The sequence below is a fragment of the Acuticoccus kandeliae genome, from assembly GCF_003073115.1.
This window is the reverse complement of sequence record NZ_QBBV01000002.1, coordinates 785,927-841,098: the sequence shown is the minus strand read 5'-3', so window position 1 is coordinate 841,098 and position 55,172 is coordinate 785,927. Positions and strand designations below refer to the sequence as shown.

The 55,172-nt window shown below is 68.7% G+C and carries 57 protein-coding genes (2 of these 57 running past the window's edge); 30 read left to right on the top strand and 27 right to left on the bottom strand.

Annotated features, from left to right (window positions below):
* The 3 genes in view from DBV35_RS16570 to DBV35_RS16560 are tightly spaced (at most 51 nt apart) and all read left to right on the top strand, a layout consistent with a single transcriptional unit that may run on beyond the window.
* Positions 1-595 carry the 3' portion of a Gfo/Idh/MocA family protein gene (locus tag DBV35_RS16570; protein ID WP_108661414.1) on the top strand. Its footprint begins 467 nt before the window's first position, so only the last 595 of its 1,062 coding nucleotides appear in the window; its start codon lies beyond the left edge, outside the window; the stop codon is at positions 593-595.
* Positions 592-1,443, top strand: a complete 852-nt coding sequence (locus tag DBV35_RS16565) for an NAD-dependent epimerase/dehydratase family protein (RefSeq protein WP_108661413.1) — start codon at positions 592-594, stop codon at positions 1,441-1,443. The genes DBV35_RS16570 and DBV35_RS16565 overlap by 4 nt, the downstream gene beginning before the upstream one ends.
* A 51-nt stretch (positions 1,444-1,494) precedes the next feature.
* A complete protein-coding gene (locus DBV35_RS16560; RefSeq protein ID WP_108661412.1) occupies positions 1,495-2,313 on the top strand; it encodes a sugar phosphate isomerase/epimerase family protein in 819 nt (272 codons plus the stop codon).
* 21 nt (positions 2,314-2,334) lie between these two features.
* Here DBV35_RS16560 and DBV35_RS16555 read toward each other — a convergent pair whose 3' ends face one another.
* Together DBV35_RS16555 and DBV35_RS16550 are read right to left on the bottom strand one after the other, a co-directional pair.
* Positions 2,335-2,622, bottom strand: coding sequence for a putative quinol monooxygenase (locus DBV35_RS16555; RefSeq protein ID WP_108661411.1), 288 nt, complete (start codon positions 2,620-2,622; stop codon positions 2,335-2,337).
* 54 nt (positions 2,623-2,676) lie between these two features.
* Complete coding sequence (locus tag DBV35_RS16550; protein WP_157961802.1) at positions 2,677-3,624, bottom strand: NAD-dependent epimerase/dehydratase family protein; 948 nt, start codon at positions 3,622-3,624, stop codon at positions 2,677-2,679.
* Between the two features lie 344 nt (positions 3,625-3,968).
* Between DBV35_RS16550 and DBV35_RS16545 the strand changes: the two genes are divergently transcribed.
* Genes DBV35_RS16545 through DBV35_RS16530 form a run of 4 tightly spaced genes read left to right on the top strand, consistent with a single transcriptional unit; the run spans position 3,969 to position 8,633 of the window.
* On the top strand, positions 3,969-5,729 hold the full coding sequence (locus DBV35_RS16545) for an FAD-dependent oxidoreductase (RefSeq protein WP_205648709.1): 1,761 nt from the start codon (positions 3,969-3,971) through the stop codon (positions 5,727-5,729).
* The gene (locus tag DBV35_RS16540) at positions 5,720-7,507 is read left to right on the top strand and encodes a thiamine pyrophosphate-binding protein (protein WP_108661409.1); all 1,788 of its coding nucleotides are present in this window, start codon (positions 5,720-5,722) and stop codon (positions 7,505-7,507) included. Before DBV35_RS16545 ends, DBV35_RS16540 begins: the two co-directional genes overlap by 10 nt.
* A 21-nt stretch (positions 7,508-7,528) precedes the next feature.
* Entirely contained in the window at positions 7,529-7,897 is a 369-nt protein-coding gene (locus DBV35_RS16535) for a cupin domain-containing protein (protein ID WP_108661408.1), read from the top strand.
* A gap of 13 nt (positions 7,898-7,910) precedes the next feature.
* Positions 7,911-8,633, top strand: coding sequence for an SDR family oxidoreductase (locus DBV35_RS16530; protein ID WP_108661407.1), 723 nt, complete (start codon positions 7,911-7,913; stop codon positions 8,631-8,633).
* A 38-nt stretch (positions 8,634-8,671) separates the two neighbouring features.
* Here DBV35_RS16530 and DBV35_RS16525 read toward each other — a convergent pair whose 3' ends face one another.
* Positions 8,672-9,319, bottom strand: coding sequence for a LysE family translocator (locus DBV35_RS16525; RefSeq protein WP_108661406.1), 648 nt, complete (start codon positions 9,317-9,319; stop codon positions 8,672-8,674).
* Positions 9,320-9,356: 37 nt separating this feature from the next.
* Positions 9,357-9,980, bottom strand: a complete 624-nt coding sequence (locus DBV35_RS16520; RefSeq protein WP_108661405.1) for an FMN-binding negative transcriptional regulator — start codon at positions 9,978-9,980, stop codon at positions 9,357-9,359.
* 281 nt (positions 9,981-10,261) lie between these two features.
* Here DBV35_RS16520 and DBV35_RS16515 point away from each other — a divergent pair, with 281 nt between their 5' ends.
* A complete protein-coding gene (locus DBV35_RS16515; protein ID WP_108661404.1) occupies positions 10,262-10,942 on the top strand; it encodes a DUF2270 domain-containing protein in 681 nt (226 codons plus the stop codon).
* 56 nt (positions 10,943-10,998) lie between these two features.
* The gene (locus DBV35_RS16510) at positions 10,999-11,445 is read left to right on the top strand and encodes a MarR family winged helix-turn-helix transcriptional regulator (protein WP_108661403.1); all 447 of its coding nucleotides are present in this window, start codon (positions 10,999-11,001) and stop codon (positions 11,443-11,445) included.
* Between the two features lie 7 nt (positions 11,446-11,452).
* On the opposite strand, the gene DBV35_RS16505 is transcribed toward DBV35_RS16510, so the two are convergent.
* Both DBV35_RS16505 and DBV35_RS16500 read right to left on the bottom strand, forming a co-directional pair.
* Positions 11,453-13,339: a M23 family metallopeptidase gene (locus DBV35_RS16505; protein ID WP_157961801.1), complete on the bottom strand. Its 1,887-nt coding sequence runs from the start codon at positions 13,337-13,339 to the stop codon at positions 11,453-11,455.
* Positions 13,340-13,431: 92 nt separating this feature from the next.
* Positions 13,432-13,905, bottom strand: a complete 474-nt coding sequence (locus tag DBV35_RS16500; protein ID WP_108661401.1) for an Lrp/AsnC family transcriptional regulator — start codon at positions 13,903-13,905, stop codon at positions 13,432-13,434.
* 116 nt (positions 13,906-14,021) lie between these two features.
* Here DBV35_RS16500 and hppD point away from each other — a divergent pair, with 116 nt between their 5' ends.
* Together hppD and DBV35_RS16490 are read left to right on the top strand one after the other, a co-directional pair.
* On the top strand, positions 14,022-15,134 hold the full coding sequence (gene hppD, locus DBV35_RS16495) for a 4-hydroxyphenylpyruvate dioxygenase (protein ID WP_108661400.1): 1,113 nt from the start codon (positions 14,022-14,024) through the stop codon (positions 15,132-15,134).
* Between the two features lie 7 nt (positions 15,135-15,141).
* On the top strand, positions 15,142-15,504 hold the full coding sequence (locus DBV35_RS16490; RefSeq protein WP_108661399.1) for a Rieske (2Fe-2S) protein: 363 nt from the start codon (positions 15,142-15,144) through the stop codon (positions 15,502-15,504).
* 12 nt (positions 15,505-15,516) lie between these two features.
* Here the strand turns inward: DBV35_RS16490 and DBV35_RS16485 are convergent, their stop codons facing one another.
* The 7 genes from DBV35_RS16485 to DBV35_RS16455 all read right to left on the bottom strand — a co-directional run bounded on the left by DBV35_RS16485 (position 15,517) and on the right by DBV35_RS16455 (position 22,455).
* Entirely contained in the window at positions 15,517-16,275 is a 759-nt protein-coding gene (locus tag DBV35_RS16485) for a FadR/GntR family transcriptional regulator (protein WP_108661398.1), read from the bottom strand.
* Positions 16,276-16,290: 15 nt separating this feature from the next.
* Positions 16,291-17,973 carry a dihydroxyacetone kinase family protein gene (locus DBV35_RS16480; RefSeq protein ID WP_108661397.1) on the bottom strand — a complete coding sequence of 561 codons (1,683 nt, stop codon included), beginning with the start codon at positions 17,971-17,973 and terminating at the stop codon, positions 16,291-16,293.
* A gap of 28 nt (positions 17,974-18,001) precedes the next feature.
* Positions 18,002-19,264 carry a TRAP transporter large permease gene (locus DBV35_RS16475; RefSeq protein WP_205648708.1) on the bottom strand — a complete coding sequence of 421 codons (1,263 nt, stop codon included), beginning with the start codon at positions 19,262-19,264 and terminating at the stop codon, positions 18,002-18,004.
* Positions 19,258-19,758, bottom strand: coding sequence for a TRAP transporter small permease (locus DBV35_RS16470; protein ID WP_108661396.1), 501 nt, complete (start codon positions 19,756-19,758; stop codon positions 19,258-19,260). The genes DBV35_RS16475 and DBV35_RS16470 overlap by 7 nt, the downstream gene beginning before the upstream one ends.
* 62 nt (positions 19,759-19,820) lie before the next feature.
* Positions 19,821-20,792, bottom strand: coding sequence for a DctP family TRAP transporter solute-binding subunit (locus DBV35_RS16465; protein ID WP_108661395.1), 972 nt, complete (start codon positions 20,790-20,792; stop codon positions 19,821-19,823).
* A 29-nt stretch (positions 20,793-20,821) separates the two neighbouring features.
* A complete protein-coding gene (locus DBV35_RS16460; protein ID WP_108661394.1) occupies positions 20,822-21,613 on the bottom strand; it encodes an HpcH/HpaI aldolase family protein in 792 nt (263 codons plus the stop codon).
* A 53-nt stretch (positions 21,614-21,666) separates the two neighbouring features.
* Positions 21,667-22,455, bottom strand: a complete 789-nt coding sequence (locus DBV35_RS16455) for a glucose 1-dehydrogenase (RefSeq protein ID WP_108661393.1) — start codon at positions 22,453-22,455, stop codon at positions 21,667-21,669.
* A gap of 572 nt (positions 22,456-23,027) precedes the next feature.
* Between DBV35_RS16455 and DBV35_RS16450 the strand changes: the two genes are divergently transcribed.
* Positions 23,028-23,711, top strand: coding sequence for a glutathione S-transferase family protein (locus tag DBV35_RS16450; RefSeq protein WP_108661392.1), 684 nt, complete (start codon positions 23,028-23,030; stop codon positions 23,709-23,711).
* Positions 23,712-23,742: 31 nt separating this feature from the next.
* Positions 23,743-24,516, top strand: coding sequence for an SDR family NAD(P)-dependent oxidoreductase (locus DBV35_RS16445; RefSeq protein ID WP_157961800.1), 774 nt, complete (start codon positions 23,743-23,745; stop codon positions 24,514-24,516).
* A 24-nt stretch (positions 24,517-24,540) separates the two neighbouring features.
* Here the strand turns inward: DBV35_RS16445 and DBV35_RS16440 are convergent, their stop codons facing one another.
* From DBV35_RS16440 to dctP, 3 genes are read right to left on the bottom strand one after another with little or no spacing between them, the layout of a single operon-like run.
* A complete protein-coding gene (locus tag DBV35_RS16440) occupies positions 24,541-25,854 on the bottom strand; it encodes a TRAP transporter large permease (RefSeq protein ID WP_108661390.1) in 1,314 nt (437 codons plus the stop codon).
* Entirely contained in the window at positions 25,844-26,320 is a 477-nt protein-coding gene (locus DBV35_RS16435) for a TRAP transporter small permease subunit (RefSeq protein ID WP_157961799.1), read from the bottom strand. Before DBV35_RS16435 ends, DBV35_RS16440 begins: the two co-directional genes overlap by 11 nt.
* Before the next feature lie 52 nt (positions 26,321-26,372).
* Entirely contained in the window at positions 26,373-27,413 is a 1,041-nt protein-coding gene (dctP, locus tag DBV35_RS16430) for a TRAP transporter substrate-binding protein DctP (protein WP_108661388.1), read from the bottom strand.
* Between the two features lie 199 nt (positions 27,414-27,612).
* Between dctP and DBV35_RS16425 the strand changes: the two genes are divergently transcribed.
* Both DBV35_RS16425 and DBV35_RS16420 read left to right on the top strand, forming a co-directional pair.
* Positions 27,613-28,515, top strand: a complete 903-nt coding sequence (locus DBV35_RS16425) for a polysaccharide deacetylase family protein (RefSeq protein ID WP_211099992.1) — start codon at positions 27,613-27,615, stop codon at positions 28,513-28,515.
* The gene (locus tag DBV35_RS16420; protein WP_108661387.1) at positions 28,508-28,993 is read left to right on the top strand and encodes a nuclear transport factor 2 family protein; all 486 of its coding nucleotides are present in this window, start codon (positions 28,508-28,510) and stop codon (positions 28,991-28,993) included. The genes DBV35_RS16425 and DBV35_RS16420 overlap by 8 nt, the downstream gene beginning before the upstream one ends.
* A gap of 34 nt (positions 28,994-29,027) precedes the next feature.
* On the opposite strand, the gene DBV35_RS16415 is transcribed toward DBV35_RS16420, so the two are convergent.
* Entirely contained in the window at positions 29,028-30,185 is a 1,158-nt protein-coding gene (locus DBV35_RS16415; protein WP_108661386.1) for an acyl-CoA dehydrogenase family protein, read from the bottom strand.
* 108 nt (positions 30,186-30,293) lie between these two features.
* Here DBV35_RS16415 and DBV35_RS16410 point away from each other — a divergent pair, with 108 nt between their 5' ends.
* On the top strand, positions 30,294-31,256 hold the full coding sequence (locus DBV35_RS16410) for a LysR substrate-binding domain-containing protein (protein WP_108661385.1): 963 nt from the start codon (positions 30,294-30,296) through the stop codon (positions 31,254-31,256).
* Here the strand turns inward: DBV35_RS16410 and DBV35_RS16405 are convergent.
* Positions 31,241-32,260 carry a 1-aminocyclopropane-1-carboxylate deaminase gene (locus tag DBV35_RS16405; protein ID WP_108661384.1) on the bottom strand — a complete coding sequence of 340 codons (1,020 nt, stop codon included), beginning with the start codon at positions 32,258-32,260 and terminating at the stop codon, positions 31,241-31,243. The genes DBV35_RS16410 and DBV35_RS16405 overlap by 16 nt on opposite strands.
* 154 nt (positions 32,261-32,414) lie before the next feature.
* On the opposite strand from DBV35_RS16405, the gene DBV35_RS16400 reads away from it, so the two are divergent.
* Positions 32,415-32,876, top strand: coding sequence for an Lrp/AsnC ligand binding domain-containing protein (locus DBV35_RS16400; RefSeq protein WP_108661383.1), 462 nt, complete (start codon positions 32,415-32,417; stop codon positions 32,874-32,876).
* A 12-nt stretch (positions 32,877-32,888) separates the two neighbouring features.
* Here the strand turns inward: DBV35_RS16400 and DBV35_RS16395 are convergent, their stop codons facing one another.
* Positions 32,889-33,584 (bottom strand): nitroreductase, encoded by a 696-nt coding sequence (locus DBV35_RS16395; RefSeq protein WP_108661382.1) that lies wholly within the window; start codon positions 33,582-33,584, stop codon positions 32,889-32,891.
* 212 nt (positions 33,585-33,796) lie between these two features.
* On the opposite strand from DBV35_RS16395, the gene DBV35_RS16390 reads away from it, so the two are divergent.
* The 9 genes from DBV35_RS16390 to DBV35_RS16350 all read left to right on the top strand — a co-directional run bounded on the left by DBV35_RS16390 (position 33,797) and on the right by DBV35_RS16350 (position 43,563).
* Entirely contained in the window at positions 33,797-34,804 is a 1,008-nt protein-coding gene (locus DBV35_RS16390) for a TAXI family TRAP transporter solute-binding subunit (RefSeq protein WP_108661381.1), read from the top strand.
* A 27-nt stretch (positions 34,805-34,831) separates the two neighbouring features.
* Complete coding sequence (locus tag DBV35_RS16385; protein ID WP_157961797.1) at positions 34,832-36,751, top strand: TRAP transporter permease; 1,920 nt, start codon at positions 34,832-34,834, stop codon at positions 36,749-36,751.
* Positions 36,748-37,509 (top strand): IclR family transcriptional regulator, encoded by a 762-nt coding sequence (locus DBV35_RS16380; RefSeq protein WP_108661379.1) that lies wholly within the window; start codon positions 36,748-36,750, stop codon positions 37,507-37,509. Before DBV35_RS16385 ends, DBV35_RS16380 begins: the two co-directional genes overlap by 4 nt.
* Positions 37,506-38,708 (top strand): CaiB/BaiF CoA transferase family protein, encoded by a 1,203-nt coding sequence (locus DBV35_RS16375; protein WP_108661378.1) that lies wholly within the window; start codon positions 37,506-37,508, stop codon positions 38,706-38,708. Before DBV35_RS16380 ends, DBV35_RS16375 begins: the two co-directional genes overlap by 4 nt.
* On the top strand, positions 38,705-39,538 hold the full coding sequence (locus tag DBV35_RS16370; RefSeq protein WP_108661377.1) for a citryl-CoA lyase: 834 nt from the start codon (positions 38,705-38,707) through the stop codon (positions 39,536-39,538). The genes DBV35_RS16375 and DBV35_RS16370 overlap by 4 nt, the downstream gene beginning before the upstream one ends.
* Complete coding sequence (locus tag DBV35_RS16365; RefSeq protein WP_108661376.1) at positions 39,535-40,452, top strand: SMP-30/gluconolactonase/LRE family protein; 918 nt, start codon at positions 39,535-39,537, stop codon at positions 40,450-40,452. The genes DBV35_RS16370 and DBV35_RS16365 overlap by 4 nt, the downstream gene beginning before the upstream one ends.
* A 19-nt stretch (positions 40,453-40,471) precedes the next feature.
* Positions 40,472-41,380, top strand: coding sequence for an isocitrate lyase/PEP mutase family protein (locus DBV35_RS16360; protein WP_108661375.1), 909 nt, complete (start codon positions 40,472-40,474; stop codon positions 41,378-41,380).
* Entirely contained in the window at positions 41,377-42,303 is a 927-nt protein-coding gene (locus tag DBV35_RS16355) for an isocitrate lyase/PEP mutase family protein (protein ID WP_108661374.1), read from the top strand. Before DBV35_RS16360 ends, DBV35_RS16355 begins: the two co-directional genes overlap by 4 nt.
* A 111-nt stretch (positions 42,304-42,414) precedes the next feature.
* Positions 42,415-43,563, top strand: a complete 1,149-nt coding sequence (locus DBV35_RS16350) for an amidohydrolase/deacetylase family metallohydrolase (protein WP_108661373.1) — start codon at positions 42,415-42,417, stop codon at positions 43,561-43,563.
* 13 nt (positions 43,564-43,576) lie between these two features.
* On the opposite strand, the gene DBV35_RS16345 is transcribed toward DBV35_RS16350, so the two are convergent.
* The 8 genes from DBV35_RS16345 to DBV35_RS16310 form a co-directional block, all read right to left on the bottom strand.
* A complete protein-coding gene (locus DBV35_RS16345; RefSeq protein WP_108661979.1) occupies positions 43,577-44,587 on the bottom strand; it encodes an ABC transporter ATP-binding protein in 1,011 nt (336 codons plus the stop codon).
* Positions 44,580-45,548, bottom strand: a complete 969-nt coding sequence (locus DBV35_RS16340; RefSeq protein ID WP_108661372.1) for an ABC transporter ATP-binding protein — start codon at positions 45,546-45,548, stop codon at positions 44,580-44,582. Before DBV35_RS16340 ends, DBV35_RS16345 begins: the two co-directional genes overlap by 8 nt.
* Before the next feature lie 3 nt (positions 45,549-45,551).
* Positions 45,552-46,415: an ABC transporter permease gene (locus tag DBV35_RS16335; protein WP_108661371.1), complete on the bottom strand. Its 864-nt coding sequence runs from the start codon at positions 46,413-46,415 to the stop codon at positions 45,552-45,554.
* A complete protein-coding gene (locus DBV35_RS16330) occupies positions 46,412-47,359 on the bottom strand; it encodes an ABC transporter permease (RefSeq protein WP_108661370.1) in 948 nt (315 codons plus the stop codon). Before DBV35_RS16330 ends, DBV35_RS16335 begins: the two co-directional genes overlap by 4 nt.
* A 30-nt stretch (positions 47,360-47,389) precedes the next feature.
* On the bottom strand, positions 47,390-48,919 hold the full coding sequence (locus DBV35_RS16325; RefSeq protein ID WP_157961796.1) for an ABC transporter substrate-binding protein: 1,530 nt from the start codon (positions 48,917-48,919) through the stop codon (positions 47,390-47,392).
* A gap of 94 nt (positions 48,920-49,013) precedes the next feature.
* Positions 49,014-49,793 carry an SDR family NAD(P)-dependent oxidoreductase gene (locus tag DBV35_RS16320; protein ID WP_108661368.1) on the bottom strand — a complete coding sequence of 260 codons (780 nt, stop codon included), beginning with the start codon at positions 49,791-49,793 and terminating at the stop codon, positions 49,014-49,016.
* A 178-nt stretch (positions 49,794-49,971) separates the two neighbouring features.
* Positions 49,972-50,904 carry a DMT family transporter gene (locus DBV35_RS16315; protein ID WP_108661367.1) on the bottom strand — a complete coding sequence of 311 codons (933 nt, stop codon included), beginning with the start codon at positions 50,902-50,904 and terminating at the stop codon, positions 49,972-49,974.
* The gene (locus DBV35_RS16310) at positions 50,901-51,716 is read right to left on the bottom strand and encodes an alpha/beta fold hydrolase (protein ID WP_108661366.1); all 816 of its coding nucleotides are present in this window, start codon (positions 51,714-51,716) and stop codon (positions 50,901-50,903) included. The genes DBV35_RS16315 and DBV35_RS16310 overlap by 4 nt, the downstream gene beginning before the upstream one ends.
* Before the next feature lie 344 nt (positions 51,717-52,060).
* On the opposite strand from DBV35_RS16310, the gene DBV35_RS16305 reads away from it, so the two are divergent.
* The 4 genes from DBV35_RS16305 to DBV35_RS16290 form a co-directional block, all read left to right on the top strand.
* Entirely contained in the window at positions 52,061-53,158 is a 1,098-nt protein-coding gene (locus tag DBV35_RS16305) for a TRAP transporter substrate-binding protein (RefSeq protein ID WP_108661365.1), read from the top strand.
* Between the two features lie 19 nt (positions 53,159-53,177).
* Positions 53,178-53,684 (top strand): TRAP transporter small permease, encoded by a 507-nt coding sequence (locus tag DBV35_RS16300; protein WP_108661364.1) that lies wholly within the window; start codon positions 53,178-53,180, stop codon positions 53,682-53,684.
* A gap of 96 nt (positions 53,685-53,780) precedes the next feature.
* Positions 53,781-55,076, top strand: a complete 1,296-nt coding sequence (locus DBV35_RS16295; protein WP_108661363.1) for a TRAP transporter large permease — start codon at positions 53,781-53,783, stop codon at positions 55,074-55,076.
* Between the two features lie 31 nt (positions 55,077-55,107).
* Positions 55,108-55,172, top strand: partial view of an MBL fold metallo-hydrolase gene (locus DBV35_RS16290; RefSeq protein ID WP_108661362.1) — the start only. 622 nt of this gene lie beyond the right edge of the window; the window shows 65 of its 687 coding nt (coding positions 1-65); its start codon is at positions 55,108-55,110; its stop codon lies beyond the right edge, outside the window.

Below are 55,172 nucleotides of genomic sequence, written 5' to 3'. Positions count from 1 at the left end.
CGGCGACGGGCAGGGCCCGCGCGCCTATCTCGACCGCCAGCCCTACTTCCAGCAGATGCCGCGCTTTCTCATCCACGAGACCGGCGTCCACATGATCGACGTGTTCCGCTACCTGTTCGGCGAGATGAACGGCGTCATGGCGCGCCTGCGCCGTCTGAACCCCGTCATCGCGGGCGAGGATTCGGGGATCGTCGTCTTCTCATTCGCCTCGGGCGCCGCGGGCGTTCTCGACGGCAACCGCCTCGCCGATTTCGAGGCGGAGAACACGCGCCTCACGATGGGCGAGATGATCCTCGACGGGTCCGAAGGGTCGATCCGCCTCGACGGGGCCGGCAATCTCAGGCTGCGTGCGCGCGGCAAGCCGGAGCGTCTCCACGAATACACCTGGGAGAACCGGGGCTATGCGGGGGACTGCGTCTACGCGCTGCAGCGGCATGTCGTCGAGCACCTGCGCACCGGTTCGCCGGTGGAGAACACCGCGCGCGAGTACCTGCGCAACATCGAAATAGAAGAGGCGATCTACCGCTCCCATGACGAAGGGGCGTGGATCGAACTGCCGCCGGTGGCGGCCGCAAAGGGGAGGGGTGAGGCGTGAAGTTCAAGAAAGTGGTCGTGACCGGCGGCGGCGGCCGTCTGGGTCGCTTCGTCGTCGATCGGCTGAAGGACAAGTGCGAGGTCCGCGTGATCGACCGCCAGCCCGCCGGTCCTGACGTCCCCTATGTCGACGTCAGCGTCACCGACCTTGCCGCGATGACCGAGGCGCTGCGCGGCGCGGACGCCGTCGTCCACCTCGCCGCCGTGCCGAACCCGCGCACGTCGAGCCCGGAGGCCTGCTTCTACACCAACGTGCAGGGCACCTGGGTGACGCTGACGGCCGCCGAGGAGGCGGGCGTGAAGCGCGTGATCATCGCCGGCAGCGATTCGGCGACCGGGCTTCACTACAATCCGGTGAACTGGCCGCCCCAATATCTCCCCGTCGACGAGAAGCATCCGCTTCGCCCCACCGAGGTCTACTCACTCTCCAAGGAAGTGACCGAGGTGATCGCGAAGTCCTTCGCCGCGCGCGGCAAGATCGAGGTGCTGGTGATTCGCCCCGGCCACATCGTGTTCGAGCCGGAATATCCCGAGATCCGCACCCGCGGCGACGATGTGAACAACTATCATCTGTGGGGATACGTGGCGCCGCAGGACGTCGCGCAAGGCTTCGAGAAGGCGCTGGAGCTGGAGGACGGCAGCTATGACTGCTTCTTCATCGGCGCCGCGGACGGCATGAACGAGCGTCCGACGCTCGACGCCCTCAAAGAGCGTTTCGGCACGGTGCCGGAGGTGCGCAAGCCCGAAATCTACCAGGGTCTGCCGCAGGCCGGCGTCTTCGACATCTCCCACGCGCGCGAGAAGCTCGGCTACGAGCCGCAATTCACCTGGCGTGATTTCGGGCGCTGAGCCGCCCGATCCGCTCCGCCCCTGTCCCGAATTCCAGATCGTCGAGCACCGATGTCCGATCCCACAAAGATCTTCTCGATCAACCTTTACGCCTACACCTTCGACTATACCGTGTCGGAGGCGCTCCTCCACCTTGCCAAGCAAGGCTATCGCGAGTTCGAGCTGATGATGTTCCCCGGCCATCTGTGGCCGGCCGAGATGAGCGCCACCGACCGGCGCGAGCTGCGCAAGCTCATCGAGGACAACGGCCTTCGCGTCGTCTCGGTGAACATGCCGAATATCGACCTCAACATCGCCGGCGCGTCCAAGGAGATGCGCGAATATTCGCTGGGTCTCATCTCCTCCTTCACGACGCTCGCCGGCGAACTCGGCGCGTCGGGCGTCGTCATCGGCCCCGGCAAGTCGAACCCGCTCTTTCCGCTGCCGAAGGAGCGCCTCCAGGGCTACTTCTTCGAGGCGCTCGATCGGCTCTATCCGCTGGCGCGCGATGGCGGGACGAAGCTTCTCGTGGAGAACATGCCGTTCGGCTACCTCCCCGATGTGACCTCGATCCTTTCGACGCTGTCGGCCTACGGCAATGACGACATCTATCTCATCTACGACGTCGCCAACGGCCACTTCATCGGCAAGGACCCGCGCGACGAGCTGCGCGAGGGGCAGCACAAGATCCGCCTCGTCCACCTCTCCGACACGAACCAGAAGGTCTACAAGCACGACCCGGTCGGGCTCGGCGACGTGCCGTTCGCGAACGTGCCGCCGGTGCTGAAGGAGATCGGCTACAAGGAGCTGCCGATGCTCGAGATCGTCTCGCTCGATCCGGACACCGACCTCATGAAGAGCGTCAAGGCGCTGGCGCCGCTCGGCTACTGAGCCGGGTGGTCGGGACCCGCGTCAGTTCAGCGGGTCCCAGAACCACCATTCGCGCTTGACGACCCAGTCGGCGACATCGGCGCGGAAGGCGAGATAGTGCGGCGCTTCGCGATGGAGCGCGAGGGCGTCCTCGTCGGCGTAGTGCTCGATGAGGAGGAACCGGGTCGGCGAGTCGCGGTCCTGCCGGATCAGAAAGGCGAGGCAACCGGGTTCGGCTGCCTCGGTCGTGGCCGCGTGGCGCAGGAGCCGCGCGCGAAACTTCTCCAGAACATCCTCTCGGCACGTGAGGTAGGCGGTGTGGACGAGCATGTGCGATCCGGTCGTGGGTTCGGGACGGGGTGGAGGGCCTGTGCGCCGTCCGGCTCAGACCGGATTGGAGCGGCGCCACGCGACATAGGCGGCGAGGCCGCGGGCGATGTCGTAGCGCGGTGCGTAGCCGAGCGCGGCGCGGGCGCGGCCGATGTCGAGCGCGCCCTTGCGCGCGGCCGGCTGGCCGGGGGTGAAGGCGTAGTGTCCGGGTCCGACCGAGATGTCAGCCGCCGGCTCGATGTCCTTCAGGATCGCGACAATCTCGGCGAGCGAGGGGGCGACCCCCGTCGAGATATTGTAGACGTCGTGCGTCTGGCCGGGCGTCTTCAGGACGCGCAGGATGCCGTCGATGCAGTCGGCGATGTAGGTGTGGTCGACGCGGAACTCGGCCCCGTTCGCGAGGTGGCACGATCCGCCCGTCGCGACGGCGTCGACGAGATTCTTCGGCACGCGCGGGCGCGGCAGGCCCGGCCCGTAGACCCAGCAGGTGCGCACGTGGCGGATGTCGAGCCCGTGCGTGCGGACATAGTCCCGCGCGAGCTGCTCGACCGCGTACTTGGAAATCCCATAGGCCTTCAGCGGGCGGCAGGGGTGGGTCTCGTCGATGACGTCCGCCTCGAAGTCGCCGTAGGTCTCCTCCGACGAGATGTGGACCATCGCGGGAACGTCGAAGAGGCGCATCGCCTCCATGATGTTGAGCGAACCTTCGATGTTGACCCGCATCGTCGCCATCGGCGCGGAGACAGAGTTCACGATGCCGACGATCGCGGCGCAGTGGATGACGGCGTCCGGCCGCGCGGCCTTCATGAGGCGCGCCATCTGCGCCCATTCGGAGAGATCGCCCGGCTCGAAGCGGACCGAATCGGGGTGCGCGGCGAGGACGGCGGCAAGGCTCGGCGACAGGCCGATATCGGTGGCGAGGACCGTGTCGCCGTCGGCGGCGAGCGCCGCGGCGAGGGCCGAGCCGATAAATCCGGATGCGCCGGTCACGAACACCTTCACGTCTCTATTCTCCGCTCCCTGGGCCAGCCGGACCCCGTGGGCGCGGCCGTGCGTGTTTTGTTATGTGAAGTCATAGTTTGCAATGTTGGTGCGTTCAAGGCCGTTCGCACCGTCGGTGATCAGCGCACGGGACGCGGGCGAATGAAATTTCCGCGCTTTGTGCGTGGGTTACGCGGCGCGCCTCGCGCACACGGCTTTCCGTATCGCGGGAAAGCGTTTGACAATACAAAAACAATCCGGTCATGTGAGCGGCATGGATGGCGCGAAGCGCACCATCGCGTTGCCGGACCGGCCGCGATCGAACGAGATGGGTGGACACGAATTTCATGCCCACGAGCACCGACATGACAGGTGAGGCCACCGACGTGGTCGTGCTCGGCAGCGGCGTCGGCGGGCTGACGGCGGCACTGGTCGCCGCGCGCGCCGGCCTCTCCGTCATCGTTCTCGAACATCTCGACAAGATCGGCGGCACCAGCGCCCGCTCCTCCGGCACGGTCTGGATCCCGGCGAACCACTATCTCGCGGCCGCGGGGGTCGAGGGCGACGCCGAGGCCGCGCGCACCTATCTCAACGCGCTCGGCGGCGACCGCGTCGATCCCGCCATCACCGACGCCTTCATCAAGTCCGCCCCCGTCATGCTGAAAGAGCTGTGCGACGGGGAGGGGCTTTCCTTCCGCCCCTTCATGACCGCGCCGGACTACCGACAGGATCATCCGGGTGCGGCGCCGGGCGGCCGCGCGCTGGAGCCCGCCCCGTTCGACGGGCGCACGCTCGGCGCCGATTTCGCCCGCCTCGCCGAACCGCTGCCCGAGCTGATGGTCTTCGGCGGCATGATGGTGACGCGCAGCGAGGCGGCGCGTCTCCTCACCGCCGACCGTTCGGCGGGGGCCGCGGCGCTCGGCGCGCGCATGGTCGCCCGCTATGCGCGGGACCGCCTGCGCCACCATCGCGGCACGCGCCTCGTCCTCGGCAACGCGCTCGTCGCGCGCCTCTTGCGCGCTTGCCGCGATCGCGGCGTGGTCGTGCGCACGGGCGTCAGCGCCGAGCGCCTCCTCACCCGTGGCCGCGCCGTCACGGGCGTCGCGGGGACAGCCAACGGCGCACCGTTCGAGATCGCCACCTCGCGCGCGATCATCCTCGCCGGCGGCGGCTTCCCCGCCAATCCCGAATGGCGCGCGCGGGAGATGCCGCAGCCGACGCCGAAGGCGACGCCCGCCTCGCCGGGCGCCGACGGGTCGACGCTGGCGCTCGCCGAGGCCGCAGGCGCCGCGCTCGGCCCGGCGGGCAGCGACAACGCGATGTGGTTCCCGAGCTCGTTCGCGACGCGGCCCGACGGCTCGACCGCCGTCTGGCCCCACATCGTGCTCGACCGCTCGAAGCCCGGCCTCATCGCCGTCGACGGGACGGGCCGCCGCTTCACCAACGAGGCGGTCTCCTATCACGAGTTCGTCCGCGCGATGTACCGCGCGCACGAGGCGGGGCGGGCGGCGGTTCCGGCCTATCTCATCGCCGACCGCGCCTTCATCAAGCGCTACGGGCTCGGCCTCATCCGGCCGCGCACGCCGCGCCTCGCGCCCTATGTGGCGCGTGGCTACCTCATCGAGGCGGCGGACATCGCGGCCCTCGCGGGCAAGATCGACGTGCCGGCCGAAATCCTCGAGGCGACGGTCGCGCGCTACAACGCCTTCGCCGCGGACGGCGTCGATCGCGACTTCCACAAGGGCGAGACGATCTACGACCGCTCGAATGGCGATCAGGCCGTCGCGCCCAACCCCTGCGTCGGGCCCATCAAGACGGCACCCTTCTATGCGGTCGCCGTGTGGCCGACGCCGCTCGGCACGAGCCGCGGCCTAGCCGCCGACACCAACGCGCGCGTCCTCGACGCGGCGGGCGCGCCGATCCCCGGCCTCTATGCCTGCGGCGGCGACATGCAATCCGCCTTTGGCGGCGAATATCCCGGCGCCGGCGCGCAGCTCGGCCAGGCGATGACCTTCGCCTGGCTCGCGGCGCGCCATGCCGCTGGCACCAACCTTTCGGCCGACACACCGGCCGACCTCCCAAGAAACATGACAACAGACGCACGAGGCGGAGCGGAATGGCACTGAAGAAGGGCGGCGACCTGATTGCCGAATTCCTGGTAAAAGAGAAGATCCCCTACGTCTTCGGGATCTGCGGCCACGGCAATGTCGGGCTCCTCGACGCGCTCTATAAGGTGCGCGACGACGTCAAGCTCGTCTCCCCGCGGCACGAACAGACCGCGGCCCACATGGCCGACGGCTATTTCCGCGTGAGCCACCGTCCGGCCGCGACACTGACCTCGACGGGCCCGGGCTCGGCGAACCTCATCATGGCGCTCGCGGTGGCGCAGACCGATTCCTCCGCCGTCTTCTCGATCACCGCGAACGTGCCGACATCGCAGTTCAATCGCGGCCCGTTCCAGGAGCTGAACCGCCACCATCAGGCGGACTTTCCGAACGTCATGCGCCCGGTGGTGAAGCGCTCCTTCCAGCCGACCCGCGTCGAGATGCTGCCGCTCGCGATGCGCCAGGCGGCCATGACCATGACCAGCGGACGCCCCGGCCCCGTCCACCTCGACGTTCCCTACAACCTCTTCATGGAGGAGGCGGAGGTGAACGAGGAGCCGGCATGGGCGGGCTTCAACAAGCGCCGCAGCGGGGCGAGCGAGGAGGATGTCAGCCGCGCCGTCGACATGATGCTCGCGGCCGAGCGTCCGGCCCTCTTCATCGGCCACGGCGTCACCCTCTCGGAGGCCGGCGCCGAGCTCACCGCGCTCGCCCAGCGCCTCTCGATCCCGGTGATCTCCTCGCCGAACGGCATGGGCTGCCTCGACATGCGCGATCCGCTGTCGGTCGGCTTCATCGGCCGCAACGGCGCCTATCCCGCGAACCAGACCGGCCGTCACGCCGACCTCGTCATCGCGATCGGCGGCCGCTTCGACGACCGCTCCGCCTCGTCCTGGAAGCCGGGCTATTCCTGGAACTTCCCCTGGACGAAGCTCATCCAGGTCGACGTCGACCATGCCGAGCTCGGCCGCAACTATCCGCCCGATCTCGGCATCCTCGCCGACGCGAAGGCCTTCCTCATCCAGATTCTGGCCGAACTCGACCGGCGCGGCATCTCCGGCGGCGACCGCCTGCCGGCCTGGCGCGCCTCGATCGAGGGGTGGAAGGCGGAGTGGGCGGCCTTCGTGAAGCCGGGCTTCGAGGCGCACCAGTCGCCGCTGCGGCCCGAGCGCATCGTCGCCGACTGCCGCAAGGTGATGCCGGACGACGCCATCATGTCGTTCGATTCCGGCATCCACCACAACTGGTTCATGCAGTTCTGGGAGGCCCGCCGGCCGCAGGCGATGCTGAACACCTGGGGCTATTCGGGCATGGGCTTCGGCCCGTCCGCGATCCTCGGCGCGAAGCTCGCCGCGCCCGACCGGCCGTGCGTGTCGGTCTGCGGCGATGGCGGCTTCACGATGGTGCCGCACGTCCTGTGCACCGCCGTCGAGTACAACATCCCCGTCGTCTGGGTGGTGTGGAACAACTTCGCCTGGGGTGCGATCCGCGACCTGCAATACGCCTATTTCGACGGGCGCGAATACGGCACGGCCTTCTATGCCGGCCCGAACAATGAGCCCTACAATCCGGACTTCGCCGCGATGGCCCGCTCCTGCGGCGTCGACGGCTACACCGTGACGCGCTCGGAGGATTTCGGCGACACGCTGAAGGCGGCCGTCGCCTCCAACCGGCCCGCCTTGATCGACGTCCACGTCGACGCCAACATCCGCCCGCCCGGAACCGGCTCCTGGGAGCTGCCCCCGATCCCGCCGAAGGAGCCGCAGTTCGGCGCGGCCTGGACGCCCGACGGACGCTGACACCAAGAAACGAGAGACATCATGACCGACAAAGTGCCCGCCAGCGTGCGCAACATCGCCGAGGAACCCTGGCAGCAATTCCCGAACCATTTCGGGGGCGCCCTCTCGAAGGCGCTCGTCCGGCCCGAGACGACCGGCTCGAAGCTCCTCGACTATCGCATCTCGACCTACCAGCCGATGGCCTATGTCGCGCTGCACGCCCACAAGGTGCAGGAGCAGGTCTACCACGTGCTGGAAGGGGAGGGGCTCATGGAGATCGGCGACGAGAAGCGCGTCGTGCGCAAGCATGACGTGATCTTCCTGCCGCCGGGCGTGCCCCATTCGATCCAGAATAGCGGCCTTGGCGACCTCACCTTCATCGTGGTGACGACGCCGATGGTCGACGAGTGACGGGAGAGGGCTGATGGGCGCGCCGATCGCCATCGTCTTCGGCGGGTCGCGGGGCATCGGCGCCGCCTCCGCCGCCGCCCTCGCGCGGGACGGGTTCGACGTCGCCTACACGCACGTCTCCGCCGATCCGCCCCCCGCGCCCGCCAATGGCGGCGCGCGGGTCGCGGCCTTCCGCTGCGACATCCGCGAGGAGGCCGAGGTCGCCGCCGTGTTCGCCAAGGTGCGCGAGACGTTCGGCGGGCGGCCGAGCGTGGTGGTGGCGAATGCCGGGATCAACGTGCCGGGCGCGCCGATGGCCGATTTCGACCCGGCGCGCTTCCGCGAGCTCGTCGACGTCAACCTCTTCGGCGCGTTCAACGTCCTCCATCATGCCGCGCGCGAGGTGGAGGATGGCGGCGCGATCGTGGCGCTGACGACGACGCTCGTGCGCCACGCCGTCCCCGGCACCGGCCCCTACAGCGCCACGAAGGCGGCGGTGGAAACGCTGGTGCGCGCGATGGCGAAGGAGCTCGCGGGCAGGGGCGTGCGCGTCAACGCGGTCGCGCCGGGCCCCGTCGACACGGACCTTTTCCGCAACGGCAAGACCGACGAGGCGATCGCCCGCTCCGCCGCGATGAGCCCGTTCGCCCGCGTCGGCAAGCCGGAGGAGGTGGCCGAGGTCGTCGCCTTCCTCGCCTCGCCCCGCGCCTCCTGGGTCCACGGCCAGATCGTCCAGCCGAATGGCGGGGTGATCTAAGCTCCGGGCCCCATCAGGACAGGGCCTGCGCGCCGCGATCAGCTCGCGGGGCGCCGCACCAGGGCGAGGCCGAGGCCCAGCGCCATCATCGCCGCCCCGGACGCCTCGCGGAGGCGGCGGATGAGGCGGGGCCGGGCCGCCGCCCCGTCGCGCACGCCGCCGGCCGCGAAGGCGACGACGATGTCGACGAGCGTGTTCAGCGCGACCGAGACGAAGCCCAGCACCACGAACTGGAGCGCGACGCTGCCCGCCGGGTCCACGAATTGCGGGATGAAGGCGAGGAAGAAGGCGGCCGTCTTCGGATTCAGCGCCTCCACGAGCACGCCCTCGCGGAAGGCGCGGCGGGCGCCCACCGCGGGCGCGCCGATGTCGGTCGACAAGGTCCGCATCGCGTCCCGCCGGGCGGCGCGGATGGTGCGATAGCCGATCCAGACGAGATAGGCCGCGCCGACGAGTTTCAGCGCGGTGAAGAGCTCCGCGCTCGCAAGCACGATCGCCGAGATGCCGAGGCTCCCCGCAAGGACGTGGACCATGCCGCCGAGCCCGGTCCCGAGGCTCGATGCGATGCCCTCCGCGCGCCCGCCCGCGAGCGTGCGCGCGCCGACATAGAAGATCCCCGGCCCCGGCGTGATCGCGAGGAGGAAGGCGGCGGCGAAATAGAGGGCGAGCTGTGAGAAATCCGGCATGGTCGTCCGTTTCGGGGCGCCCTGTAGGGGCGGCGTGTCAGAGGGGGATGAGCGGGGCGACGGCGCGGTCGGATTGCCGGTCGCTCTCGGCAAGGCCCGTCGCGACGCCCGCCCGATCCGGTGCGTTCCGGTTCTGGCTGAGCTTGCGCTTGCCTTCGAGCGCCGTGATCTCCATCCGCAGGCCGACGATGCCGCGAAGCTGCGCCTCGACGAACTTCTCCGGCGCGTCCGACACCGCCCACGGCGCGGCGCGCTCGCCCTCGTGATGGTCGGTCAGGCGGCGCACCACGTCGTGGAGGCGCGCCGGATCCTCGAAGAACTCGACGGGACCCGAGGCGTGGACCGAGATGTAGTTCCACGTCGGGACGACCTTCCCCGTCTCCTGTTTGGTCGCGTACCAGGAGGGGGTGATGTAGGCGTCGGGCCCCATGAAGACGGCGACGCCGGGGCCGATCGCCGGGATCTGCCATTGCGGGTTCGCCCTGGCGAGGTGGCCGTAGAGGACGCCATGCGGCCCCTCGTCGGGGGCGATGAGCAGCGGCAGCGGCGTCACCAGCGGCCCGTCCGCCGTGGCGGTGACGAAGTTCGCCAGACGCGCCGCGCGGATGGTCGCGAAGAGGCTCGCGCGATCCTCGTCGCGGAAGGCGGGGGGCGTGTACATCGGGCGGATCCTGCGTTCGGGCGCCGGTGCGATCCCGCCCGGCGCGTTTCAGGCAGAGGTAGCAACGACGCGGCTCCAACTCCAGGCCCGCGCGCCCGCCGCTCACAAAAGGGCGGCCCGATGTGCTAGAACACCTCACGGTCAATCCGAACCGGATTGAACGAGAAAAGGGTGTTCGCTCCATAGGTCTGGCGCGATCGCTCTTCGCTCAGGTTGGTCCAACCTGAGCGGCAAGCGCGCTAGCCTTGCGGAGAAAGTCGGGCAGCCGGCTGGAGGGAGCGATGGCCGAAGGCGTGCCGGAGGGGACGCGCAGGGACCTCAACGCCGCCGAGATCGGCGCTCTCGCGCACCTTTATCGCGGCGAGGTCTACCGCTCGACCGTATGGCGCACCCGCCTCGACACGACCACGAACTGGGCCGTCGTCACGCTGGGGGTGGCGCTCTCGATCACCTTCGCCTCGCCCGAGGCGTCGGCGCTGCCGCTGATCCTCGTCGGCATCCTCATCCACTTCTTCCTGGTGCTGGAGGCGCGGCGCTACCGCTATTTCAACGTCTGGCGCGCGCGCTGCCGGTGGATGGAGAAGCACTTCTTCGCCCCGATGCTCGTCGACGGGGACGTCCATCTAGAAGAGGGCTGGCAGAACACGCTCGCCAACGACTACTGGCACCCGCGCTATCACGTGTCGCTGATGGTCTCGATCGGGCGACGCATCCGGCGCAACTATTTCTGGATTCTCCTCATCCAGACCGCGGCCTATTGCGGCAAGCTCCTCGTCCACCCCCAGCCCGTCACCTCCTTCGCCGAGTTCGTGGACCGCGCCACCATCGGCCCGCTCTCGGGCGCCGTCGTCGTGACGCTCGGCCTTGTCTATTGCGGGGTCTGGGGCGGCGTCGCCTATTGGAGCTGGAACGACGACCGCCGCCGCGCCGCCGCCCGCGCGGACTCCACCGCCATGGGGTAGGCCGGCGCGCCGCGTCGATGGTTGAACCTGTAACTATCGCGCTGTAACGGAGGCGGATGCCCGACGCGCCGCCCTTCGATCTCGACGACTTCCTGCCCTATCTCCTCAACATCGCGGCGGAGGAGACGGCGGCCGGTTTCGCGAGTGTCTACAAGGCGCGCTACGGGATGCTGCGCACCGAGTGGCGCGTTCTCTTCCATCTCGGCCGCTACGGGCCGATGACGGCGCGCGAGATCTCGGAGCGGGCGCGCACCCACAAGACCAAGGTGTCGCGCGCGGTGGCGGCCTTGGAGGCGCGCCGCTTCCTCACCCGCGAGGAGATGGAGCACGACCGCCGCCACGAGCGCCTGTCGCTGACGGCGAAGGGGCGGGCGGCCTTCCTCGACCTCTGCGGCACGGCGCGGACGTACGATGCGGCTGTCGTCGCGCCATTCACTGAGGAGGAGCAGGCGGTGTTGCGCGCGTGCCTGCGGCGCCTCGCGAACTTTCCGACGGACCGGTGAGCCGCCCTCAGCGGGCCGCGAGCGTCACGTGCTCGCGGGCAAGCACATCGTCGATCCGGTCGCGCTCGCGCAGGAAGGCGGCGAGGCGGTCGCCGGACAATTCCTTCGCCCGCCGCAGCCTCAGCTTCAGCGGGTTGACCGGATGGTCCTTGATCCGGATCTCGAAATGGAGATGCGGCCCGGTCGAGTAGCCGGTGGAGCCGACATAGCCGATCACGTCCCCCTGGCTGACCTTGAGGCCCGGATGCACCCCGTCGGCGATGCGCGACTGGTGCCCGTAGATGGTCACGTAGCCGGCCGCATGCTGGATCGTGACGCTGCGGCCATAGCCGCCCTTCGTCCAGCCGGCCTGCGTCACCACCCCGTCGCCCGCCGCATAGATGGGCGTGCCGCGCGGGGCGGCATAGTCGACCCCGTTGTGGCTGCGCACGGTGTGGTAGATCGGGTGGCGGCGCGGTCCGAAGGTGGAGGAGACGATGCCGCGCTCCATCGGCTTCCTCACTAGGAAGCTGCGCCCGGTGCGCCCGTCGCGGTCATAATAGTCGACCGCGCCGTCTGCATCCTTGAACCGGTAATAGGCCGTCTCGACCCCCGCCTCCTCCAGCGCGGCATAGAGGATCTCGCTGTGCCCCGCCGCGCCCGACGCCGCTCCCGCGTCCGGCACGGAGTGGAGGACGGTGAGGCGCGCGCCGGGATGGACCGGGGCGACGAAATCCACCTCGTTCGCGAAGGTGGCGAGGAGCGTGTCGAGAACCTCGCCGGGGAGGGCGATATCGCGCCCGGTCTGGTAGAGGCTCTCATAGATCGTCGGTGTCTCCTCCCGCGCGGCCTCGACCTTCAGGAGGCGCGCGTCGGGCGCGGGTCCGGCCGGCGCCGCGCCCGGCACGAAGCCGCCGCGATCGTTGCGCGCGACCGTCGCGACATGGGTCTTGCCGTCAAAGAGGGAGAGGCGCTCGACCGGCCGGTGCTCGTCCTCCGCCTCGCCCCTGGCGGGGAGGAAGGTCACGGACACGACTTCGCCCGGCGCCGCATCCGCCGCGCCGATCTTGCCGAGGATGGCGAGGATCGCGTCGACCTCCGTCTCGGAGACGCCGCTGCCGAGGAGGATGTCGCCGAGCGTGTCGCCGTCCTGGAGGAGTTCCACGACGGTGTTGCCGTCCTCCTCGAACGCCTCGTCCGACTTCGCGATGGCCGACACATTCTCCGGCACGACGATGACGTTCGGCGGCACATAGACCGCGCGCGGCACGTAGAAGAGGTCGCCGCTCGAGGTGATCGGGCCGTCGGGCGCGCCGGTGGGGCCTGACAGCGGGGTGGCGGTGTCGAGCGGTGGCGCGGTGCCGTCGTCGAAGGGGAGAGCGGGGCCGGAGGGGAAGTCTGAGATGGTGATCGTCACCTCGCCGTCGACCTCGCTGGCGGCGATCCGGTCGAGCGCGCCGTCCGCCTCCGCGACGTGCGGGGCGGCTCCGATGCGGGGGTCGAATTTCGGGATGTCGCCGATCCGGTCGCGGTCGAGCTCGAGATTGGCCTCGACGAGGGCGTAGGGGTGCTTGCCGAGGATGCGCTCATCGCCACGCCGCGTCTCGGTCGTGACCTCGATCATCCGGCGCGTCGGGGTCTCCTCGTCGGCGCGCAGGGCAAGGCCCGATTTCGGCGCGGCCCGGCCCGGATGGAGGAAGGCGGCGAGCGGCGCCTCCGCGACGACGGGCGAAGCTTTCGACCCGGCCATCGCGGCGAGCAATGCGCCCGCCATCAGCGCGGTCGAGGTGACGAGCGTGACCGCCGCGCCGACAGCCCAGCGAACCCGCACCTGACGAACGCCAAATCGCGCCGGGTCCACGTCCGCGGGCACGAGAGGCGGCTCGTCGCCGAGCCACGGCGGGTCTTGTCTCACAAACGACCTCTGACGCTGGTCTCGATCCTCCTGACTATCACGGGCCGGGCCGGCGGGCCACGGGTGGCCGATCCGGGCGCGCGGCGGGCCCGTCAGTCGCTGAGCGGCAGCCCGTCCTCCTCCTTCAGCGTCGTCAGCACGATCTCGGAGCGGACGTGGCTGACGTCCGGATGGGGGAGGAGGTGGCGGTGGACGAAGTCGGCGAAGGCCTCGAGGTCGCGCACGTGGATGTGGAGCACATAGTCCGCATCGCCCGAGACGGAGTAGGCGGCGCGCACCTGCGGCTTGCCGCGCACGAAGGTGGCGAAGGTCTCGTCGGTGCGGCCGGAATGGGCGGCGAGGTTGACGCGCGTGATCGCCCGCAGCCCGTAGCCAAGCATCCCGGCATTGATGCGGGCGCGATACCCCTCGATGAAGCGGTCCGCCTCCAGCGCGGCGCGCCGGCGGGAGACCTGGCTCGGCGACAGGTGGACGATCGCGGCGAGTGCGGCATTGGTGAGCGCGCCGTCGCGCTGGAGCGCGCGCAAAATCGCGAGATCGAAGGGATCGAGGTCACGGGCGTGCATAAGCGGCCGCTTTCCTGCATGGTTCGTGCGAAATCTGCCGCGCCATCGCGTGAAACGCAAACACCGTGCATGGCCGATGCACGATCCTCCAACCGCTCGAATGGAGGAGGACACCGATGGGCCCGTTCCCGCACGACGCGCCGAAGGCGACGATTTCGAAGATGAACCCCGCCGGCACCGACGGGTTCGAGTTCGTGGAATTCGCCCACCCGGATCCGGAACAGCTCGCCGTGCTGTTCGAGCGGATGGGCTACGTGCCCGTCGCGCGGCACCGCACGAAGGACATCGTCCTCTACCGACAGGGCCGCATCAACTACGTGCTCAACCGCGAGCCGGGCAGCCACGCCGCCAAGTTCGTGGAGGCGCACGGCCCGTGCGCGCCGGCGATGGCGTGGCGCGTGGTGGACGCCGAACACGCGCTGAAGCGGGCGCTGGAGCTTGGCGCGACGGAATATACCGGCCCCGGCAAGACGCTGGACGTCCCGGCGGTCGTCGGCATCGGCGGCTCGCTCCTCTATTTCGTCGACACCTATGGCGAGAAGGGCTCCCCCTATGGCGAGGAGTTCGAGTGGCTCGGCGCGGTGGACCCGGAGCCGAAGGGGGTCGGCTTCTATTTCATCGACCACCTCACGCACAATGTCGTGCGCGGGAACATGGACACCTGGTACAAATTCTACCACGACACGTTCGGCTTCCGCGAAATCCGCTATTTCGACATCAAGGGCAAGATGACTGGCCTCACGAGCCGGGCTCTGACCTCGCCGTGCGGCAAGATCCGCATCCCGATCAACGAGTCGGCCGACGAGAACTCGCAGATCGAGGAGTATCTGAAGGAATATAAGGGCGAGGGGATCCAGCACATCGCGGTCGGGACGCAGGACATCTACGGCGCGACCGACGCGCTCGCCGCGAACGGGCTCGAATTCATGCCCGGCCCGCCCGATGTCTATTATGAGATGAGCCGCAAGCGCGTGCACGGCCATGACGAGCCGATCGCGCGGATGAAGCGGCACGGCATCCTGATCGACGGGGAGGGCGTCGTCGGCGGCGGCCACACGAAGATCCTCCTCCAGATCTTCTCCAAGACGGTGATCGGCCCGATCTTCTTCGAGTTCATCCAGCGCAAGGGCGATGACGGGTTCGGCGAGGGCAACTTCAAGGCGCTCTTCGAATCGATCGAGGAGGACCAGATCCGCCGCGGCGTCCTGAAGGCTGAGCCGGCGGAGTAGGGCGCGGGTGAGCTGGCGGGACCTTTCCTCCGCCCCGCCGCCGGGCACCCCGGTCTGCGCGGCGGAGGCGGTGACGACGACGAAGAGCCTCCTCGTGGAGAGCGAGCGGGGCGCCTTCCCGATCCTCCTGGTGCGTGCGGGCGGGCGGCTCGCCGCCTACCTCAATGCCTGCCCGCACCAATATCTCCCGCTCGACTATCGCGCGCCGAACCTCCTGTCGGCCGACGGCACCCGGCTCCTCTGCTCCTCCCACGGTGCCGCGTTCGACGCGGCGACGGGTGAAGGCGTCGACGGGTTCGGCCTCGGCTGCGCGCTCGACCGCGTGCCGGTCACGATCGATGCGGACGGGATGGTGCGGATCGCCGACTGAGCGGCGCCGCCTTCAGCCGAGCGAAGCGCGGAAGAGGCGGGAGATCATCGACAGATGATCGTCCGTATATTGCAGCGCGAGCGCCTCGTCCCGCGCGGCGATTGCGTCGAGGATCTGCTGGTGGTGGACGATCGAGGCGTCCGTCACCTTCGGGTCGAGGTAGATGAGCGCGTTCTGCATCGCGTTGTAGACGCCGCTGATGTTGCGGAAGATGCTCGGAAGGAAGGCGTTGCCGGCCGCGTCCACGATGGTGCCGTGGAAGGCGCGGTCGACGTCTATAAAATACTGGAAGTGCGCCGTGGTGCGGCGCATCTCGTCGAGAAGCGTGTTCATCCGCTCCAGATGCGCCTCGCTGCGGTGATGGACGGCGAGCTGCGTCGCGTGCAGCTCGATCATCTTCCGCATGTCGACGATCTCGTCGATGAAGGCGATCCCGCCCTCCGAATCGTTGAAGTCGAGCACGAAGGTGCCGCGCCCGTGCGCCGAATAGACGAGGCCCGTCGATTCGATATAGCGGATCGCCTCGCGGATCGTGGAGCGGCCGACATCATAGATGCGGGCCATCTCCTCGATGGAGGGCAATTGCTCGCCGGGGTGCAGCTCGTTGCGGCAGATCTTCCAGACGATTTCGTTGATCAGGCGCTGCGCGAACGGGTGAAGGTCTGCGTTCTTCGAAATCTTGCCGCCTCCGGCGTGCGCGGGGAGTGGCAGGCCCGATACCGAAGCCGACCAGGGGAAGGGGGCCGGCGCCCCTAGCGGATCTTGGGGCACTGGCCGTCCTCCGCCTCAGGTCCGTTGCCGACTTTCGAGGGCGTTTGCAATGGCGTCAAGCCAGATTGCAACCGCCACCGCGCCACCATCAGGAGTTCCGATCACGCGCTCGCCGAGATAGCTCGCGCGCCCGAGGGCAGGCTTCATCGTGCGCGTCGCCTCCGCTCCGGCGCGCGCCGCGTCGGCGGTGGCGCGGGCGAGCGCCGCGGGGCCGCCGTCCGGGGCCGACCGCAGCCCGTCGGTCGCCGGGGCGAGCGCGTCGAGCATCGTGCGGTCGCCGGGTTTCGCCCCGCCGAGTTCGCTGATGGCGCTGGCGGCGGCGGCGAGCGCGTCGGCGATATCGGCCCGCGTCGGGCTGTCGCCGAGCCGCTCAGCCGCGCGCAGGAGGGCGACGGCGTAGAACGGGCCGGAGCTGCCGCCGATCGCCCGGCGCAGCGCATCCGCCGCGGCCGCGGCGAGGCGTCCGGGCGTCGCCGCAGCGCTCGCCGGGAGCGCGTCGAGAGCCGCCGCGGCGCGGGCCATGCTGACGCCGAGATCACCGTCGCCGGCCTTGGCGTCGAGCTCGGTCAACTCGTCCTTCGCCGCGTTGAGCGCGCCGATGACGGATTGGAGGATCGCCACGAGGGCGGGGTCGGCGGGCGCGCCGTCATCGGCGCCGCTCTTGACCGCGCCGAGGGCGACCGTCGCCGGCTCTGCCGGCACCGCGCCGGCGCCCGGCCAGGCGGACGCGGCGGTGGCGGCGTCGAGGTGGCCGGACCAGTCGGCCGCGAGCGGCAGGAGGGTGAGGGAGACGCCCGGCATTTCGAGCGCGGTCATGAAGCTGCCGGTGAAGGCGCGAATGATGTCGAACCCGCGTGCGCGCAACTCGGCGACCGCGAGGCCCGCGACGAGCGACAGCTCCATCGGCGGCGTGCCGCCGAGCCCGTTGACGAGGAGGGCGGCGGGGGAGGCGGGGATCCCCTCGCTCACGGCGTCGACGAGGGTGCGCACGATCGTCGCCGCATCGGCGAGCGCCGCGCGCCGCACCCCTTCCTCGCCATGGATGCCGAGGCCGAATTCCACCTCGCCGGGGGCAAGGGTGAAGCTCGCGACGCCAGTCCCCGGCACGATGCAGGAGCCGAGCCCGACGCCCATGGTGGCGAGGCTGTCCGCGACGGCGCGGGCGAGCGCCGCGACGCTCGCAAGGTCCGCGCCGGCCTCCGCCGCCGCACCGGCGATCTTGTGGACGAAGACCGTCCCCGCGATCCCGCGCCACCGCGCGCGGGGCATCGTCTCGCGCAGCGACACGTCGTCGGCGACGACGACGATCTCGACCGGCAGCCCCTCCTGGCGGGCAAGCTCGGCGGCGAGGCCGAAATTGAGGCGGTCGCCGGTGTAGTTCTTGACGACGAGGAGCGCGCCCGCCGGCCCGGTCACGGCGCGGATGGCGGCGAGGATGGAATCGACGTCCGGCGAGGTGAAGACGTCGCCCGCGACCGCCGCCGTCAGCATTCCGCGCCCGACATAGCCCGCGTGCGCCGGCTCGTGCCCCGAGCCGCCGCCGGAGATGAGCGCGACCTTGCGCTCGGCCGGGGCGGGGAGGTCGCTGCGCAGGATGATGTCGTAATCCTGCGCAAGCACGAGGTGCGGCGTCGTCGCGGCGAGACCCATGAGGGTCTCGCGCACGACGTCCTGCGGGCGGTTGATGAGTTTCTTCATGGGAGTGTCCAGCTCGCGTCCCGGCCGCTCAGAGCGGCCAGGTCGACAGGAAGGGCAGCGCGACGGTGATCGCGAGGGCGAGGATCATCACGAGGACGACCTGCAGAATGTAGGGGAAGCTCTGCTCGATCGTGATCCCGGCAATGCGCGCAGTGACGAAGAGGTTAACCGACAGTGGCGGCGTCGCCCCGCCGATCGCGAGCCCCAGCATCAGGACGACGCCGAAATGGATCGGATCCATCCCGATCGTGTTCACGAGCGTCATGAAGATCGGCGTCATGATCACGATGATCGCGATCGTCTCCATGAATGTCCCGAGGAACAGGATGAAGGCGACGAGGAAGAGCAGCACCACGAAGTGATTTGGCGCGATCGCGAGGATCATGTTGCTGAGCGCCTGCGGGATCCGCTCCATCGCCATCACCCACGAGAACGGGCTCGACGCCGCGATCACGAAGAGGACGACGGCGCTGCCCTTCGCCGACGACAGGAGGACGCCGAAGAGGTCGCGCGGCTTCAGCGCCCGGTAGACGACCGTCGACAGGATGAAGGCGTAGGCGACGGCGACGACGGCCGACTCGGTCGGCGTGAACACGCCGAGGAGAATGCCGCCGAGGATGATGACGGGCATCAGCATCGGCAGGATGCTGTCGCGGATGATCCCGACGAGCTCGCCGCTCGTGGGCCGCGGCTCGGTGGAGGCGAAGCCGCGCCGGCGCGACATGAAGCTGCAATAGATGAGGAGCAGCAGCGCGGTGACGAGGCCCGGCAGGATGCCGGCGAGGAAAAGGTCACCGATCGAAACGCTCGCCGAGACGCCGAAGATGACCATCGGCAGGCTCGGCGGGATGACGATGCCGAGCGAGCCCGCGCCCGCGACGACGGAGGCGGCGAAGCCCTTCGAGTAGCCCTTCTTCGCCATCTCGGGCTGCACGATGGAGCCGACGGCCGCGCATGTCGCCGCGCCCGAGCCGGAGATCGAGGAGAAGAAGGTCGCGGCCGCGACAGCGGACATCGCGAGGCCGCCGCGCACGTGGCCGAGGAGGGCGTTCGCGAGCCGCATCAGGCGGTCCGTCGTCCCGTAGGCCATGAGGTTGCCGGCGAGAATGAACATCGGCAGCGCGAGGAGGGGGAAGGAATCCACCCCGGAGACCATGCGCTGGATGACGATGCCGGGCGCGGGGAAGCCGTCGAGGATCAGGAAGAGCATCGCGGAGATGACGATCGAGAAGCCGATCGGCACGCCGACGAGGATGGCGGTGAGGAGAATGCCGAAGAAGAGGATCAGCACGGGCCGGCCTCCTCGCTCGGGCGCGCCGCATCGTCATCGCGCAGAAGCGCGCCGATGTCGGCGAGGAGGTAGATGATCATGAGGACGCCCGCGATCGGCATGGCGAGGACGACGAGGCCGAAGGGGATCTCGAGCGCGGCGGTGCGCATCGCCATCTCGGTCTTCACGATGCCGACGCTGTAGCGCAGCATGGTGGCGACGAAGGCGAGGAGGACGATGTCGATCGCGATGAGCGCGACGCGGCGGCCGACCTTCGGCAGGAGCATGACGAAGAAGGTGACCTGGATGTGCTCCCTGTCGCGGATCGCGAGCGCCGCGCCGAGGAAGGTGATCCACACCATCGCGTAGCGCGCGAACTCAGAGGTCCACGGCAGCGAGGTCTGGGTCGTGAACCGCAGCACCACCTCCAGAAGCAAAGCAGCCACCATTGCGAGCAGCAAGGCGGCAACGATGATCTCGATGGGGCGGGTGAGGAAACGCAGGATATTTGGCATGAGGGCTCCGGTGAACGGGGACGGATTCGGGGCGCCGCGCGAAGCGGCGCCCCGGGCCTTCCTCAGTCGCCGTTGATGAGGCGCAGCAGCTCGTCGCCGTTGGCCTTGATGTAGATGTCGCGCACGCCGGCGGTCGCGGCCCGCATCGCCTCGCGGTCGACCTCGTTGACCTGCATGCCCTTGTCGGCGAGCTCCTTCACGAGGCGCTCGTCCTCGGCGACGATCATCTCCCGCTCGCGGTCGCGATACGTCTCGGACATCTTGGTGAGGAGCGCCTTCTGCTCGTCGGAGAGACGGTCATAGACGGCCGAGTTGATGATCAGGACCGCCGCGCCCCACAGGTGGCCGGAGAGCGAGAGATAGTCCTGCACCTCGAAGAATTTTGCGCTGTTGATGATCGAAAGCGGGTTCTCCTGCCCGTCGACCACGCCCTGCTGGAGGCCGGTGAAGAGCTCGGCGAACGACATGCCGATCGCGCTCGCCCCCATCTCCTCGAACATCGCGAGGCGCATCTTGGAGGTGTCGCTGCGGAAACGAATGCCCTTCATGTCCTCCGGGGTGACGATCGGACGGACATTGTTGGTGAAGTTGCGGAAGCCGTTTTCCCAGAAGGCGAGGGTGTGGAGGCCCTTCTCCGTCAGGATCTCGGCGACCTTGTCACCAAAGGGGCCGTCGACGGCCGCATAGGCGGCTTCGTGGCTGTCGAAGAGGAAGGGGATCTCCTCCACGCCGAGGCGCGGGTCGAGGCCCTGGAAGGGGGAGATGCCGGGGATCAGCGCCATATCGAGCGCGCCGTCCTTCACCTGGCTGATGAGCTCCAGGTGGGTGCCGAGGATGCCGTTGGCGAAGACCTCCATGGTGAGGTCGCCATTGGATTCGGCCTCCATCGCCTCGGCCATCTCGGTGAGGGCGACGTGGGTCGGGTGCGCCTCGGACAGGATGTGGCCGACGCGCAGCGTCTCCGCGTTGGCGAACGACACCGCGCCGAGCACGGTGAGCCCGGCGATCGCGGTGCGGGCGAAGAATTTGTTCATGGTTATTCCTCCCTGGTTGGTGGATGGGATCAGGCGGCGACGAGCGCGTCGCGCAGGGCGGCGTGCTGCTGGTTCATGTACGCAGTCAGGAACAGCTTGTCGGAACCGACGGTGAAGTACTTCACGCCGAGCTTCCGGAATTCGATCGTGGCCTTTGTGGCCTTCTCGATGGTCTGGAAGAAATTGGGAAGGAAGAACTTGACGTTGTTCGCTTCGCAGATCTTCACGGCGTCGATGATGTACTGCTGAAGGCGCGGGTGATCGAGCTGGCCGCCGATGCCGAGCGACACGGTGAGGTCCATCGGGCCGATCATCAGCGCGTCGAGGCCTTCGGTCTTGGCGATCGCCTCGAGGTTCTCGAAGCCCTCGGCGCCTTCCACGAGCACCATCGTGAAGACGTCCTCGCTCGCGCGGGTCGCATACTCGGCCCAGTCGGTCACGAGGTGGTGGCCGGAGCGCACGAACGGGCAGGCGCCGCGATTGCCGCGCGGGGCGTAGCGGGTGGCGGCGACGAATTTCTGCGCCGCTTCCGCGGTCGCGATGTTCGGCACGAGCACGCCCTGCGCGCCGATATCGAGCGCTTTCGTCACGAGATGCGGCTCGTTGGTCGTCACGCGCACGATCGGGCTGATGCCGGAGGCGTCGGCCGCGCGCACGAGGTTCTCGGCGTGGCCGAGGTCGTAGAAGCCATGCTCGGTGTCGATGATGGTGAAGGCGAACTGGCCGGAATAGCCGAGGATCTCGAGGACTTCCTCGCTGCCGGTCTGGGACCAGGTGCCGTAGGCGAACTCGGCCTTGTCGAGCTTTTGCTTGAGATGCATCGATCTCGTCCTTGGATTTTGGGGGAGGGCGTTCCGCAGGAAGCGGGAAGGGGTCAGGAGAGGATGACGCCGCCGTCGACGACCAGGGACTGCCCGGTCATGTAGTCGGCCTTCTCCGAGGCGAGGAAGGAGACGAGGCGGGCGACGTCGGACGGGTAGCCGACGCGGCCGAGCGGGATCTTCGCGACGCGGGCCTTCAGCGTCTCGCCGCGCGCGACGTTGTTGATGCCGCCGATCGTCTCGTCGATCATCTCCCACATGCCGGTGTCGATCGCGCCGGGGCAGTAGGAATTGACGGTGATGCCGTGCTTGGCGAACTCGAGCGCGGCGGTCTGCGTGATGCTGACGGTCGCGAATTTCGTGGCCGAATAGGCGCCGAGGAGCTCGTAGCCGCGCTTGCCGCCGGCGGAGGCGGCGTTGATGATCTTGCCGCCCTGGCCCTGCGCGATCATCACGCGCGCCGCGGCCTGGACGCAGTAGAACACCCCGAACACGTTGATCCGGAAGATCCGCTCCAGGTCCTTCTCCTCGAATTCGAGGAAGGGCTTGATGATGTTGATGCCGGCATTCGCGACGAGGACGGCGAGGGGCCCGAGCGCCTCGACCGCGTCGGCGATCATCTGGTCGGCGAAGGCGGGGTCGCTGACATCGCCGGGGACGGCGCACGCGCGACCTCCTGCCGCGACGATCTCGGCGGCCACCTTCTCGGCGCCTTCGCGGCCGATATCGTTGATGGCGACCGCGTAGCCGTCGTGATGGAGCTGGAAGGCGATGGCGCGGCCGATCCCGGTCGCCGCGCCGGTCACAACCGCCGTGCGCGGCCGTTCCGAAGCTTCGGACATAAGACTGAGGTGTTTCCTAGATCGATGCCGGCGTGCCGACATCAGCTCATCTGATGACCTGATGTTTAGGCAAAATGATGGATTTGTGTCAAGCGGCCCGCTCTGTGGGAATTGGCCGCGGAGAAGATGCGCGCCCCGAGTGGAACCGCGGCGACCGGTGCACCGAATGCACATCGGTCGCGGCGTTCGGTCGAGTAATGGCGGCGGGTTTCCTGGCGTTTTTGCTGATCCGTGACTCGCCGCACGTCGGCCGCGCCGCATCCCGAGGTGCGCGCCCGCGTCGCACGCGCCACTCGCGGGGTTGCGGCGGCCCGCCGCGAGTGTGCCCGATTTTTGATCAGTGCTAAGGCGGTTGGCACGCTCGGGGCGTGGCCAAGGGCGGCTCGCGACGCCGGTGATTCCGGCTCCGCCACCGGATCCGTGGGAAATGCGTGTGGCGGCAACGATCGCGGTGAATCCAGTGCTCTGACCCCCGCTTTTCGCCTTGCGTCGGCGATCGCGGCGTATTGTCATGCGCCGCCGCCATCCGCAGCACGGGACGCGGCCGTCATGCGAACGGTGCGAGGGATGGAATGCTGAAATTCTACTACAACACCGCGCCGAACCCGATGAAGGTCGCCCTCTTCCTGGAGGAATCCGGCCTCGACTATGAGGCGGTGCCGGTCGACACCCGCGAGGGCGAGCAGCACACGCCCGCCTACAAGGCGATCAACCCGAACGCCAAGGTCCCGGCGATCGTGGACGGCGGCGAGACCGTCTTCGACAGCAACGCGATCCTCCTCTATCTCGCGGAGAAAACGGGGCAATTCCTGCCGGACGGGCACCGGGGCGCGCTGCTCTCATGGCTGATGTTCGTCGCGACCGGCGTCGGCCCCTATTCCGGCCAGGCGGTTCATTTCCGCCACTTCGCGCTCGGCGACCGCACCTATGGCCGCAAGCGCTACGATTTCGAGGCGCGCCGCCACTGGGGCATCGTCGATGCCCGCCTCGCCGAGGGGCCGTACATGCTCGGCGAGACCTACACCATCGTCGACATGGCCGTCTGGGGCTGGGCCTCGCGCATCCCCTTCATGTTCGACGACGCGAACGCGATGGCGCAGTTCCCCAATATTAAGCGGCTGACGGACTGGATCGACGAGCGCCCCGCCGCCGCGCGGGTGCGCGCGCTGATGGAGCGCCACGCCTTCAAGCCCGTGCTCGACGAGGACGCGAAGCGCCACATGTACCCGCAGATGTTCGCGCCCGACCCCGCATGAGCCGCCTTTCCGAGACATGGACGTCCATTCGATGAGGCTTTCGGAGCGGACGGCGGTGGTGACGGGCGCCGCATCCGGCATCGGCCGCGCGACCGCGCGCCGCTTCGCTGAGGACGGCGCCTCCGTTCTGGTCGCGGACCGTGACGGAGAGGGCGCCGAGGCGGTCGCCGCCCTCCTTCGCGAGGACGGATTCGCGGCGCGCGCGGCGGCGGTCGACGTCGCCGACGAGGCCTCGGTCGCGGCGATGGTGGAGGCCGCGATCGCCTGGACGGGGCGGATCGACACGGTCGCCGCGAACGCCGGGATCATGGTGGAGGGGAGCATCCTCTCCGTCTCGGTCGCGAACTGGCAGCGCGCGATGGACGTGAACTCCACCGGCGCGTTCCTGACCGCCCGGCACGCGTTGCCTCACCTCGTGAAGAGCGCGGGCACGCTGGTCTTCACCGCCTCGACCGTCGCCCTCGCAGGCATGAAGGGGATCGCCGCCTATGCCGCGTCGAAAGGCGCGGTGGCGGCGCTCGCGCGCCAGCTCGCGGCCGATTTCGCCGAGCACGGGGTGCGGGTGAACGCCGTCGCCCCCGGCGCGGTCCGCACGCCGCTCTCGGAATCCCAGTTCCGGGCGCGTGCGAAGGACGACGCCGAGTTCGAGGCTCTCCTCGGGCAGGTGATCGCCCGCTATCCCCTCAAGCGCTGGTGCACGCCGGAGGAGATCGCGGAGGTCATCCTCTTCCTCGCGACGAGCCGGTCGGCCTGGATCACAGGGCAGATCCTGCCCGTCGATGGCGGCCTCCTCGAATTGCGCTGAGGCCGCCGCGCCCCGGCTGCCGGCTCAGCGCATCTGCGCCGGCAGCCAAAGGGCGAGGTCCGGGAAGGCGATGACGATCACCAGGATCACGAACTGGAGCCCGACAAAGGGCCAGATCGAGGTGAAGATCTCCCCGAGGCTGACGTCCGGCGGGGCGACGCTCTTCAGGTAGAAGGCCGAGGCCCCGATCGGCGGGGTGAGGTAGGCGATCTGCATCGAGATGCAGAAGATGACGCCGAACCAGACCGGGTCGTAGCCGAGCGCCTCCACCACCGGCAGGAAGACCGGCATCGTCAGGATCGCGATCCCGATCCAGTCCATCACCATCCCGAGCAGGAAGAGGATCAGGACGATGACCGCGAGCACGCCGAGCGGCGGCAGCGGCACGGCATGGATGAGGCCGGTGAGGTAACGCACGCCCCCCGACAGCGAGTAGATGCTGATGAGGGAGTTGGCGCCGAAATAGACCCACAGCACCGGGCCGACCGCACGCCCCGTCTGGATCACGGTGTCGTGGAGGTCGCGCCACCGGAACGAGCCCGTCACGATGACCGCGAGCAGCGCGCCGGCGACGCCGATGGCGGCGGCCTCGGTCGGGGCCGCGATGCCGAAATAGATCGACCCCAGCACGCCGAGGATGATGAGGGCGGGGAGGGCGAGGCTGCGCACCAGCGCGATCTTCTCGATCAGCGGCATGTCGAGCTCTTCCTGCGCGGGAGGCGGCGCGAGTTCGGGCTGGAGCGAGGCGCGGATCACGATGTAGGTCGCGTAGGAGATCGCCATCAGCACGCCGGGGATGAGGGCCGCGGCGAAGAGCTGGGCGATCGATTCGCCCGCGATCAGCCCGTAGAAGACGAGGACGAGGCTCGGCGGGATCATCGCCCCCAGCGACCCGCTCGCGCAGATGACGCCGAGCGTCAGCTTCTTGTCGTAGCCGCGGGCGAGGAGGGCCGGGAGGGCGACGAGGCCGAGCGTGATGATCTCCGCGCCGACGATGCCGACCATCGCCGCCATCACCGCGCCGGCGAAGACGCAGCCGACCGCCATGCCGCCCGGCAGCCGGGCCGACCAGATGTGGAGGACGCGGAAGAGCTGCGCCGCGATTCCCCCTTTCTCCATGAGGACGCCCATCATGATGAAGAGGGGCACCGCGATGAGGATATAGCCGGTCGAGGCGTCGTAGATCCGGTTCGCGATCAGGAGGACGCTCTTGAAGCCGAAGAGGGTCATGCCGCTGATGATCGCGGTCGCGAAGGTCGCGAAGGCGAGCGGGATGCCGATCGCGATGAAGATCGCGAGGAGCGAGATGACGAGGAGGGTTGCGCCTTCAGGCCCCATCGCGCCCTCCGATGAGCTCGCGCTTCAGGTGCACCAGCGCCTGGAGGAGGAGGAGGCCGAGGGCGACGACGAGCGTCACCTTCAGGATCGTCGGCGACAGCGAGTTGAAGTTGGAGCCGGTGCGCTCACCGATCGCGATCGCCGATTCGGCCTGCTTCAAGGCCCAGTAGCCGACGATCCCCGCGACGGAGGCGACGACGATGCGCTCGAAGATGCGCAGCCCCTTCTGGGCGCTGAGGGGAAGGCGGTCGTAGAGGGCGGTGATGCGGATGTGGCCGTCATCGGCGTAGGCCTGCGGCGCGGCGATCATATAGTGCATCGCCGCGATGAGGACGACGATCTCGATCGTCCATTGCGTCGGCGAGTTGAAGAGATAGCGGGCGCAGACCTCGCCGAAGGTGAGGACCGCGACGGCGGCGTAGACATAGGAGAAGGCCGCACCGAGGAGGCGATTGAAGCGGGTCATTCTGGCACGGATGCCGGCCCCGCGCGGGGACCGGCATCGCTCCGTTGGCGGACTAGAGGAGACCCTTCTGGGTGAGGAAAGCCTTCTGCGCATCGATCACGCGCTTGGCGAGCGGGCTCTTCTCAGCCCATTCATCCCACACCTCGACGGCGATCTCGCGATAGCGGGCGCGCTCCTCTTCGCTGAGGCGGAAGAGGTTGAGGCCGATCTCGTCGGCCTTGCGCTCGACTTCCTCGTCGCCGCGCATGGCGTTGATGATGTTGCGCACGATGATCTCACGCATGTTCAATTCGAGGATCGACTTGATGTCGTCCGGCAGCGCGTCCCACCGCTCCTGGTTCACCGAGAAGTCCCACAGGCCGTTGGAGTGCGGGCTGTCGAGAAGCGTGTAGTGGACGATGTCGTAGTCGCCGACCTGGTAGTTGTAGGAGAGCGAGCCGTCGTCGGCGGCGTCGATCACGCCCTTCTCCAGCGCGGAGAAGACTTCCGATTGCGGCATCACGATCGGCACCGCGCCGAGGCGCTCCCAGATGAGCGAGCCGATGCCGGGCGGGGTGCGCAGCTTCATGCCCTTGAAGTCGTCCCAGCTCTTGATCTCGACGCGCGAGGGAACCGATTCCCAGGAGCCGGTGCCGACGCCGATCGTATAGAGGCCGAACTTGGCGTACGCCTCGCGCATCAGGTCGAGGCCGCCCGCGTAGTACATGAACTCGACCGTCTGGAAGCGGTCGTCATAGGCGCCCGGAAGGTCGCCGAGCGGGGCGAAGCCGGCGTCGAAACCGGAATAGACGGTCGCGTAGGAGATGTGCCCGTCGATGATGCCGGCGCGCACGGCGTCGATCGTCTGGTTGAGCGCGACCACGGAACCGGCCGGCAGAACCTCGATCTGGAGGCGGCCGTCGGTCTGCTCGGCGATGCGCTCGGCCATCTCGACGGTCGAGTCGAACAGCGTGCTGCCCGGAAGCCAACCTGACTGGACCTTCCAGGTAATCGTGTCCTGAGCTATCGAAGGTTGTGGCGCGATAACCAGTGTCGCGGCCGCCGTGGCAAACCCAACAGTGCCCGCGATGAGAGTCGCCTTAAAGTTCAGCATCGGAAATCTTTCTCTCAAGTTTGAACACAGTTGATCTGTGTTGGAATTTGCTTAGGCTGCGCAAGGGTAGCGATGTAAGGCTTCTTACGTCTACATAAAATTTTTGGTCCGCTCACAGAACTTTCCTGTGTCGGATCTCGGTGGAGTCTCATGCGCCGGCGTGCTCAGGGGAGCGCGCAAGGTCTTCCGACGGAACATCATGGATCAGGCGAACAAGGGGCCGGTCGCGCCCCATCAGATGGCGGAGGCCGACTGGCGCGCCGCGGTGGACCGCGTGCGCGCGGGCCGCGCGCTGAAGCCAACGCGCTGGCCGGGGGGCGCGCGCTGCGCCGTCGCCCTCTCCTTCGATTGCGACCACGAGACGTTCGAGCTCGGCCGCGGCGTCACCGCTGTCGGGCGCCTCTCCTGGGGCGAATTCGGCCGCCGCGTCGGCGTCCCGCGCATTCTCGACCTTCTGGAGCGGGAGGAGGTGAAAGCGACCTTCTTCGTGCCCGCCGTCGCCGGGCTCATCGACCCGTCTGAGCCCAAGCGCATCGTGGACGCGGGCCACGAGGTCGGCATGCACGGCTTCATCCACGAGAACACGTCGCTCCTCGATCCCGTGACGGAGCGCGACCTGATGCTGCGCGCGCGCGACACGCTCACCACGCTCACCGGGCGCGAGCCGGTCGGCTTCCGCGCCGCCAACTGGGACCTCAGCGACAGCACCATCGCGATCGTCTCGGAGCTGGGCCTCCTCTACGATTCCTCGCTGATGGCGGACGAGAATTGCTACGAGCTCGTCGTGGAGGGTCGGCCGAGCGGGGTCGTGGAGATCCCGGTCGAGTGGTTGCGCGACGACGCGGTCTACATGCTCTTCAACCGCACCCCCGCGACCCGGCCCTGGACGCCGCCCGACGACGTCCTCACCATCTTCCGCCGCGAGCTCGACGGGGCGTACCGGGAGGGCGGGCTCTTCCAGCTCGTCTGCCATCCCTTCGTGATCGGCTATCGCTCGCGCATGTTCATCCTGGAGGAGCTGATCGCCCACGCGAAGGCGCTCGGCGACGTCTGGTTCGCGACCCACGAAGAGGTGGCCCGCTACGTGCGTGATCATGCCTGACCCGCTCGCGACCCTTCTCGCCCGGCAGGCGATCAGCGACGTGCTGATCGCCTATTGCCGCCACCTCGATCGCATGGACCTTCCCGCGATCGGCGCCCTCTTCACCGAAGATTGCGCCGTCATCTACGCCGACGCGCCAGCCTTCCGCTCCGATGGGCGCGCGGCGCTGGAGCAGTCGCTTCAGCGCATGTGGCGCTGGCGGCGGACCGCGCATCATCTGTCGAACGTGACGATCGCCTTTCCGGCAGACGACGAAGCGCACACCGAGAGCTACGTCTTCGCCTGGCACGAGGGGGCGGACGGCGGCACCGCGACCGTCTTCGGCCGCTATCTCGACGTGCTGGTCCGCGACGGGTCGGGCGTCTGGCGCATCAAGGAGCGGCGGATGGACATGAACGGGGCCGACAGCGGCTTCAAGGTGCCGCTGCCCCAGGCCCCGCGCCACGCCCCGCCGCCGGGGTGGAAGAGCCCCGTCTAGCAGGGCCGAGGCGACGCGCCCGTTATGCCGCCGGTCAGAAGCGCGGGGTGCCGGGGTCGAGGCCGAGCGTCATGCGGCCGGCGAGGATGTAGCTCGCCGGGCTCATCGCGACGTGCTTCACCGCGGCGTGGACGTCGCGCACCGCCCGTTCCAGCGCGCAGCTCTCGAAGATCGCGACGGCGCCCGCCTCGGCCTCCAGCCGGTCGACGATCGCAACGGCGCTCTCGGCTGCGTGGGCGGCGGCGAGGCGCAGCGTGGCGCGCGCCTCCACGAGCCGCTGCCCGCCGAGATCGGTCGCCGCCATCAGCTCGCGCATGGCCTCGATCAAGAGGGCGCGGGCGGCCAGCAGCGAGGCCTTCGCGCGGCCGACCGACGCCTGCACCGTCTCCCGGTCGCGCAGGAGCGTGGGTGCGCCCTGGCGGGCCTTCCGGCTCGCAAGCGCCGCGAAGGTGTCGAGCGCGCCGCGCGCGATGCCGAGCGGGACCACGGCGACCGTCCACGCGAAGACCGCGAGCGTCGGCATCCGGTAGAGGAGACCCGGCTCGCTCGGCGCGGGGTCGAGGAAGGGGTGAGCGTGCGCGGCGGGGACAAACACGTCCCGCATCTCGAAATCGGCGCTTCCCGTGCCGCGCAATCCGGAGACGTGCCAGGTGTCGTGGAGGATGATCTCGGCGCGGGGGACACAGCAGAGCATCAGCGGCCGGTCCGCGTCCGCGACGCCGCCGACGGCCGCGAGGCCCATGAAATGGCTGGCGTGCGGGGCGCCGCTGCCGAACGGCCAGCGGCCCGAGAGCCGCCAGCCGCCCTCGGCCGGTTCGAGCGTTCCGACCCCGCCCGTCGCGCTGACGACGAAGGCGCGCGGATCGGCGAAGATTTCGCGCGCGACCTCGGGCGGGAGATAGCCCCCGACGCGGCTCATTCCGCCGCCATTGCCGACGAGCCAGCCGATCGAGCCGTCGAGCGCGGCCGCCGCCTCCACGACCTCCATGAAGGCGAGCGGCGACAATTCGGGCCCGCCGTGCGAGCGGGGGAGCCAGAGGCGGAAGAGCCCGGCATCGGCGAGGGCGGCGTAGACATCGTCCGTCAGCCGGCGCTCTTTGTCGAAGGCGGCGCGCTGCTCGGCGATAAGCGGGGAGAGCGCCTCCAGCGACGCGATGAGGGCCTCAGTCTTGTCGCAGATCGGGGCGGACATGGCGCGTTTCTCCTGCGCGACTCGCAACGACTGTCCGCGCGCTTCCCCGTTCCGCGCAACCTCGAAGAATTCAGTTGTGGGTGAACTCCATTCAGCTATCGTCGATCGATGCAGACCCTCCCACCGCTCGGCGCCTTGCGGTCATTCGAGGCGGCGGCCCGTCATCTGAGCTTCAAGAAGGCGGCGGTGGAGCTGGGGGTGACGCCGACGGCCATCAGCCATCAGATCAAGCTCCTGGAGCGGCATTGCGGCCGGCCGCTCTTCCGCCGCAGGCCCCGGCCGCTGGCGCTGACGGAGGCGGGAGAGCGGCTCTTCCCGGTGCTGCGGGACGGTTTCGCGACCTTCGCCGAGACGCTGTCGACGATCCGCGAGGACGAGGCCGGCGGCCGTCTCAGGATCACCGCGACCAACGCGTTCGCGGCGCGGTGGCTGGTGCCGCGGCTCCCGCTCTGGCGCGCGGTCCATCCCGGCCTGAAGCTCGACATTATCGGGACCGACGCCGTGCTCGATCTCGGGGCCGGGGAGGCGGACATTGCGATCCGCTACGCGCGCCGCCCGCCGCGCGGGATGCCGGCTGTGGAGCTCGCGCGCGACCGCTTCCATGTCGTGGCGAGCCCGGCGCTCGTCGGGGAGGCGGCGGTTCAACTGAGCCCGACCGGCCTCGCGCGCTATCCGCTGATCGAGGCCGAATGGCTGCCGGGCGACACCAACGCGCCGACCTGGGGCCGTTGGCAGCGCGAGGCACGGGCCCATCATGAGAGCGTGCCGGATCTCGCCGGCCTCGTCAGCATGCGCTTCCGGGAGGAGCTGCACGCCATCGAGGCGGTGATCGCCGGGCAGGGGATCGGCATCTGCAGCGACGTGTTGATCGGTCCGGAGCTTGCGAGCGGGGCCGTGCGCCGCCTCTCGCGCATCGCGCTGCCGGGCTACGGCTTCTACGCGGTGAGCCTGCCCGGCCATCCGCGCCGCGCCGCGATCGCCGCCTTCGTGGAATGGGCGCTCGACTGCGCAGGGCGGGCGCCAGAGGCGGGGCGGGACCCCGCCGCGCCGTCGCCTCAGCCGTCCTTGTAGATGTAGCTGTAGCCGTTCAGCGCCGGGGCGCCGCCGAGGTGCGCGTAGAGGATCTTCGCGCCGTCCGGGAAGAAGCCCTTCCTGGTGAGGTCGATGAGCCCCTGCATCGACTTTCCCTCATAGACGGGGTCGGTGATCATCGCCTCGGTGCGGGCGGCGAGGCGGATCGCCTCGTTGGTCTCCTCCGACGGGATGCCGTAGGCGGGGTAGGCGTAGTCGGGATTGATGACGATCTCGTCCTCGCGCACGGCGCGGCCGAGGCCGACGAGGGCGGCGGTGTTGTCCACGATGGAGCGGACCTGCGCGCGGGTCTGGTCGAGCGTGCCGGACGCGTCGATGCCGATGACGCGGTCGGCCCGGTCCTGCGCGGCGAAGCCGACGATCATCCCGCCCTGGGTCGACCCGGTGACGACGCACACGACCACATAGTCGAACTGGAAGCCGAGCGCGGCCTCCTGCTCGGCGACCTCCTCGGCGAAGCCCACATAGCCGAGCGCGCCATATTTGTGGACCGAGGCGCCGGCCGGGATCGGGTAGGGCTTGCCGCCCGCCTCTTCGACCGAGCGGATCGCGTCCTCCCAGCTCTGGCGGATGCCGATATCGAACCCGTCCTCCACGAGGCGGGAATCGGCGCCCATCAGGCGGGTCATCAGGATGTTCCCGACCCGGTCATAGACCGCATCATAGTGCGGCACCCACTTCTCCTGGATCACCACGCACTTCATGCCGATCTTCGCGGCGGTCGCGGCGACCATGCGCGTGTGGTTCGACTGCACGCCGCCGATGGAGACGAGCGTGTCCGCCCCCGAGGCGATCGCGTCCGGCACGATATATTCGAGCTTGCGCAGCTTGTTGCCGCCCATCGCGAGGCCCGAATTGCAGTCGTCGCGCTTGGCGTAGATCTCGACCTTGCCGCCGAGCGCCTCGGACAGGCGGGGCAGATGCTCGATCGGGGTCGGGCCGAAGGTGAGCGGATAGCGCTCGAACTTGGCAAGCAGCGACATGGGCGAATCTCCTCATCCGGACTGTCGGGAGGTTAGCCCGACCCGCCGGAAAGGTGCTTCCAAAGTTCGGCGCCGGAATCTAGATTTGACGCATGGAAATGCCATCGATGGCGTGGAGTGCGTCATGACTGGCCGCAAGTTGGAAGATCCTTTCATGTCGGAGATCGACCGGATCGACAGGAATATCCTGCGCCGCCTCCAGAAGGAGGGTCGGCTCACGAACGCCGAGCTTGCGAAGGCGGTGAATGTCAGCGCGGCGACCTGCCACCGCCGCACCCAGCGCCTCTTCGAGGAGGGGCACATTGCGGGCGTCGCGGCGCGCATCAACCCCGCCTCCGTGGGGCTCGGCACGCTGGTGATGGTCGGCGTCGTGCTCGACCGCTCGACGCCGGAGAGCTTCGCCGAGTTCGAGCGGGCGGTGGAGGGGGTGACGGAGCTGCTGGAGTGTCACCTCGTCGCCGGCGACTTCGACTATCTCCTGAAGATCCGCGTGCGCGACATGGGTGACTTCAACGCCCTCCACGGCAAGAAGCTGATCGCGCTGCCGGGCGTGCGCCAGATCCGGACCTTCTTCGTCCTGAAGGAGGTGAAGGAGGGGGCGCCGCTCCCGTTCTGAGGCGCCGCGCCCTCAGTCGTGCATGGTGACGAAGCCGTGGACGCCCTCGCGCTCGGACCGCACGCCGTTCTCAGGCGCGGACGGGTCGGCATAGCCGAGCGACATGCCACACAGGATGAGCTGGTCCTCGGGGATCCCAAGAAGGGGGCGCAGGATCTCCGGATAGTTGGCGAGCGCGGCTTGCGGGCAGGTGTCGAGCCCCTCGGCGCGGGCGGCGATCATCAGGCTCTGCAGATACATCCCGTAGTCCACATAGCTGCCGAGGCCGAGCCCGCGGTCGAGGCAGAAGATCATCCCCACCGGCGCATCGAAGAATTCGTAGTTGCGCGCGTGCTGGCGGCGTGAGGCGGCGCGGTCGCCGCGCGCGATGCCGACGCTCTCATAGAGCTGCCAGCCGACCTTGCGGCGGCGGCTGAGATAGGGCTCGAACCAGTCCTGCGGGTAATATTCGAGTTCGCGCGAATGGGGGACCGCATCCTCGTGCGCGCCGAGGAGCGCCTCGCGCACCCGCGCGAGCGTCGCGCCGCGCAGGACGTGCACCTTCCAGGGCTGCATGTTGCTCGCGCTCGGCGCCCGGCTCGCCGCCTCCAGCATCCGATGGATGGCCGCGTCGTCGACGGGCGTGTCGAGGAAGGCGCGCACGCTCCGGCGCGTGAGGATGGCCTCATAGACCGCGCCTCTCATGTCCGTGGCGACCTTCTGATCCATGACGAGATGTCCCTGCTCGATCCGCTCCGCCGGCCCCGGCGGGGCGGCGCGTCCGGTCTTCGCACGCCGCCGCCCGGCGCGCCACGCGCGGTGAGATGGCGCGCGCGAAGGTCCGGACCAGTGCGTCGTGCGGTTGACTAGCCCCTCCGCGGCAGGTAGTAAACAAGAAAAGGAAACGACGTTCTACACAGTAGAACGCATAGGGAGGAAGTATGAGAAAGCTGCTCTGCAACGCTGCGCTCGTCGGCGCCCTCATGGTCGGGACCGCGGCCGCCCACGCCGATGAGAAGGTCATCGGCACGATCGGGATCGCCGGGGACACGTTCCAGCTCGCGACCGCGTGGTCGAACCACCTCGCCAAGTCCGGCGCGTCAGTGTCGCTGACGCCGGTCGATGGCGGCGGCACCAACAGCCTCCTGCGCATGGTCGCGACCGACCGGGCCGATCTCGGCTTCATCGGCAGCCCGCACTTCAAGGACGCGATGGAAGGCAACGGCGCCTTCGAGAAGGAGCCCGAGCAGCTCCTCGAGCGCTACAAGACGATGAACGTCCTCTTCGGCATCCCGACCGGCATGGCGCAGTACGTGACGCGCGCCGACAGCGGCATCGAGTCCTTCCAGGACCTCAAGGGCAAGTCGGTGGGCTTCGGCCGTCCGGGCGGCAATGCGGGCCGCATCTCCGGCATCCTCTTCCGCGCGAACGGGCTCGACCCGGAGGCCGGCGCGGTCGACGGGCGCTATGTCGAGGCGGGCACCGCGTTCGACCAGCTCAGCAACAACCAGCTCGATGCCACCATCGTCTGGGGCGGCGTGCCGCAGTCCGGGCTCTACAATGTCGCCCGCTCGCACGACGTGCGCTTCCTGTCGCCCGACCCCGCCACGTTCGAGCAGTTCAAGTCCGAGGTGACGAACGGCGACTTCTACGTCTTCCGCGAGTTCACGCCCGAGCAGCTCTCCGAGGCCTATGGCGGCCACGCCACCGCCGACGGGCCGGTCTATTTCTGGACCTTCCCGATGATGGTCGTCGTCAACGCCGACATTAGCGAGGACGAGGCCTACGAGCTCACCAAGGCGGTGTGGGACAACATCGACGCCATCCGCGAGAACAACACCCAGCTCGGCCTGATGTCGATCGACAACGCGCTCGAAGGGCTGTCCGCGCCGCTCCACCCCGGCGCCGCGCGATACTTCCAGGAAAAGGGCGTCGAGGTCCCCGACTGAGCCCATTCACCAGCCGGATTGCACGTCATGTCGGTGTCGCAACAGACCGTCGACGGTCGCGAGAAGCTGGATGGGATCGAGCGCGCGGCCCGCGCGCTCGGCCTCGCTGCCTGCGCGGGGCTCACCCTCTTCCTCTTCTACACGATCGCGCTCGGCCGCTACACGAACTGGGTCCAGTACGAGGTCGCCCTCGCGCTGGTCCTGGTCGCCGTGTTCATGCTTCGCCCGGGGCCGCTCGCCGGCCTCACGGTCAAGGGCGATCTCCTCCTGTCGCTGATCCTGTCCGGGCTCGCCGTCTACGGCGCCTGGTACATGATCAACAATCACGCGGAGATCGCGGCCTATCGCACCGGCATTCCGAACGGCGCGGACCTCTTCGTCTTCGCCACCGGCACGCTGATCGTCCTGGAGGCGGCACGGCGGTCGGAGGGGTGGATCCTTCTCTCGATCATCCTCCTCGCGATCGGCTACCTCCTCGCCGGTCCGTTCCTGCCCGGCATTCTGTCCCATCGCGGCATGGACATCTGGCGCATCGCCGAGCTCTCCTACAGCCAGCAGGGCATCTTCGGCGTCGCGTTCGGCTCCGTCGTCAATGTCGTGCTGATCTTCGTCATCTTCGGCACGGCGCTGCGCATCGTCGGCGCGGCCGACTTCTTCGAGTGGGTGTCGAGCATCGTCACCATGGGACGCCGCTCGGGCGCCGCCCAATGCTCGATCATCGCCTCGGCGCTGTTCGGCTCCATCAACGGCTCGTCCTCGGCGAACGTCGTCGCCAACGGGCCGATCACCATCAACCTCATGCAGAAAGCCGGCTACAGCCGCGCCTATGCGGGGGCGATGGAGGCCTCCTCCTCGGTCGTCGGGCAGATCATGCCGCCGGTCATGGGCGTCGGCGCCTTCATCATGGCCGAGATCACCGGCATCTCCTATCCGAGCATCATGCTCGCGGGTCTCGTTCCGTCGCTCCTCTTCCTCTTTTCGCTCAGCGTCGGCGCATCGCTGGAGGCCGGGCGCCTGCAGCTCGCCCCGCTGCGGCGCGAGCGCGAACCATGGTCGGCCCGGCGCATCTCCCAATGCGTCACCGTCGTCACCGGCTTCACGGTGCTCCTCTATCTCCTCCTGACGGGCTACTCGGTCGACCTCGCGGGCCTTGCCGCGACCGGCACGGTGATCGCGATCGCGATGGTCCTCCCCGCGATCCGGCCGACCTGGAAGGAGCTCGTCTCGGTCGTCGTGGAGGGCGGGCGCGACGGGATCGGCGTCGCCGCCTCGTGCGCCGCGATCGGCATCATCATCGCCGCCGTGACCTCGACCGGGCTCGGCGTGAAGCTCAGCCAGTCGATCCTTTTCGTCGGCGACAACAACCTCCTCCTGGCGCTTCTCCTTGCGGGGGCGTGCTCGCTCGTCCTCGGCATGGGGCTGCCGACGGCGGCCTCCTACCTGATGGTCGTCTTCATCGCCGGCCCGTCCCTCATCGAGCTCGGGCTGCCGAAGCTCGGCGTCCACCTCTTCCTCTTCTACTTCGCGGTCATGAGCGCGATCACGCCACCCGTCGCGCTCGCCGTGTTCGCGGCGGCGGCGATCGCGCAGGCACCCGTCACACAGATCGCGTTCGTGTGCCTGCGCCTGTGCATCGTCGCGTTCATCCTGCCCTTCCTCTGGGTCTATCAGCCCGTCCTGATGCTGCAGGATCTGTCGCTCGCGAGCCTGCCTTATCTCGTCCTCTCCCTCGCGAGCCTCGTTTTCGCGGTGGTCCTCCTCGCGGCGGGGCAGGTCGGCTATTTTCGCGGACGGCTCTCGCCGCTGGAGCGGCTGGGGGCGGCCGTCGCCGCGCTCCTCATCTTCGTGCCGCATCTGGCCGCGACCGTCGGCGGGGCGGCGCTCGGCCTCCTCCTGATCGCACGCTGGGTGCGGGGCCGTCGCGAAGTGGAGGGGCTCGCCGCATGACGTCCGACACGACACGCAGGAAGGTCGCGGCGGTCGACCGCGCGCTCCTCATCCCCGCCGCCTTCAAGCGGGGCGAGGCCTCGCTCAGCCTCGCCGAGCTCGCCAAGCGCACGAAGCTCCACAAGAGCACGATCCTGCGCCTTGCCGCATCGCTGGAGGACGCCGGCTATCTCGTCCGCCTGGAGGACGGGCGCTGGCGGCTCGGCTCGACGCTCTCCCGCCTCGGCGCGCTCTACCAGGCGGCCTTCAATCTCGGCGACTATGTCGAGCCCGCGCTCCAGTGGGCGGCGGACCGATCCGGCGAGAGCACGGCCTTCTACGTGAAGGACGACAATGTCCGCGTCTGCCTTTACCGCGTGGAGAGCGCGCAGTCGGTGCGCCACCACATCATGGTGGGCGAGCACCTGCCGCTGAATATCGGGGGGCCCGGCCGCGTCCTCACCGCCTTCACCGGCGGCACCGACCCGACCTCGGACGAGGTGCGCGAACGCTATTATTATGTCTCGCGCGGCGAGCGCGATCCGTCCGCCTACGGCGTCTCCGTCCCGGTCTTCGACCTTCGCAATCTCGTCGGCGCGCTCGGCATTATCGGCCCCGCGCCGCGCTTCACCGAAGAGGCGATCGACAATTATATCGACCTCGCGCTCGAGGCGGGCATCCGCCTCACCGGCCAGCTCGGCGGCCGTGCCGACGAGATGCGCCGGGTGCTGGAAGCGCGGCGCGGCCAGCCGGTCATCGCGAGCGGAGGCTTCGCATGAGCCTGCCGCTCGAAAATCTGCGCGTCCTCGACCTCACCAACGTCATGGCGGGCCCCTTCTGCTGCTACCAGCTCGCGATGCTGGGGGCGGAGGTGATCAAGGTGGAGCGGCCCGGCAGCGGCGATCTCGCCCGCGAGCTCGGCGCCGATTCCGACCTCAACCGGCGCCACATGGGCGCGTCTTTCCTCGCCCAGAATGCCGGCAAGAAGTCCGTCACGCTCGACATGAAGTCGCCGAAGGGGCAGGCGCTCTTCCTGCGCCTCGTCGACACCGCCGACGCGGTCGTCGAAAGCTTCCGGCCGGGGGTGATGGCGCGGCTCGGGGCGAGCCCGGCGGCGCTGCGCGCGCGCAATCCGCGCCTCGTCGTGTGCTCGCTCTCCGGCTTCGGGCAGACCGGCCCCTACGCCAAGCGCCCCGCCTACGACCAGATCATCCAGGGCCTCTCCGGGATCATGAGCGTCACCGGCGACGCCGACTCCGCGCCGCTGCGCGTCGGCTTCCCCGTCGCGGACGCGGTGACCGGGCTGACGGCGGCGATGTCCGTCAGCGCGGCGCTCGCGGGGGCGGCACGCACGGGGGAGGGGTCGATCATCGATGTGTCGATGCTCGATTCCACCATGGTGACGTCGGCCTGGGTCGTCTCGAACTATCTCATCACCGGCCAGACGCCCGCCCCGATGGGCAACGAGAACCGCACCGCCGCCCCCTCCGGCACCTTCCGCACGAAGGACGGCCTCCTCAACATCGCGGCGAACCGGCAGTCCCACTGGGAGAGCGTCGCGAAGGTTCTCGGCGTGCCGGAGCTCATCGAGGACCCGCGCTTCAAGGAGCGGGAGAGCCGCAAGGCGAACCGGGCGGAACTGAAGACGCTCCTCGAAGAGGTCCTGATGGGCGCGCCGGCGCAGGAATGGGAGGAGCGCCTCAACGCGGCCCACGTCCCGACCGGCCGCGTCCTCTCCGTGCCCGACGCGATCGACCACCCCCAGGTGCGCCATCGCGGCCTCTTCCGCGAATTCGCCACCGTGCCCGGCCTCGACCGCAGCGTGCGCGTCGCCAATGGCGGCTTCGTGTTCGAGGGGGAGGACCGCGCCGACCTCGCGCCGCCGGCCCAGCTCGGCGCGCACAACGGGGAAATCTTCGCAGAACTCGGCGTCTCACAAGCCGAGATCGAAGCACTCAAGGAAGAAGGCATCCTATGACGGACGCAAGTCGCCAGGCTGCGAGCGATTGGTGGCGCACCGAGATCATCGACATCGAGCCCGGTGTCATCCGGATGCGCGGCTATCCGATCGAGCAGCTCATCGGCAACATCGACTTTCCGCAGATGATCTGGCTCCTCCTGCGCGGCGACCTGCCGAGCAAGGAAGAGGCGGCGCTGCTCGGCCACATGCTCGTCGCGGGCGTCGACCACGGGCCGCACGCGCCCTCGATCGCGATCGCGCGGATCGCGGCGACCTGCGGGGTCGGCATCAACAACGCCGTCGCCTCCGCCGCGAACGTCCTCGGTGACGTGCACGGCGGGGCGGGCGAGCAGACCATGGAGATCATGGCCGATATCGACGCGCGCACCGGGAAGGGCGAGGCGCTGGAGGATGCCGTGCGCGCCGTGCTCGACGACTATCAGGCGCGCGTCACCAAATATGTGCCGGGCTTCGGCCACCGCTTCCATCCGCGCGACCCGCGCGGGCCGCGCCTTCTCGGCCTCGTGGAGGAGGCGGCGGCGGCCGGTCACGTCTCCGGCCGGTTCGCGAAGATCGGCCGCGCCATCGAGGCCGACCTCGAACGCCGCAGCGGCCGGCACCTCACCATGAACATCGACGGGAGCGGGGCGGTCGTCCTCAGCGAGCTCGGCTTCGCGCCGGTGCTGGGGCGCGGCCTCTTCGTCCTCTCGCGCTCGGTCGGCATCCTCGCCCACGCCTGGGAGCAGACCCAGCAGGGCGGCCGCAACAAGGGGCCGATCCCGCGCGACTTTCCCTACACCTATGCCGGTCACCCCCCGCGTGACCTCAAGGGAGCGACCACCCGATGAGCCTCTATCCCCCGCCCGAGATCGTCGAGAGCGAGGTCTTCTCCCGCATGCCGGATTCGTTCCGGCGCAACGAGGCCTCCGCCTGGGCCAACGCGAACAAGGCGGGCGCCCACATCCACTCCTTCCTCGAAGGCCCGAGCTTCGACCGCGACGGCAATCTCTACGTCACCGACATTCCCTTCGGCCGCGTCTTCCGCATCGATCCGGCGGGCGAGTGGACGCTCGTTACCGAGTATGACGGCTGGCCGAACGGGCTGAAGATCCACAAGGACGGCCGGATCTTCATCACCGACTACAAGCGCGGGATCGTGCAGCTCGATCCGGCGACGGGCGCGGTGGTTCCGGTCATCGAGACCAACCACTCGGAGAGCTTCAAGGGCGTCAACGACCTCGTCTTCGCCTCCAACGGAGACCTCTATTTCACCGACCAGGGGCAGACCGGATGGCATGACCCGACGGGCCGCGTCTTCCGCCTGACGGCCGACGGCGTCCTCCAGAAGCTGATCGACACGGTGCCGAGCCCGAACGGGATCGTCCTCAGCCTCAACGAGCGGCAGATCTTCATCTCCGTGACCCGCGCGCTCGCGGTCTGGCGCCTGCCGCTGATGGGCGACGGCATGGTCTCGAAGGCGGGCACCTTCATCCAGCTCTCGGGCGGCCTCTCCGGCCCAGATGGGATGGCGGTGGACGAGGAGGGCGGTCTCGTCGTCACCCATGCGGGGATGGCGGTGTGGCGCTTCGACCGGCTCGGCCAGCCGACCCATCGCATCAACCTGAAGGGCGGCCTCTTCGGCACGAACTGCGCCTTCGGCGGTCCGGAGAACCGGACCCTCTTCATCACCGAATCCGAGAGCGGCACGGTTCTGCGCGCCGACCTGCCGGTCGCGGGCCGGCCGATGTTCTCGCATCAGTGAGGCCAGGATGACAGGCACCATGAGCAAAGCGGCGCGGCTGAAAGCGCTGATCGAGCGCCCGGAGATCCTCGTGATGCCGGGCGCCTATGATTGCCTCTCGGCCAAGCTGATCGAGCACGCCGGCTTCGAGGCCGTCCAGTGCACCGGCCTCGGCATCGTCGCGAGCCATCTCGGCCTGCCGGACGTCTCGGTCCTCTCCATGACGGACATGGCGGCCCGCACCGCCGCCATCGTGCGCGCGACGGACCTGCCGGTGATGGCGGACGGCGACACCGGCTTCGGCAACGCCGTCAACACCTGGCTGACGGTGAAGACCTTCGAGGATGCGGGCGCGGCCGGCATCAACATCGAGGATCAGGTCATGCCCAAGCGGTGCGGCCACCTCGAAGGCAAGGAGGTGATCGCGCTGGAGGAGATGGTCGGCAAGGTGCGCGCGGCGGTCGACGCCCGGCGCGACCCCGCCTTCGTCATCAACGCGCGCACGGACGCGCTGGCGGTCGCCGGCCTCGACGAGACCGTGCGGCGCGGCAATGCCTATCTCGCGGCCGGCGCGACGATGATCTTCATCGACGGCGTCCACGACACCGGCATCATCCGCGAGCTGACGCGCCGTATCGACGGCCCGGTCGCGGTGAACATGGTGGAGGGCGGCAAGACGCCGAAATCGCTGACCTTTGCCGACCTCCAGGCGATGGGCGTCGCCCGCGTCAGCCTGCCGGTGACGCTCGTGCTCGCCGCAATGGGCGGGATGGCGCGCGCCCTCCAGGACGTGCACCGCAGCGGCGCCCTCGGGGACGAGGCCGCGATGTACCCCTTCGCCGACCTCCACCGCCTCATCGGCATGGACGAGGTCTACGCGCTCGAGAAGCGATTCATGCCGTCAACGGCACTCGACACCAAATACAAAGCGATCGGACAACAGGCATGAGCAACGTCGTCCCCACCGTCCTGTCCCAGATCGACGGCCGGGCCAAGCGGCTGCGCGGCCAGCTCGAACAGGGAATGGTCGTGGCGCCCGGCTGCTACGACTGCATCACCGCCCGCCTCGTGGAGGCGACCGGCTTCGGCGCGGCCTACGTCACGGGCTCGGGCATCTCCATGAGCGCGCTCGGCGCGCCCGATGTCGGGCTGATGTCCTTCAGCGAGGTGCTCGACCGGGTGAAGCGGATCGCCGACGTCGTCGCGATCCCCGTGATCGCCGACATCGACACCGGCTATGGCGGCGTCCTCAACGTCATCCGCAGCATTCGCGAGATGGAGCGCGCCGGGGTCGCCGCCGTCCAGATCGAGGACCAGGCGTGGCCGAAGAAGTGCGGCCACGAGCCCGGCCGGATGCTGGTCGGCGTCGACGAGATGACGGCCCGCATCAAGGCGGCGGTCGACGCGCGCGCCGACGGGGACATGCTGATCATCGCCCGCACCGACGCGCGCTCGACGCTCGGCCTCCAGGAGGCGATCGACCGCGCCGCCGCCTATGGCGAGGCCGGGGCGGACATCCTCTTCGTGGAATCGCCCGAGACGGAGGAGGAGATGCGCACGCTCAACCGCGACCTCACCCTCCCGACGCTCGCCAACATGGTCGAGGGCGGCCGCACGCCGATCCTGCCGCTCGAGGAGCTGCGCGCGCTCGGCTACGGCCTGGTCATCTACCCGAACTCGCTCACCCGTACCGTCGGCCGCATGGGCCGCAAGATGCTGGAGACGCTGAGCGGGGAGGGGCAGCTCGCCAATTTCAGCGACTGCATGATGGACCATCGCGAATTGTGGAACCTCTTCGACTACCCCTCCTGGGTCTCTCTGGAGAGCAAATATGCCGAGACCGCGAAGGAGACGGAGACGGCGGCCACCTAGTGGCGGCCAAAGTCCGCGCGCGTGACCCAACCGTCCTTGTGGTCGGTCCGAAAGGTCGCATAGACCTCTAGGATACGAACGAAGCCCGCGCGGGCAGGGGAAGGAAGAGCGATGTACGATCTCGTGTTGAAGGGCGGCCGGGTGATCGATCCGGCGGCGGGGATGGATGGGGTCGCGGACGTCGCCTTCGCCGACGGCATGGTGGCGGCGGTCGGCACCGATCTCGGCGAGGCGGCCGAGGTGCGCGACGTCTCCGGCAAGATCGTGACGCCCGGCCTCATCGACCTTCACACTCACGTCTATTGGGGCGGCACCTCCCTCGGCGTCGACGCGCCGACGATCGCGCGGCGCAGCGGCACGACCACCTTCGTCGACGCCGGGAGCGCCGGGGCGGGCAACTTTCCGGGCTTCCGCGCCCACGTCATCGAGCGGACCGAGCCGCGCATCCTTGCCTACGTGAACATCTCGTTCGCCGGCATCTACGGCTTCTCCAAGAACGTGATGGTCGGCGAGTGCGGCGACATGCGCCTCGTCCACCCGCACGAGTGCCTGGAGGCGGCGCGGGCGAACAAGGACATCGTCGTCGGCATCAAGGTGCGGATCGGGGCGAAGGCGGGCGGAGCGTCCGGCATCGCGCCGCTTCATCTGGCGCTGGAGGTTGCGGACCTTCTCGGCCTGCCGGTGATGGCGCACATCGACAACCGCCCGCCGAGCCAGGAGGAGGTGCTCGCGGTGCTGCGCCCCGGCGACGTGCTCACCCACTGCTTCCGCCCCTGGCCGAACGCCCCCATCGACGCCGCGCGCAATGTGCGGGCCGAGGTGCTCGCGGCGCGCGAGCGTGGCGTCTATTTCGACATCGGGCACGGGCAGGGCGGCTTCTCGTTCGATTCCTGCCGCGCGATGCTCGCCGAGGGGATCGGCCCGGATGCGATCTCGAGCGACGTCCACACGCTCTGCGTCGACGGCCCGGCGCATGACCTTCTCGCCGTGATGTCGAAATTCCTCGCCCTCGGCATGGACCTCAATCAGGTGATCCGCTGCGCGACGGAGAACCCGGCGAAGATCATCCGCCGGCCGGAACTCGGCTCCCTCGCCAAGGGGACGCCGGGCGACGCGACGGTGATCGAGCTGCGCGACGAGGTGGTCGAGCATGTCGACGTCGTCGGCGAGGTGCTGCGCGGCGACAAGCGCTTCGCGAGCATGGGCACGGTGATCGGCGGCAAGTGGTGGGCCGACGGCACGGCGCCGCGCCCGGCCTGAGCCGGACGCGGATTTAGGTCGCGACGACCGGCGCGCGCTCCACATGGTGGCAGGCGACGCGCCGGCCGGGCGTCGTCGGCAACAGGTCCGGCATCGTGCGGCACACGTCCGTGCGCTTGGCGCAGCGGTCCTGAAAGGGGCAGCCCTCGATGGCGCGGAAGCGGCTCGGCGGCTCGCCGCGCTCCACCGCGCCCGTCACCCGGCTCGCCGCGTCGATGCGGGGCACCGAGGCGATCAGCATCTGCGTATAGGGATGCTGCGGATCGGCGAAGAGGGCCGGTCCATCCCCGATCTCCACGACATGCCCCATGTAGAGGACCGCGACGCGGTCGCTGATCTTCGCCACGACGCCGAGATCGTGGGAGATGAACATCATCGTGAGGCCGAGCCGGGCCTTGAGGTCGGCCAGCAGGTTCAGCACCTGCGCCTGGATCGACACGTCGAGCGCGGAGACCGGCTCGTCGGCGATGATCACGTCCGGCGTCGGCAGGATGGCCCGCGCGATGCCGACGCGCTGGCGCTGTCCGCCCGAGAGTTCGTGCGGGTAGCGGCTCGCGAAGGAGGGGTCGAGGCCGACATGGCTGAGCGCCTCGCCGACCATCTCCTTGCGCCGCTTGGCGTTCGGGAAGATGCCGTGAATGTCGCCCGTCTCGGCGACGCTGTCCTCCACCGAGCGGCGCGGATTGAGCGAGGCGTAGGGGTCCTGGAAGACCATGCGCAGCTTGAGGCGCGCGGCCTTCAGCGCCGCCCCGTGGCGGTGGGCGATGTCGGTGCCGCCGAAGCGGATCTCGCCCTCGTCCGCCTTCTCGAGGCCGATGATCATGCGCCCGACCGTGGTCTTGCCGCAGCCCGACTCGCCGACGATGCCGAGCACCTCGCCCTCCCGGAGCGCGAGCGAGACGCTGTTGACGGCGGTGATCGTGTAGGTCTTGCCCGCGCGGCGGGCGCGGAAGCGCTTGGTGAGGTCGCGCAGCTCCAGGATCGGGGCGGTGGCGGGACCGGGCGCGGTCGAGGGATCAGGCATGGAGCGCCCCCACATTGAGGGGGAAATGGCAAAGGGCGGTGTGCTCGCCGACCCTCACCAATGGGACGGGCCCCTCCCGGCAGGGCGGCCCGGCGCGCGAGCAGCGCGGCGAGAACGGGCAGCCGGACGTCACCTCGTTGGGGCGGGGCGCCTGGCCGGGGATCGTGACGAGCGGCTCGTGGCCGGTCGACGGGTCCGGCACGCACGCCATCAGCCCCGCCGTATAGGGGTGGAGGGGCGCGGCGAAGATCGTGCGCACGCTGCCGGTCTCCACGATCTGACCCGCATACATCACCGCGACGCGGTCGGCGAGCTGGGAGACGACGCCGAGATCGTGGGTGATGAAGAGGATGCCCATGTGGAGCCGGTCGCAAAGATCCCTGAGGAGGCCGAGGATCTGGAGCTGGACGGTCACGTCGAGCGCGGTCGTCGGCTCGTCGGCGATCAGCACCTTCGGGCGGCAGGCGAGCGCGATCGCGATCATCACGCGCTGGCGCATGCCGCCGGAGAGTTCGTGCGGGTAAGCGCCGGCCTGGAGGGCGGCGTCGGGCAGGCGCACGAGCTCCATAAGCTCCTGCGTGCGCTTGCGCACATCGGCGTCGGGGTCGTGGACCTTGATCGCCTCGGCGATCTGGTCGCCGATCCGGCGCACGGGGTTCAGCGAGGTCATCGGCTCCTGGAAGATCATCGCGACGTCGCCATTGCCCTTCTTCACCCGCTCATAGGGCGTTGCGTGGGTGATGTCGGCGCCGTCGATCGTGATGTGGCCGCCGGTCACGCGTGTGCGCGGCTTTTCGAGGAGGCCCATCACGGCGAGTGAAGTCATGGACTTGCCCGAGCCCGATTCGCCGACGAGGCCGAGGATCTCACCCGGCCCGATGGAGAAGGAGACACCGCGCACGATGTCGAGCGGGCCGAGCGCGGTCCCGACGGAGACGACGAGGTCTTCGACGACGAGCATCCTCTACATCCTCTTCCGGTTGCCCATCGCCTCGCGGAAGCGCGGGTCCATGTGGTCGCGCAGCGCGTCGCCGGTGAGGTTCAGGGAGAAGGCGGTGAGCGCGATCATCATGCCGGGGAAGAAGAGGAGCCAGGGCGCGCGCGTGATGTAGAGGCGGGATTCGGCGAGCATGTTGCCCCAGCTCGGGATGTCGGGCGGCGTGCCGAGGCCGAGAAAGTCGAGCGAGGCCGCGCCGAGCTGGGCGAAGGCGAAGACGAAGCTCGCCTGGACGAGGAGCGGCGAGATCATGTTGGGCAGGATGTGCTTGCGGATCGTCCAGACCGTCCCCGCGCCCATCGACTGGGCCGCCTCGACATAGGTCTCCTCGCGCAGGCGCAGCGTGACGCCGTAGACGATGCGCGCGGTGGTCGTGAGATAGACGACGCCGATCGCGAGGATCGCGTTCGCGACGCCCCGGCCGAGGATGACGATGAGGCCGAGCGCGAGGAGGAGGGACGGGAACGCCATCAGCACGTCGACGCCGCGCATCAGGATGCGGCCGAGCCGCGGGTAGAGGGCGGAGACGACGCCGATCGGCACCCCCGTCATCAGCGCGAAGCCGACGACGCCGATGCCGATGAGGAGGGCGAGGCGCGCCCCGTAGACGACGCGCGAGAAGGTGTCGCGGCCGAAATGGTCGGTGCCGAACCAGTGCTCGGCGTTCGGCGGCACGAGACGGTTCAGCGAATCGATCTCGAGCGGGGCGTAGGGCGCGATCAGCGGCGAGGCGAGCGCGAAGACGACGACGACGGCGAGGAAGAGGAGCCCGAACGCCGTGAGCGGGCGCGACAGCGCCGCGTCGAAGAGACCGTGGAGCGTCGCTGTCATTCGAGTTCAACCCGCGGATCGAGGAAGCGGTAGGAGATGTCCACCAGGAGGTTCAGGACGAGGTAGAGGCAGACGATCACGAGGATGACCCCCTGGATGACCGGATAGTCGCGCCGCAGGATCGACTGGACGACGGTGCGCCCGATGCCGGGGAGCGCGAACACCGTCTCGGTGACGACCGCCTCCGAGATCAGCGCGGCGAAGGTGAAGCCGAAGGCCGACACCACGACGAGGAGCGCGTTGCGCAGGATGTGGCGGACCGTGACCTGGCGCGGGCTGATGCCCTTCGCACGCGCGGTGCGGACATAGTCCTCCTTCGACACGTCGAGCATGCTCGCGCGGGTGAGGCGCAGGATCAGAGCGGCGTTGGGCGTCGCGAGCGCAAGGCTCGGCAGGAGGAGATAGCGCAGGTTCGCAAGCCCCCCCTCGTCGAAGATCGAGGGATAGCCCGATGAGGGCAGCCAGCCGAGCTGCGCGGCGAACACGAGGATGAGGTAGAGGCCGACCCAGAAGGTCGGGATCGAGGCGAGCAGCATCGCAAGGCCGGACAGGCCCTGGTCGAGCCAGCTCCCCCGCCGCATCGCCGCAATGACGCCGACCGGGACGCCGATGAGGACGACCCAGACCATCGTGATGGAGGCGAGCAGGATGCTCGTCTCCGCCCCGTCGGCGATCACCGAGGTGACCGGCTCGTCGAAGAAGATCGAGCGGCCGAGATCGCCCTGCAGCGCGTTCCCCGCCCAGTAGAAATACTGGATGAAGAGAGGCTCATCGAGGCCGAGCTTGGTGCGCAGGGCGGCGACCTGGTCGGGCGTCGCCGCGTCGCCGAGCATGACGGCCGCCGGCTCGCCCGGGATCAGGTGGATGAAGATGAAGATGAGAACGGATGCGGCGACGAGCGTCGCCGCCGCCGCAACCGTTCGCTTCAGGATGTAACCCCACATCGGCGGGTCAGAGGCCGGATGCTGGGCGGGTTACTTCGTGGCCCCCCAGAAATAGGGGAAGGCGGGGGCACGGTCCCACGTCGTCTTCAGCGCCGGCGAGGCGATGTCGAACGAGAAGACGTCGCCGACCTTCACGGCCGGGATCTGCTCGTAGACGAGGGCCTGGGTGGTCGCCCACGCCGCCTCACGTTCTTCGAGATCGGATGTGCCGACGAGCTTGGCGAGGTCCGCATTGCGCTCGTCCGTCGTCCACCAGCCGGGATAGCTCGCGTTCATGAAGGTGAGGAGCACCGGGTCCGGGGAGGGGCCGTGGTGCGTCATGAACATGTCCCACGCGCCCGGCTCGCCGCGCTCCTTGAGGAGCGTCGCCCAGTCGGTGACGTTCAGCTCGACGTTGATGCCGGCCTTGGCGAGCTGCTGCTTGAAGACGTTCGCCTGGTCGAAATGCTGCTGGTAGTTGGTGGAGACGAGGAGCGAGATCGGCTCGCCCTTGTAGCCGGCCTCGGCGGCGAGGTTCTTCGCCTTCTCCGGGTCGTTCTGGTTGTAGTTCTCGGTGCCGGCCTCGGTGTACCAGACATTGCCTTCCGGGAAGATCGACCCCTGCGCGGAGAAGAGCTCCTCGTCGCCGACGGAGATCTGCAGCGCCTCGGTCATGTTGAGCGCGGCGAGGACCGCCTGGCGCAGCTTGTAGTTCCCGGCGAGGATGCCCTCCTTGCTGTTCATGAACATCAGCCCGAAAATCGGCGCGCTCGAGATGTGCGAGGCGACGGACGGGTCGTCCTTCAGGATGCCGTAGAGGTCGCCGGAGATGTATTCGGCATAGTCGTAGTCGCCGGCCTGGACGCCGCTGACGCGGGTGCTGACGTCGCCGACGGGGATGAATTGAAGCGTCTCGATGGAGGCTTCGCGGGCGCCGGCCGAGCCGTCCGCCGGTTCGCTGCGGGCGGCATAATCATCGAACTTCTGAAGCTCGACGTGCCGGTTCGCGCGCCATTCCACGAACTTGTAGGGGCCGGTGCCGATATAGGCTTCGGGCTTGATCGGCTCGCCGCCGGCGGCCGTCACGATGTCGGCCGGATAGATGACCGGGCCGCCATTCGGGAAGGCGAGGAGGCTCTTCCAGGCGCCGTTCACCTCGGCGAGGGTGATCGTCACCTCGTTGTCGCCGGTCGCCTCGATGGAACTCGCGTTCAGCGTCTTGCCGCGCGCGCCGAACTCGACCCAGCGGTTGAGCGAAGCCGCGACGTCCTCGGCGTTCATCTCCTTGCCGTTGTGGAAGGGGACGCCGGTGCGCAGCGTGATGACGATCGTCTTGCCGTCCTCCGACACCGTCTCGCCCTCGGCGAGCATCGGCTGCGGGGCGCCGGTGCTGTCGAACGCGTAGAGCGTCTCGAACATGTTCTGGGCAATCGTGGTGGCGAGGGTCGCGGTGCCCATCTGAACGTCGAGGCTCGGCGGCTCGCCGATGGTGGCGTAGCGCAGCGTCGCCGCCTCTGCCTCGCTCGCGGGCCAGGCGCCGGCGGACGCCAAGGCGATCAGCGCGGCGCAACCGAGGATCAATGACCGTTTTTTCCGTCCGGCGTTCATAGTGTTCGCTCCCTGTTGGTTGTCGTGCGACGGCATCTTCACGTGCGTTGCAAATTTGTTGCCTAGTTCAGCACGTGGTGCCGCCGTCGATCGCGATCGCCGCTCCCGTCATGAAGCGCGACGCGTCCGAGGCGAGGTAGACCGCGAGCGGGCCGATATCTTCCGGATCCCCCGCGCGGCCGAGGGGAATGTTGCCGACCGCCGCCTCGATGATCTCCGGCTTCTCGCGCAGCCAACGCTGGTTCGGCGCGGTCATGAAGAGGCCGGGGCAGATGGCGTTGACGGTGATGGCGTGCGGGGCCCAGTCGACGGCGGCGGCGCGGGTGAACTGCACGATCGCCGCCTTCGCGGTCTCATAGTGCCGCCCGCCGATGCCGCGCCCGACGCGGGACGCGTTGCTGGAGGCGATGTTGATCACCCGCCCGCCGCGCCCGGCCGCGATCATCCCCGCCCCGATCACGCGCGTGCAGGTGACGGCGGCGGTGAGGTTGAGGTCCATGAGCCGGCGCCAGCTCTCCAGCGTCTGCTCCTCGATCTTCACGTTCTCGCGCCGTCCGCCGACATTGTTGACGAGGATGTCGATGGGGCCGGCCTCGGCGAGGGCGCGCGTAGAGACGGCCTCCGCGATCTCGGGCTCGGCGATGTCGGCGGGATAGGTCCACACGGTGCGGCCCATCGCGCGGATGTCGTCGGCGGTCGCGTCGAGATCATCGGACGGGCGCGCGACGAGGACGATGTCGGCCCCCACATCGGCGAGCGCGAGCGCGATCTCGCGTCCGAGACCCCGGCTCGAGCCGGTCACGAGTGCGCGCCTTCCATCGAGGCGAAAACGGTCGAGTACGCTCACATCGTCTCCCGGCTCTCTCGTTGCCCTTGTGGCGCACCCACACAAAGCAGCCTTGTTCTTATTCGCACTATACGAAGACGAATGGATGGATGCTGTCCAGTAAGCGCGGAAAATTCTTGCCGTGCGGCGCACCGATCCGCCCGAAAATTTCGGCGATCGACCCGCGCGGACCCGCGCGTCAGGCCGGTTTTGCGGAGGGACGGCCGCGTGGCCAGGTGATTTCCACAAGCACCGATCCGGACACCACGACGATGGCGACAAGCTGCAGCCAGGTCGGGCTGTCGCCGAGGAAGAGGATCGCGAGGAAGGCGGCGATGACCGGCTTCAGGAAGAAGAGGTAGGAGGCGCGCGTCATGTCGGGCGCGGCCGCGAGCCCGCCGAGCCACATGAGCTGCGTCACCGTCGTGTTCCAGAGGCCGAGGACGAGGAGGGACCAGACCGCCGTCGCCGGCCGGTCGGTGAGGGTGAGCGGATTGACCCAGCGTCCCCAGAAGAGGCCGACCCCGACCCAGAGCCCCACCGCGCCGATGGTGATCGCGAGCGTCGTCGTGCGCATCGCCCCGTGCCGCACCATCAGGGGCTTCGCCATCACCGAGAAGATCGCGACGAGGGCCGCGCACAGCGTCGCCATCAGGACGCCCCAGAGGGAGGAGCCGCCGGCCGAGAGAACATCGAGCGTGCCGTCGGTCAGCAGCGTCGTGACGCCGAGGACCGCGAGCGCCCCGGTGATCATCTTCACCGTGGAGATCGGGGTGCGGTTGATCACGAGATTGGCGAGGCCGACGAAGATCGGGATCGTCGTCACGAGGGTCGCGACCTGGATGACGCTCGCGAAGTCGAGCGACCAGTGGAAGAAGAGGTAGGCGAGCGACACGCCGACGAGCGACAGCGGCACAAGCTTGCGCCAATCTTCGCGCAGCGGGGTGAGGAGGTCGCGCGTGTCGGGCCGGGAGAGCGACCAGAGCAGCAGGCCCGCCGCGCCGATGACGTAGCGCCATACCGAGACCTCGGGCCCGGCCATCCCGGTGAGCTTGGCGAAGAATTCCGAGCTCGCGTGGCCGCAGACCCCGATGAAGACCGCGAGATAGGCCCAGCGCGCGGGGATGTTCATCGCCCTTCGATCTCCGCCCCGAACTCGGCGAGACTGTCGGCGAGCGGCTCCGGCCGCTCCAGCGGGAGGAGGTGGCCGGCATCCTCCCAATCCTCGCGCCGCGCGTCGGGCAGGCGCGCGAAGAGGCGGTCGATCACCTCCGGATCGCGGAAGACGCGGTCCTGCATCCCGGTGATGGAGAGGACGGGTAGGTCGAGCGAGGCCCAGTCGAAGCCCCAGTCGGTCGCCACCGAGTGGCGCATGAGGTTCGCGTGGCCGTGCGCGGGGTCGAGCGGTGCGTAGCCGCCTTTCAGGTAGTTCGGGCGCATCCGGGCTGCGAACTCCTGGTTGGTGAGGAGCGGCATCATCAGCCCCATGAAGAGGGCGGCGCCGCCGGTCGCGACATAGTGGGGGAGGGCGTCGTTGATCCAGGCGATGCGCGGGTTGATCTCGCGCAGCGTGTTGAGGAGGACGAGCCCTTCGGCGGCCGCCCCTTTCGCGTACGCCTGCGCGGCGTAGAGGCCGCCGATGGAGAGGCCCGTCAGGATCGGGCGCGCCGGGCGCACCGCGCCGACGAGGCGGACGAGGTCGTCGACGATCAGCGCGTTGGTGAGGTCCAACGCCGGGTCGAAGCGGGACTTGTCCTGCCCGCGAAAATTGTAGCTGAGCGTGCCGAATCCGCGGTCGCGGAGCGCCGGCGCGACGGCCGCCTCCCAATGATCGGTCGATCCCGTCAGCGCGTTGACGAAGACGAACGTCGGTGCGCCGGCCCGCTGCGGCGTTGAATGAATGAAGTAAATCGCATTCCCGCCGTCGAGTTCGAGCTCTGCCATCGGAGCGCCTCTTCGGGATTACGCACGAAGTATGCGATGCGGCGAGCCAATTGTCCAAGAGAAAGCCGTCACGAATGCGTTGGAATGACGATTGTGCGATGCAATCGCGTGGAAGATCGACTTTATTCCAATGCCACGTTGCCTGCGTCGAACTCAGTGAATGGTATCCACGGGGCTAGCTTTCTTGCAACTGCGCGGCAGGGTGAGGTGGAGCGCGACGGCACCTTGGGATTATTTCTATTCACGGAAGCCCATGAGGATTGTTGACAATTCTGTCGCCACGCTTAGCCTTCCCGCAAACGACAAGACGGGCATCAAGCCCAGAACAGGGAGGACGAGCGTCCATGGCCGGATTCGGACATTTCGCAGTCGAGCACACCGCACATCCTGCGCCGCGCGGGCGCGGCCTTCTGAGAGAGCGCCTCGGCACGGCGCTCGGCCGCGTCGGCGGCGCGCTGTCGACCTTCGCGCTTGCCGCGGCCCTCGGCGTCGGCACGGTCTTCGGCGGGAGCGCTGAGGCGCAGGAGGTGCAGCTCACCTTCGCGAGCCCCTACCCCGAGGCGCTCTTCCACGTCCAGAATATCCGCAAGTTCATCGAGGATCTGGAGACGTCCTCGAACGGGCGCATCAAGATCAATTTCTACCCTGCCCAGTCGCTCTTCAACCACTCCGAGGCGATGCAGGCGGTGCGCACCGGCCAGGTCGACCTCGCCGAGTTGCAGCTCACCCAGTTCGCGAACCAGGAAGAGCTCTACAATGTCGAGGCGCTGCCCTATCTCGCGAGCAGCTTCGACGAGGCGATGCTGCTGTGGGACATCGCGCTTCCGGCCATCACGGAGCGGCTGAAGCGTGACCGCATCATGCCGCTCTACACCGTGCCGTGGCCGCCCCAGGCGTTCTACGCGAACAAGGAGCTGACGAAGGCCGACGACATGACCGGCCTCAAATTCCGCGTCTACAACCCGATCGGCGCGCGCATGGCCGAGGCGCTCGGCGCCGAGCCCGTGCTCGTCGGCGGCGGCGAGGTGCCCCAGGCCTTCTCCACCGGCATGATCGATTCCATGATCACGTCCTCTGCCTTCGGCGCGTCCGCCTCCGCGTGGGACTATGTCGACGTCTTCAACGACGTGCAGGCCTGGTTCGGCTACGACCAGATCGTCATGAACATCCGCTCCTTCCAGAACCTGCCGGAAGACCTCCAGCAGGTCGTGATCGACGCCTCCAAGCGCGCCGCCGAGCGGGGCTTCCAGATGGCCAAGGACGCCCATGTCGGCGAGATGAAGACGCTCGAGGACAACGGCATGAAGGTCGTCGACGGCAACCCGGACTTCGTGGCCGCCGCGCGTGAGGCGACGAAGCCGATCATCGAGGACTGGATCAAGGCGGTCGGCCCGACGGGGCAGGAGATCGTCGAGACCTTCCGCGCCAAGACCGGCCAGTAGGCCCGGACCCGCTCCCCCGATGCGCGTACTCGGCGCCATCTACACCGCCGGCCTCGTCCTGGCCGGCGCGTGCGTCGCCCTGACGACGCTCCTCGTCCTTCTCCAGGTCGGCGGGCGTCTCGTCGGTGTGCTCGTCCCCGCGGTCCCCGAGATCGCGGGCTTCCTCCTCGGCGCGACGATCTTCCTCGCGATGCCCGCCACCATGCGGGCCGGCGAGCAGATCCGCATCACCCTCCTCCTCGACACGATGGCGGGGAAGCTGCGCTGGGTGCTGGAGCTGCTCTTCCGCATCGGCGGGGCGGCGGTCGCCTTCTATCTCGCCTATCGCCTCGCGATCCTCGCCTACGATTCGTGGGATTTCGGCGACCGCTCGGCCGGCCTCATCGGCATCCCGGTGTGGATCCCGCAGGTGGCGATGACCATCGGCATCGCGCTCCTCGGCGTGCGCTTCCTGGAGGAGCTCGTGCTGATGGTGACGCGCGGCTCGCTCATCTCCTACGACCTCCATTCGCCGTCCGGCTCATGATGCGCGCGATGGGTCCGCCGCAAGGAGCCCGCCGCCGCGCACGGCCCGCGCCGTCCCGTCTCGCGCGCCCCCGCGCCAAGAAATCGATGTAGCACCATGGAAATCCTACAGGCGCTGGCGCTCTGCGCGCTGCTCTTCGCGCTCCTCGGCCTCGGTGTGGGCGTCGCGATCACCCTCGTGATCGTCGGCATCGCCGGGCTCTATTTCCTCTCCAACGCGCCGATCGGCCCGGTGATCTCCACCGCGATCTGGGGCGCCACCACCATCTGGACGCTCGCCGCGCTCCCGCTCTTCATCTGGATGGGCGAGATCCTCTACCGCACGCGCCTGTCGGACGACATGTTCCGCGGCCTCACCCCGTGGGTGAGCCGCCTGCCGGGCGGGCTCCTCCACGTCAACAATGTCGGCTCCGGCCTCTTCGCCGCCGTCTCCGGCTCCTCGGCGGTGACGGCCGCCACGATCGGCAAGATCTCGCTGCCGGAGCTGCGCGCGCGCGGCTATCCGGACCGCCTCGCCGTCGCGACCCTCGCGGGCGCGGCGACGCTCGGCTTCCTCATCCCGCCGTCGGTCCCCCTCATCGTCTACGGCGTCGGGGCCGAGGTCTCGATCGCGCGCCTCTTCATCGGCGGCCTCGTGCCGGCGGCGATCATCCTCGCCCTCTTCATGATCCTCACCGCGGTGTGGGCGAAGATGCGCGGGGACATGCCGGAGGAGACGCAGACCTACACCTGGGGTGAGAAGTTCAAGGCGCTCCTCCTGCTCCTGCCGGTTCTCGGCCTGATGTTCGTCGTCATCGGCTCGATCTATGCCGGGTGGGCGACGCCGACCGAATCGGCCGCGGTCGGCGTCCTCGGCGCGCTCGTCCTGTCGCTCGCCGGCGGCTCGCTCAACTGGCAGACCCTCGCCGGGAGCCTCATGGGCGCGGCGCGCACGACGTGCATGATCGGCTTCATCGTCGGCGGCGCGAACGTGCTCACCGTGATGTTCAACTATACCGGAATCCCGCTGACGCTCGCGAAGGCCGTCTCCGAGCTCGACCTCAACCCCTACCTCTTCATGGCGGTGCTGACGGCGATCTACCTGATCCTCGGCTGCGTGCTCGAGGGGATCTCGATCATGGTGCTGTCGGCGGCGATCTTCGTGCCGGTGGTGCAGCAGATGGGGTTCGACCTCATCTGGTTCGGCATCTACCTCGTCATCATCATCGAGATGGCGCTGATCACGCCGCCGATCGGCTTCAACCTCTTCGTGATCCAGCAGATATCGAAACGCGACATCCTGTTCATATCGACCGCGGCGCTGCCCTTTTTCGTCACCCTGCTGTTCGCGACCGCGCTGATCACCGTCTTTCCGCAGCTTGTCCTATGGCTGCCGGACCTCATGATGCGATGACGATGCGCACCCTTCCTTTTGGAGACCCCAGATGACCGTCAGCTACGACATCCTCGTCAAAGGTTCGAGCGCGATGCTCGACATCGGCTATATCGG

Coding starts and splice junctions, on each gene's coding strand:
- DBV35_RS16345 (WP_108661979.1), bottom strand. CDS start 44,587: ATGCCTGATCCCTCGACCGCGCCCGGTCCCGCCACCGCCCCGATCCTG.
- DBV35_RS16375 (WP_108661378.1), top strand. CDS start 37,506: ATGAGCCTGCCGCTCGAAAATCTGCGCGTCCTCGACCTCACCAACGTC.
- DBV35_RS16520 (WP_108661405.1), bottom strand. CDS start 9,980: ATGTACACGCCCCCCGCCTTCCGCGACGAGGATCGCGCGAGCCTCTTC.
- DBV35_RS16500 (WP_108661401.1), bottom strand. CDS start 13,905: ATGCACGCCCGTGACCTCGATCCCTTCGATCTCGCGATTTTGCGCGCG.
- DBV35_RS16330 (WP_108661370.1), bottom strand. CDS start 47,359: ATGTGGGGTTACATCCTGAAGCGAACGGTTGCGGCGGCGGCGACGCTC.
- DBV35_RS16435 (WP_157961799.1), bottom strand. CDS start 26,320: ATGACCCGCTTCAATCGCCTCCTCGGTGCGGCCTTCTCCTATGTCTAC.
- DBV35_RS16510 (WP_108661403.1), top strand. CDS start 10,999: ATGCCCGACGCGCCGCCCTTCGATCTCGACGACTTCCTGCCCTATCTC.
- DBV35_RS16405 (WP_108661384.1), bottom strand. CDS start 32,260: ATGTCGCTGCTTGCCAAGTTCGAGCGCTATCCGCTCACCTTCGGCCCG.
- DBV35_RS16455 (WP_108661393.1), bottom strand. CDS start 22,455: ATGTCCGAAGCTTCGGAACGGCCGCGCACGGCGGTTGTGACCGGCGCG.
- DBV35_RS16340 (WP_108661372.1), bottom strand. CDS start 45,548: ATGCTCGTCGTCGAAGACCTCGTCGTCTCCGTCGGGACCGCGCTCGGC.
- DBV35_RS16300 (WP_108661364.1), top strand. CDS start 53,178: ATGCGCGTACTCGGCGCCATCTACACCGCCGGCCTCGTCCTGGCCGGC.
- DBV35_RS16440 (WP_108661390.1), bottom strand. CDS start 25,854: ATGGGGCCTGAAGGCGCAACCCTCCTCGTCATCTCGCTCCTCGCGATC.
- DBV35_RS16410 (WP_108661385.1), top strand. CDS start 30,294: ATGCAGACCCTCCCACCGCTCGGCGCCTTGCGGTCATTCGAGGCGGCG.
- DBV35_RS16400 (WP_108661383.1), top strand. CDS start 32,415: ATGTCGGAGATCGACCGGATCGACAGGAATATCCTGCGCCGCCTCCAG.
- DBV35_RS16450 (WP_108661392.1), top strand. CDS start 23,028: ATGCTGAAATTCTACTACAACACCGCGCCGAACCCGATGAAGGTCGCC.
- DBV35_RS16465 (WP_108661395.1), bottom strand. CDS start 20,792: ATGAACAAATTCTTCGCCCGCACCGCGATCGCCGGGCTCACCGTGCTC.
- DBV35_RS16460 (WP_108661394.1), bottom strand. CDS start 21,613: ATGCATCTCAAGCAAAAGCTCGACAAGGCCGAGTTCGCCTACGGCACC.
- DBV35_RS16350 (WP_108661373.1), top strand. CDS start 42,415: ATGTACGATCTCGTGTTGAAGGGCGGCCGGGTGATCGATCCGGCGGCG.
- DBV35_RS16355 (WP_108661374.1), top strand. CDS start 41,377: ATGAGCAACGTCGTCCCCACCGTCCTGTCCCAGATCGACGGCCGGGCC.
- hppD (WP_108661400.1), top strand. CDS start 14,022: ATGGGCCCGTTCCCGCACGACGCGCCGAAGGCGACGATTTCGAAGATG.
- DBV35_RS16480 (WP_108661397.1), bottom strand. CDS start 17,973: ATGAAGAAACTCATCAACCGCCCGCAGGACGTCGTGCGCGAGACCCTC.
- DBV35_RS16365 (WP_108661376.1), top strand. CDS start 39,535: ATGAGCCTCTATCCCCCGCCCGAGATCGTCGAGAGCGAGGTCTTCTCC.
- DBV35_RS16390 (WP_108661381.1), top strand. CDS start 33,797: ATGAGAAAGCTGCTCTGCAACGCTGCGCTCGTCGGCGCCCTCATGGTC.
- DBV35_RS16310 (WP_108661366.1), bottom strand. CDS start 51,716: ATGGCAGAGCTCGAACTCGACGGCGGGAATGCGATTTACTTCATTCAT.
- DBV35_RS16545 (WP_205648709.1), top strand. CDS start 3,969: ATGACAGGTGAGGCCACCGACGTGGTCGTGCTCGGCAGCGGCGTCGGC.
- DBV35_RS16360 (WP_108661375.1), top strand. CDS start 40,472: ATGAGCAAAGCGGCGCGGCTGAAAGCGCTGATCGAGCGCCCGGAGATC.
- DBV35_RS16415 (WP_108661386.1), bottom strand. CDS start 30,185: ATGTCCGCCCCGATCTGCGACAAGACTGAGGCCCTCATCGCGTCGCTG.
- DBV35_RS16445 (WP_157961800.1), top strand. CDS start 23,743: ATGAGGCTTTCGGAGCGGACGGCGGTGGTGACGGGCGCCGCATCCGGC.
- DBV35_RS16530 (WP_108661407.1), top strand. CDS start 7,911: ATGGGCGCGCCGATCGCCATCGTCTTCGGCGGGTCGCGGGGCATCGGC.
- DBV35_RS16335 (WP_108661371.1), bottom strand. CDS start 46,415: ATGACAGCGACGCTCCACGGTCTCTTCGACGCGGCGCTGTCGCGCCCG.
- DBV35_RS16515 (WP_108661404.1), top strand. CDS start 10,262: ATGGCCGAAGGCGTGCCGGAGGGGACGCGCAGGGACCTCAACGCCGCC.
- DBV35_RS16525 (WP_108661406.1), bottom strand. CDS start 9,319: ATGCCGGATTTCTCACAGCTCGCCCTCTATTTCGCCGCCGCCTTCCTC.
- DBV35_RS16420 (WP_108661387.1), top strand. CDS start 28,508: ATGCCTGACCCGCTCGCGACCCTTCTCGCCCGGCAGGCGATCAGCGAC.
- DBV35_RS16385 (WP_157961797.1), top strand. CDS start 34,832: ATGTCGGTGTCGCAACAGACCGTCGACGGTCGCGAGAAGCTGGATGGG.
- DBV35_RS16380 (WP_108661379.1), top strand. CDS start 36,748: ATGACGTCCGACACGACACGCAGGAAGGTCGCGGCGGTCGACCGCGCG.
- DBV35_RS16555 (WP_108661411.1), bottom strand. CDS start 2,622: ATGCTCGTCCACACCGCCTACCTCACGTGCCGAGAGGATGTTCTGGAG.
- DBV35_RS16535 (WP_108661408.1), top strand. CDS start 7,529: ATGACCGACAAAGTGCCCGCCAGCGTGCGCAACATCGCCGAGGAACCC.
- dctP (WP_108661388.1), bottom strand. CDS start 27,413: ATGCTGAACTTTAAGGCGACTCTCATCGCGGGCACTGTTGGGTTTGCC.
- DBV35_RS16315 (WP_108661367.1), bottom strand. CDS start 50,904: ATGAACATCCCCGCGCGCTGGGCCTATCTCGCGGTCTTCATCGGGGTC.
- DBV35_RS16370 (WP_108661377.1), top strand. CDS start 38,705: ATGACGGACGCAAGTCGCCAGGCTGCGAGCGATTGGTGGCGCACCGAG.
- DBV35_RS16540 (WP_108661409.1), top strand. CDS start 5,720: ATGGCACTGAAGAAGGGCGGCGACCTGATTGCCGAATTCCTGGTAAAA.
- DBV35_RS16395 (WP_108661382.1), bottom strand. CDS start 33,584: ATGGATCAGAAGGTCGCCACGGACATGAGAGGCGCGGTCTATGAGGCC.
- DBV35_RS16305 (WP_108661365.1), top strand. CDS start 52,061: ATGGCCGGATTCGGACATTTCGCAGTCGAGCACACCGCACATCCTGCG.
- DBV35_RS16425 (WP_211099992.1), top strand. CDS start 27,613: ATGGATCAGGCGAACAAGGGGCCGGTCGCGCCCCATCAGATGGCGGAG.
- DBV35_RS16560 (WP_108661412.1), top strand. CDS start 1,495: ATGTCCGATCCCACAAAGATCTTCTCGATCAACCTTTACGCCTACACC.
- DBV35_RS16470 (WP_108661396.1), bottom strand. CDS start 19,758: ATGCCAAATATCCTGCGTTTCCTCACCCGCCCCATCGAGATCATCGTT.
- DBV35_RS16295 (WP_108661363.1), top strand. CDS start 53,781: ATGGAAATCCTACAGGCGCTGGCGCTCTGCGCGCTGCTCTTCGCGCTC.